53 protein-coding genes and 1 other RNA gene (1 of these 54 only partly in view) are annotated in these 57,671 nt (G+C 44.7%); 42 read left to right on the top strand and 12 right to left on the bottom strand.

Annotated features, from left to right (window positions below):
* The 17 genes from recG to IWT5_RS08140 all read left to right on the top strand — a co-directional run.
* On the top strand, positions 1-511 hold the final stretch of the coding sequence (gene recG, locus IWT5_RS08220) for an ATP-dependent DNA helicase RecG (protein ID WP_439959093.1). Its footprint begins 1,523 nt before the window's first position; the window shows 511 of its 2,034 coding nt (coding positions 1,524-2,034); the start codon falls outside the window, past its left edge; its stop codon occupies positions 509-511.
* Positions 512-527: 16 nt separating this feature from the next.
* Positions 528-1,565, top strand: coding sequence for a phosphate acyltransferase PlsX (gene plsX / locus IWT5_RS08215; RefSeq protein ID WP_089109479.1), 1,038 nt, complete (start codon positions 528-530; stop codon positions 1,563-1,565).
* Positions 1,566-1,636: 71 nt separating this feature from the next.
* Entirely contained in the window at positions 1,637-1,885 is a 249-nt protein-coding gene (gene acpP / locus IWT5_RS08210; protein ID WP_089109478.1) for an acyl carrier protein, read from the top strand.
* 99 nt (positions 1,886-1,984) lie between these two features.
* Positions 1,985-2,686 carry a ribonuclease III gene (rnc, locus tag IWT5_RS08205; protein ID WP_089109535.1) on the top strand — a complete coding sequence of 234 codons (702 nt, stop codon included), beginning with the start codon at positions 1,985-1,987 and terminating at the stop codon, positions 2,684-2,686.
* 24 nt (positions 2,687-2,710) lie between these two features.
* A complete protein-coding gene (gene smc, locus IWT5_RS08200) occupies positions 2,711-6,262 on the top strand; it encodes a chromosome segregation protein SMC (RefSeq protein WP_089109477.1) in 3,552 nt (1,183 codons plus the stop codon).
* A gap of 21 nt (positions 6,263-6,283) precedes the next feature.
* Positions 6,284-7,654 (top strand): signal recognition particle-docking protein FtsY, encoded by a 1,371-nt coding sequence (gene ftsY / locus IWT5_RS08195; RefSeq protein ID WP_089109476.1) that lies wholly within the window; start codon positions 6,284-6,286, stop codon positions 7,652-7,654.
* A gap of 135 nt (positions 7,655-7,789) precedes the next feature.
* A complete protein-coding gene (locus IWT5_RS08190) occupies positions 7,790-8,131 on the top strand; it encodes a putative DNA-binding protein (protein WP_089109475.1) in 342 nt (113 codons plus the stop codon).
* A 17-nt stretch (positions 8,132-8,148) separates the two neighbouring features.
* Positions 8,149-9,597, top strand: coding sequence for a signal recognition particle protein (ffh, locus tag IWT5_RS08185; RefSeq protein WP_089109474.1), 1,449 nt, complete (start codon positions 8,149-8,151; stop codon positions 9,595-9,597).
* A 65-nt stretch (positions 9,598-9,662) separates the two neighbouring features.
* Complete coding sequence (locus IWT5_RS08180) at positions 9,663-10,820, top strand: ATP-binding protein (protein ID WP_089109473.1); 1,158 nt, start codon at positions 9,663-9,665, stop codon at positions 10,818-10,820.
* Between the two features lie 15 nt (positions 10,821-10,835).
* Positions 10,836-12,086: a vWA domain-containing protein gene (locus IWT5_RS08175; protein ID WP_089109472.1), complete on the top strand. Its 1,251-nt coding sequence runs from the start codon at positions 10,836-10,838 to the stop codon at positions 12,084-12,086.
* A 2-nt stretch (positions 12,087-12,088) separates the two neighbouring features.
* Positions 12,089-12,376 carry a hypothetical protein gene (locus IWT5_RS08170; RefSeq protein WP_089109471.1) on the top strand — a complete coding sequence of 96 codons (288 nt, stop codon included), beginning with the start codon at positions 12,089-12,091 and terminating at the stop codon, positions 12,374-12,376.
* A 143-nt stretch (positions 12,377-12,519) separates the two neighbouring features.
* Complete coding sequence (gene rpsP / locus IWT5_RS08165) at positions 12,520-12,795, top strand: 30S ribosomal protein S16 (RefSeq protein ID WP_054656367.1); 276 nt, start codon at positions 12,520-12,522, stop codon at positions 12,793-12,795.
* A gap of 9 nt (positions 12,796-12,804) precedes the next feature.
* On the top strand, positions 12,805-13,062 hold the full coding sequence (locus tag IWT5_RS08160; protein WP_089109470.1) for a KH domain-containing protein: 258 nt from the start codon (positions 12,805-12,807) through the stop codon (positions 13,060-13,062).
* A 64-nt stretch (positions 13,063-13,126) separates the two neighbouring features.
* Positions 13,127-13,648: a ribosome maturation factor RimM gene (gene rimM / locus IWT5_RS08155; protein WP_089109469.1), complete on the top strand. Its 522-nt coding sequence runs from the start codon at positions 13,127-13,129 to the stop codon at positions 13,646-13,648.
* Positions 13,648-14,406: a tRNA (guanosine(37)-N1)-methyltransferase TrmD gene (gene trmD / locus IWT5_RS08150; protein WP_089109468.1), complete on the top strand. Its 759-nt coding sequence runs from the start codon at positions 13,648-13,650 to the stop codon at positions 14,404-14,406. Before rimM ends, trmD begins: the two co-directional genes overlap by 1 nt.
* Positions 14,407-14,529: 123 nt before the next feature.
* Positions 14,530-14,892, top strand: a complete 363-nt coding sequence (gene rplS / locus IWT5_RS08145; protein WP_089109467.1) for a 50S ribosomal protein L19 — start codon at positions 14,530-14,532, stop codon at positions 14,890-14,892.
* A gap of 121 nt (positions 14,893-15,013) precedes the next feature.
* On the top strand, positions 15,014-15,352 hold the full coding sequence (locus tag IWT5_RS08140) for a hypothetical protein (protein ID WP_089109466.1): 339 nt from the start codon (positions 15,014-15,016) through the stop codon (positions 15,350-15,352).
* Between the two features lie 55 nt (positions 15,353-15,407).
* Here the strand turns inward: IWT5_RS08140 and IWT5_RS08135 are convergent, their stop codons facing one another.
* A complete protein-coding gene (locus IWT5_RS08135) occupies positions 15,408-16,829 on the bottom strand; it encodes a C69 family dipeptidase (protein WP_089109465.1) in 1,422 nt (473 codons plus the stop codon).
* 173 nt (positions 16,830-17,002) lie between these two features.
* Between IWT5_RS08135 and IWT5_RS08130 the strand changes: the two genes are divergently transcribed.
* From IWT5_RS08130 to glpK, 3 genes are all read left to right on the top strand, one after another.
* On the top strand, positions 17,003-17,893 hold the full coding sequence (locus tag IWT5_RS08130) for a YitT family protein (protein ID WP_089109534.1): 891 nt from the start codon (positions 17,003-17,005) through the stop codon (positions 17,891-17,893).
* 64 nt (positions 17,894-17,957) lie between these two features.
* Positions 17,958-18,146 (top strand): 2-hydroxymuconate tautomerase, encoded by a 189-nt coding sequence (thmT, locus tag IWT5_RS08125; RefSeq protein ID WP_089109464.1) that lies wholly within the window; start codon positions 17,958-17,960, stop codon positions 18,144-18,146.
* A gap of 171 nt (positions 18,147-18,317) precedes the next feature.
* Positions 18,318-19,829, top strand: coding sequence for a glycerol kinase GlpK (gene glpK / locus IWT5_RS08120; RefSeq protein WP_089109463.1), 1,512 nt, complete (start codon positions 18,318-18,320; stop codon positions 19,827-19,829).
* A gap of 168 nt (positions 19,830-19,997) precedes the next feature.
* Here glpK and IWT5_RS08115 read toward each other — a convergent pair whose 3' ends face one another.
* On the bottom strand, positions 19,998-22,118 hold the full coding sequence (locus tag IWT5_RS08115; RefSeq protein WP_089109462.1) for a metallophosphoesterase family protein: 2,121 nt from the start codon (positions 22,116-22,118) through the stop codon (positions 19,998-20,000).
* Positions 22,119-22,224: 106 nt separating this feature from the next.
* On the opposite strand from IWT5_RS08115, the gene IWT5_RS12500 reads away from it, so the two are divergent.
* Positions 22,225-23,130 (top strand): hypothetical protein, encoded by a 906-nt coding sequence (locus tag IWT5_RS12500; protein WP_089109461.1) that lies wholly within the window; start codon positions 22,225-22,227, stop codon positions 23,128-23,130.
* 69 nt (positions 23,131-23,199) lie between these two features.
* Here IWT5_RS12500 and IWT5_RS08105 read toward each other — a convergent pair whose 3' ends face one another.
* Positions 23,200-24,009 carry a Cof-type HAD-IIB family hydrolase gene (locus tag IWT5_RS08105; protein WP_089109460.1) on the bottom strand — a complete coding sequence of 270 codons (810 nt, stop codon included), beginning with the start codon at positions 24,007-24,009 and terminating at the stop codon, positions 23,200-23,202.
* A 184-nt stretch (positions 24,010-24,193) separates the two neighbouring features.
* Here IWT5_RS08105 and IWT5_RS08100 point away from each other — a divergent pair, with 184 nt between their 5' ends.
* On the top strand, positions 24,194-25,546 hold the full coding sequence (locus tag IWT5_RS08100) for an RsmF rRNA methyltransferase first C-terminal domain-containing protein (protein ID WP_089109459.1): 1,353 nt from the start codon (positions 24,194-24,196) through the stop codon (positions 25,544-25,546).
* A gap of 72 nt (positions 25,547-25,618) precedes the next feature.
* Here IWT5_RS08100 and fni read toward each other — a convergent pair whose 3' ends face one another.
* Genes fni through mvk form a run of 4 tightly spaced genes read right to left on the bottom strand, consistent with a single transcriptional unit; the run spans position 25,619 to position 29,717 of the window.
* The gene (fni, locus tag IWT5_RS08095; RefSeq protein WP_089109458.1) at positions 25,619-26,656 is read right to left on the bottom strand and encodes a type 2 isopentenyl-diphosphate Delta-isomerase; all 1,038 of its coding nucleotides are present in this window, start codon (positions 26,654-26,656) and stop codon (positions 25,619-25,621) included.
* A 4-nt stretch (positions 26,657-26,660) separates the two neighbouring features.
* The gene (locus IWT5_RS08090) at positions 26,661-27,734 is read right to left on the bottom strand and encodes a phosphomevalonate kinase (protein WP_089109457.1); all 1,074 of its coding nucleotides are present in this window, start codon (positions 27,732-27,734) and stop codon (positions 26,661-26,663) included.
* A 49-nt stretch (positions 27,735-27,783) separates the two neighbouring features.
* Positions 27,784-28,770, bottom strand: a complete 987-nt coding sequence (gene mvaD / locus IWT5_RS08085; RefSeq protein WP_089109456.1) for a diphosphomevalonate decarboxylase — start codon at positions 28,768-28,770, stop codon at positions 27,784-27,786.
* The gene (mvk, locus tag IWT5_RS08080) at positions 28,767-29,717 is read right to left on the bottom strand and encodes a mevalonate kinase (RefSeq protein WP_089109455.1); all 951 of its coding nucleotides are present in this window, start codon (positions 29,715-29,717) and stop codon (positions 28,767-28,769) included. Before mvk ends, mvaD begins: the two co-directional genes overlap by 4 nt.
* Positions 29,718-29,999: 282 nt before the next feature.
* Between mvk and IWT5_RS08075 the strand changes: the two genes are divergently transcribed.
* The 5 genes from IWT5_RS08075 (at position 30,000) to IWT5_RS08055 (ending at position 36,759) form a co-directional block, all read left to right on the top strand.
* Complete coding sequence (locus tag IWT5_RS08075; protein WP_143443091.1) at positions 30,000-32,828, top strand: helicase C-terminal domain-containing protein; 2,829 nt, start codon at positions 30,000-30,002, stop codon at positions 32,826-32,828.
* Between the two features lie 53 nt (positions 32,829-32,881).
* The gene (locus IWT5_RS08070) at positions 32,882-33,388 is read left to right on the top strand and encodes a cell wall elongation regulator TseB-like domain-containing protein (protein ID WP_089109453.1); all 507 of its coding nucleotides are present in this window, start codon (positions 32,882-32,884) and stop codon (positions 33,386-33,388) included.
* 30 nt (positions 33,389-33,418) lie between these two features.
* A complete protein-coding gene (locus IWT5_RS08065; protein WP_089109452.1) occupies positions 33,419-34,606 on the top strand; it encodes a pyridoxal phosphate-dependent aminotransferase in 1,188 nt (395 codons plus the stop codon).
* A gap of 21 nt (positions 34,607-34,627) precedes the next feature.
* Positions 34,628-35,923 carry an asparagine--tRNA ligase gene (asnS, locus tag IWT5_RS08060; protein WP_159459310.1) on the top strand — a complete coding sequence of 432 codons (1,296 nt, stop codon included), beginning with the start codon at positions 34,628-34,630 and terminating at the stop codon, positions 35,921-35,923.
* A 110-nt stretch (positions 35,924-36,033) separates the two neighbouring features.
* Positions 36,034-36,759, top strand: coding sequence for a DnaD domain protein (locus IWT5_RS08055; RefSeq protein WP_159459309.1), 726 nt, complete (start codon positions 36,034-36,036; stop codon positions 36,757-36,759).
* Between the two features lie 87 nt (positions 36,760-36,846).
* Here IWT5_RS08055 and IWT5_RS08050 read toward each other — a convergent pair whose 3' ends face one another.
* Positions 36,847-39,153 (bottom strand): transglycosylase domain-containing protein, encoded by a 2,307-nt coding sequence (locus IWT5_RS08050; protein WP_089109449.1) that lies wholly within the window; start codon positions 39,151-39,153, stop codon positions 36,847-36,849.
* Positions 39,154-39,177: 24 nt separating this feature from the next.
* Complete coding sequence (gene recU / locus IWT5_RS08045) at positions 39,178-39,783, bottom strand: Holliday junction resolvase RecU (protein ID WP_225360256.1); 606 nt, start codon at positions 39,781-39,783, stop codon at positions 39,178-39,180.
* A gap of 187 nt (positions 39,784-39,970) precedes the next feature.
* On the opposite strand from recU, the gene IWT5_RS08040 reads away from it, so the two are divergent.
* From IWT5_RS08040 to IWT5_RS08015, 6 genes are all read left to right on the top strand, one after another.
* Positions 39,971-40,534, top strand: coding sequence for an SLOG family protein (locus IWT5_RS08040; protein WP_089109448.1), 564 nt, complete (start codon positions 39,971-39,973; stop codon positions 40,532-40,534).
* A 71-nt stretch (positions 40,535-40,605) separates the two neighbouring features.
* The gene (gene gpsB, locus IWT5_RS08035; RefSeq protein ID WP_089109447.1) at positions 40,606-40,953 is read left to right on the top strand and encodes a cell division regulator GpsB; all 348 of its coding nucleotides are present in this window, start codon (positions 40,606-40,608) and stop codon (positions 40,951-40,953) included.
* Between the two features lie 20 nt (positions 40,954-40,973).
* An RNA gene (rnpB, locus tag IWT5_RS08030) (RNase P RNA component class B) lies at positions 40,974-41,353 on the top strand.
* An 87-nt stretch (positions 41,354-41,440) separates the two neighbouring features.
* Complete coding sequence (locus IWT5_RS08025; RefSeq protein ID WP_089109446.1) at positions 41,441-42,577, top strand: THUMP domain-containing class I SAM-dependent RNA methyltransferase; 1,137 nt, start codon at positions 41,441-41,443, stop codon at positions 42,575-42,577.
* A 263-nt stretch (positions 42,578-42,840) separates the two neighbouring features.
* Entirely contained in the window at positions 42,841-44,154 is a 1,314-nt protein-coding gene (locus IWT5_RS08020) for an ammonium transporter (protein ID WP_089109445.1), read from the top strand.
* A gap of 45 nt (positions 44,155-44,199) precedes the next feature.
* Entirely contained in the window at positions 44,200-44,682 is a 483-nt protein-coding gene (locus IWT5_RS08015) for an 8-oxo-dGTP diphosphatase (RefSeq protein ID WP_089109444.1), read from the top strand.
* Here the strand turns inward: IWT5_RS08015 and IWT5_RS08010 are convergent.
* Positions 44,656-45,324 carry a CPBP family intramembrane glutamic endopeptidase gene (locus IWT5_RS08010; protein ID WP_089109443.1) on the bottom strand — a complete coding sequence of 223 codons (669 nt, stop codon included), beginning with the start codon at positions 45,322-45,324 and terminating at the stop codon, positions 44,656-44,658. The genes IWT5_RS08015 and IWT5_RS08010 overlap by 27 nt on opposite strands.
* Positions 45,325-45,500: 176 nt before the next feature.
* Between IWT5_RS08010 and IWT5_RS08005 the strand changes: the two genes are divergently transcribed.
* Both IWT5_RS08005 and IWT5_RS08000 read left to right on the top strand, forming a co-directional pair.
* Entirely contained in the window at positions 45,501-46,103 is a 603-nt protein-coding gene (locus tag IWT5_RS08005; protein WP_089109442.1) for a nitroreductase family protein, read from the top strand.
* A 180-nt stretch (positions 46,104-46,283) separates the two neighbouring features.
* Positions 46,284-47,396 carry an NAD(P)/FAD-dependent oxidoreductase gene (locus IWT5_RS08000; protein WP_089109441.1) on the top strand — a complete coding sequence of 371 codons (1,113 nt, stop codon included), beginning with the start codon at positions 46,284-46,286 and terminating at the stop codon, positions 47,394-47,396.
* On the opposite strand, the gene IWT5_RS07995 is transcribed toward IWT5_RS08000, so the two are convergent.
* Positions 47,393-47,791 (bottom strand): ribonuclease HI family protein, encoded by a 399-nt coding sequence (locus IWT5_RS07995; protein WP_089109440.1) that lies wholly within the window; start codon positions 47,789-47,791, stop codon positions 47,393-47,395. The two genes, IWT5_RS08000 and IWT5_RS07995, sit on opposite strands and share 4 nt — an antisense overlap.
* Here IWT5_RS07995 and IWT5_RS07990 point away from each other — a divergent pair.
* From IWT5_RS07990 to IWT5_RS07960, 7 genes are all read left to right on the top strand, one after another.
* A complete protein-coding gene (locus IWT5_RS07990) occupies positions 47,790-48,230 on the top strand; it encodes an EbsA family protein (protein WP_089109439.1) in 441 nt (146 codons plus the stop codon). The two genes, IWT5_RS07995 and IWT5_RS07990, sit on opposite strands and share 2 nt — an antisense overlap.
* A 17-nt stretch (positions 48,231-48,247) precedes the next feature.
* Positions 48,248-49,906, top strand: a complete 1,659-nt coding sequence (locus tag IWT5_RS07985) for a formate--tetrahydrofolate ligase (RefSeq protein WP_089109438.1) — start codon at positions 48,248-48,250, stop codon at positions 49,904-49,906.
* Positions 49,907-50,018: 112 nt separating this feature from the next.
* Positions 50,019-50,483 (top strand): signal peptidase II, encoded by a 465-nt coding sequence (gene lspA, locus IWT5_RS07980; protein ID WP_089109437.1) that lies wholly within the window; start codon positions 50,019-50,021, stop codon positions 50,481-50,483.
* Positions 50,476-51,393 (top strand): RluA family pseudouridine synthase, encoded by a 918-nt coding sequence (locus IWT5_RS07975; protein ID WP_089109436.1) that lies wholly within the window; start codon positions 50,476-50,478, stop codon positions 51,391-51,393. The genes lspA and IWT5_RS07975 overlap by 8 nt, the downstream gene beginning before the upstream one ends.
* Positions 51,394-51,480: 87 nt before the next feature.
* Entirely contained in the window at positions 51,481-52,017 is a 537-nt protein-coding gene (gene pyrR, locus IWT5_RS07970) for a bifunctional pyr operon transcriptional regulator/uracil phosphoribosyltransferase PyrR (RefSeq protein ID WP_089109435.1), read from the top strand.
* 28 nt (positions 52,018-52,045) lie between these two features.
* Positions 52,046-53,116, top strand: coding sequence for a carbamoyl phosphate synthase small subunit (locus tag IWT5_RS07965; protein ID WP_089109434.1), 1,071 nt, complete (start codon positions 52,046-52,048; stop codon positions 53,114-53,116).
* 4 nt (positions 53,117-53,120) lie between these two features.
* Positions 53,121-55,625, top strand: a complete 2,505-nt coding sequence (locus IWT5_RS07960; RefSeq protein WP_089109433.1) for a carbamoyl phosphate synthase preATP-grasp domain-containing protein — start codon at positions 53,121-53,123, stop codon at positions 55,623-55,625.
* Between the two features lie 235 nt (positions 55,626-55,860).
* Here the strand turns inward: IWT5_RS07960 and IWT5_RS07955 are convergent, their stop codons facing one another.
* Positions 55,861-57,576: an NFACT RNA binding domain-containing protein gene (locus IWT5_RS07955; RefSeq protein WP_089109432.1), complete on the bottom strand. Its 1,716-nt coding sequence runs from the start codon at positions 57,574-57,576 to the stop codon at positions 55,861-55,863.
* Positions 57,577-57,671: the final 95 nt, after the last annotated feature.

The following is a 57,671-nucleotide window of genomic DNA, read 5'->3' as shown; positions in this document are numbered from 1 at the left end:
AAACGATGAGAAAGATGCCGTTATGCAGGCGTTTAAGCATAACCAATACCAGGTATTAGTTGCGACTACTGTGATTGAAGTCGGCGTTGACGTTAAAAACGCTACCGTCATGATGATCTACGATGCCGATCATTTTGGCTTGGCCCAGTTACATCAATTACGTGGACGAGTTGGCCGATCTGATCAGCAATCTTATTGTATCTTGGTTGCGGATCCTAAAAATAAGAATGGTGTTGACCGGATGCGGGTTATGACGGAAACTAATGATGGTTTTGTGGTGTCACAAAAAGATTTAGAGCTGCGTGGTTCCGGTGACGTGCTGGGAAAGAAACAGTCTGGCTTACCGGATTTTAAAGTCGGTGATCCAGTTGCTGATCTCACCATGCTAAGTGTTGCACAGGATGAAGCCAAAAAATTGACCAATACGCCCGATTGGCAAAAGCAGCCAGAAAATCAAGCCTTGGTCGGTTACTTAAAGCAAGCTGAAGAAAATGCCTATATGTTTGATTAAGAGAGGATGAAAGTCATTGAGAATTGCTGTTGATGCAATGGGCGGAGATTACGCCCCTAAAGAAGTAGTTGAGGGTATTCAAATTGCCCACGACCGTTACCCAGAAATTGAATTTGATCTGTACGGTCAAATTGATAAGGTGAAGCCGTTTTTGAAAAACGCAGACCACATCACCCTTGTTCAAGCAGATGAAGTCATTGCAATGGAAGACGAACCGGTTCGCGCGATTCGGCGTAAAAAGCAATCTAGTATTGTTCTGGCTGCCCAGGCTGTTCATGACGGTAAGGATGACGCCTTCTTTTCGGCTGGCAATACCGGTGCGTTATTAGCCGCTGGTTTATTGATCATTGGCCGAATCAAGGGAATTGATCGTCCCGGATTGACCACGACGCTACCCGTTTTAAACAATCCCAAGCAAGATCAATTCCTGATGATGGACGTCGGGGCGAACGCGGATACCAAGCCGTTTAACCTGTATCAGTACGCCATTATGGGAAAGTACTATGCGCAAACCGTCATGGGCGTTAAAAATCCCCGCATTGGGCTATTGAACAACGGGACCGAAGCAGATAAGGGCGACATGGCTCATAAAGCTGCTCACGAATTCTTAGCTGGCGTTAGGGACATTAATTTTGTGGGTAACGTGGAGTCACGTGAACTATTAAACGGAGCGGCAGATGTTGTGGTAACCGACGGCTTTACGGGTAACGCAGTACTCAAAAACACTGAGGGGACCGCCTTATCAATGCTGAAGTTAATTAAAAACGGCATTATGAATGGTGGCTTAACCAGTAAACTGGGTGCCGCAATGCTCAAGTCAACTTTCAAGGGTATTCAGTCGCAAATGGATTATTCGAAACACGGTGGTGCAGTGTTGCTGGGCGTTAAAGCACCCGTTATCAAAACGCATGGTTCAGCAAAGGCAGAAACCATTGCCAACACCATCGGCCAAATTAAGGCGATGCTTGAGAATCATTCGGTTGAAAACGTGGTGACTTACTTTAGTGACCACAGTGAAGAAATGGCTGAAGCTAAAGCAGAAATGCAGAAGTAAGCAGGTAGTTCTACCGTTTCTGAGCCGTTTGTGCTAAACTGATTGATGAACTAAATAGGGTGAGGTAAATTATGTCAAAAGACGAGATTTTTAATAAAATTGCTGACATCATTGCGGAGCGGTTTGAAATTACCCGTGAGAAGATCACGCTGGATTTGAATTTTAAAACCGACCTTGATGCCGATTCCATTGATTTTGTGGAATTTATTTTGGAACTTGAAGATACCTTCGGTGCTGAAATTTCCGACGATGCTGCCGAAAACTTAAACACAGTGGGCGAAGCTGTTGATTACATTGCTGCTAACAGTGATAAAAAATAGCAGTTTCAATTATTAAACGGAAAGGTTGCGGTGAAACGATTTGTTTTGTCACAGCCTTTTTCCTTTCAATTTTATAACCAAAAAGGAGCGTTATTGATTTTGATAAAAGGGTTAGATGATTTACTTAAGAAGAATTTTAATATCGTCATAAAGGATAAAAGTTTGCTGGATGAAGCCTTTACACAAGCCTCTTATGTGAACGAACATCCTAATGAGCATTTGAAATTTTACGAACGCATCGAATTTTTGGGCGATGCGGTGATGCAACTGGTTGTTTCAGATTATATTTACAAGCGTTACACCAAAATGCCCCAGGGCCGGTTAACCCGTCTGCGCGCAGCAATGGTTAACGAGGAGAGTTTTGCTAGTTTTGCCCGAGAGTGCCACTTTGACCAGTATATTCGTCTCGGTAAGGGAGAAGAGAAAGCGCACGCACGGGAACGGGATTCACTGCTTTGTGACATTTTTGAATCCTTTATTGGCGCTTTGTACCTTGATCAAGGAGTGGAACCAGTCCGCGCATTTGCGACTCAGGTGATTTTTCCAAAACTTGATGAGGGTCGTTTTGACGAATTTTTTGATCACAAGACAGAATTACAGGAAGTCGCACAAAAACACGGTCCTGTTTCAATTGATTACGAGCTGCTTTCTGAAAATGGCCCAGATAATGATCGGGCGTTCAAAGTAGCCGTTAAGATTGATGGTAAAGAACTTGGTGTGGGCGAAGGCCATTCTAAGAAAAACGCGGAGCAAGGCGCTGCTAAACAGGCTTTATTAAAGCTTGAACCAGACCAAGCTTAATTCGGAAGTAAGTGGGGAGCAATTATGAAACTAAAATCACTAGAGATTAGTGGTTTCAAGTCGTTTGCGGACGATACCAAAATCGAATTTGAAGATGGCGTCACTGGCATCGTTGGCCCCAATGGAAGTGGCAAAAGTAATATCAGTGAAGCTATTCGGTGGGTCTTAGGTGAGCAATCGGCCAAAAACCTGCGGGGCAGTCGAATGCCGGACGTTATTTTCAATGGGTCTTCCAAACGGAAGCCGTTGAACCGGGCACGGGTCACCATGATTTTGGACAACGCAGATCACTATTTAAAATCTGAATACACTGAAATCAACGTGACGAGAAAGCTTTTTCGTAATGGTGAAAGCAGCTACCAGCTTAACGGCCAGGATTGTCGTTTAAAGGACATCCTGAACCTTTTCATGGATTCTGGAATCGGCGATAATGCCTTTTCCATGATTTCTCAAGGCCGAGTTGAATCGATTTTTAACAGTAAACCAGAAGAACGCCGGTTCATCGTCGAAGAACTGATCGGTGTTTCGAAGTATCGGCTTGGTAAAGAAAAAGCCAAACGTGAATTGGATCAAACTGCCGGATACTTGGATCGGGTCAATGACCTCATGTCAGAACTTGGCGGTCAAATTGAACCGTTAGCGCAACAAAGTAGTTTAGCTAAGGAATACGTGGCGCAAAAAAAGCAATTTGATGCCCTTGATCAGACCCAATTAGTCCTTGAAATTGAGTCATTGCAGTCAGACTTAAAGGAACAGCACGCGCAACTTGTCGAAAAACAAGCGCGAGTTGCTGATACCAAAAAACAGTTGGCACATAATTCGGCTGAATTAGAATTGGCACGCAAAAAAACGGCGGCATTGTCCAGTCAAAAGGACGATACCAACCAGCAGCTATTAGACGTGACCTCTCACCGCCAGCAAGTTGCTGGCGAGCAAGCAGTGGACTCTGAACGCCAAAAACACCAGCAGCAGACTCTAAGTGAATTAACCACTCGACGTCATGACACCCAAGCACATTTAAAACAGGTTCAAGATGCGCTAGCGGATACAAAAACTCAGTTGGCAAAACTGAAAGTGGCTTTGAAACAGGACCGGCTTACCGCAAATCAGTTAAAGCATCAGCTTGATGATTTGGATGAAGCCAAGCTGGCCGGTGAAGAAGACCACTTGCAAAATGATTATATTGATCAACTGCAGGCCATCACGACTTTGCATAACCAAAAACAGTACTTGGAAAAAAATCAGCAACGGGCAACTTCCGAAAATCAGCAAGCGGACCAACGCCTGCATGACCTGCAATCAGAATTGACTGAACAGAATACCAAGTTGAAAACAGCCAAGCAGAAACTGCAGATTCAGCAGCAGCAATACGATGAATTGCAAGCGAATTGTCAGCGATTAGGTACTGAACATCAAAAACGTCAGGCTCAGATCGAACAGTTGAATAACCAGTGGCTATCGGCGCTTGAGGTTTGTCAGCAAGCCAAAGCTCGGTTAAAGAGCTTGCAGGAATTAGCTCAAAATTACACTGGTTTCTATCAGGGAACCAAGGCCGTCTTAAAGGCGAAAAATCAGTTGAGCGGTATCATTGGACCCGTTGCAGAGATTTTAGACGTTCCCGAAAAGTATACGAAGGCCGTTGAAGCAGCGATTGGTGCTCAGCAGCAGCACGTTGTCGTTACCGATGAAGCTGCTGGTAAAGCAGCCATTCGTTATTTAACTCAAAATCAGTTGGGCCGCAGTACTTTTCTGCCGCTGAATCGGCTAAGAACCAGTTATATTGCGACTGACACATTAGCGAATTGTCAGCAGAGCGCTGGCTTTCTGGGGGTTGCTGCCGACTTAGTGCAGGTTGCCGATAGTCGTCTTAAACCCGTTGTGAGTCATTTACTTGGTAACTTAATTTTTGCAGATGATTTGAACCACGCCGTTGAACTTGCCAATTTGATTCACCACCGTTATCGAATCATTACGCTGGCAGGTGAAGTGATTTCTACTAGCGGCGCGATGTCCGGTGGTAAAGATAAGCACGAACGCCACGGCGTTTTGAGTCAAAAACAAGAACTAACTAAACTACAAGCAAGTGTTAATGACATGGCTGCTCAGCTTGCTGACAAGCAGGCCGAATTAAAACGGCTGAAAACAGCACAGGAAAACGATCAGCAGACCGATTTACAAAATCAGCTGAATACGCTCAGTGTGACGCGTCAGCAGGCTGAAAATGAGGTTAAGCTGCTTTCTGACCACGTAAACGCCATTAATAAGCAAATTGCTGTTCATCAAGCTCAGTGGCAGCTTGATCAAGATGGTGAGGACTTTGCTACCCAGTTGAAGCGTAACGAGCAGGAAACCGCTGCTGCGGAACAACAGCTGACTGCATTGAAGGCTAAAATGGCCGCATTAAAGACACAACAAGCGAAACGAAGCGAGTCAGTTCAGAAAATTAGCGCGCAGTATCAGGATCAACGAGCTGTGGTCACAACCAAAACCGTTCAAGTCAAACAACTGGCTAAAGAAGCCGGGGAACAAGCCCAGCGCGTTGCCAGCTTTGAGGCTGAACTCAAAAATTTGCAAAACCGGATCGATGATTTAAATGCCGAACAGTCTGAGACTGGTGAATCCACCCAGGATCATGAAGCTCGGTTGAAACGGCTAATTGAAAAAGAACGGACATTGAAGGCCGCTTTAAAACAATTGAACGTTGATTTGGGAGTGGCTAACGATCGGCAGAGTGATTTAGAGCGGTCTAATCAATTGGCCACTGAGACGCTGAATAATGAACAACTAGCCGTTCAAAAATTAGACGTTGCCTGTTCCAAGCTCAGCACGCAACTTGATCAGCATCAAAATACACTTTCAGAAACCTATCACGTGAGTGTGGCCTTTGCAAAGAAAAATCAGGTTGATTTACCGATTGACGATCTCCGTGAGAAGTTGAAATTACTGAAGCGCGGACTGGATGATTTAGGTGAGGTTAACGTTTCAAGCATCGATGAATACGACCGAGTCAAATCGCGTTACGATTTCTTGACACAGCAAAGAGAAGACTTATCTGCTTCCAAAGATAATTTGCTGGCAACCATGAATGAAATGGATCAACAAGTGATTGAACGTTTTAATACCACGTTTAAAGTTCTAAATCAAAAATTCCAGGAAACCTTTGTTAAAATGTTCGGTGGCGGTCAAGCTAAGCTCGTTTTGACAGATCCGGATAATTTATTGACAACCGGCATTGAGATTATGGCTGAACCGCCTGGCAAACGGCTGCAGAGCATGCGCTTATTATCTGGCGGTGAACGGTCGTTAACGGCGATTACACTGCTATTTTCCGTTTTACAAGTTCAGCCGGCGCCGTTCTGTGTACTGGACGAAGCTGAAGCAGCCTTAGATCCAGCTAATACCGGCCGCTTTGCTAGCTTTCTCAACCATTTTGATGATGATACGCAATTCATCGTGATTACCCACCGTAAGGAAACCATGGTGCAAGCCGATCGTTTATACGGGATTACGATGCAGGAATCAGGTGTTTCAAAACTGGTTTCCGTCGACTTAGACAAAGTACCTGTTCAAAGATAATAAAACGAAGGATGTGATCTTGTGGGACTATTTGATTTTTTCAAACGACGCGCTAAGGAAGACGACTCAGAAAAGGCACCAAAACAGCAGCCTAAAACTGATGAAGTCACACAACCGGATGAATCAAAGACGCAAGGGGATGTGCAGGCGTCAGAAACGTCTTCTGCTACAGATGCGTCACAAATTGATGATGTGAATGCTGATCATACAGCTGACACCATTGCCACACCACCAGCAACTGAAGCGCCTGTCGAATCCGCCACGGATGAAAGTCAGCCGAAAACTGAATCAGATACTGAAGAACCAGCTGCAGAATCAGTAACATCAGAGTCACAAAACGCGGAACAACCGCAAGCAAAGCCTGCTGAATCAGCTGAAAAGCAATCGCCAAGTTCATCAATGCAGGAAAATCAGGGCTCAGCAGCTAGCGAAAGCACGCCTCAGGCGGAACCAACTGAAACAGAGCGGTATGACAAGGGACTTGAGAAATCACGACTGACCTTTGGCGAGCGGTTAAATCATTTATTAGCTAATTTCCGAACAGTTGATGAAGATTTCTTTGATGATTTAGAGGAAACACTGATTGGTGCCGACGTTGGTTTTGACATGGCTGTAAAAATTAGCGACCAATTGCGTGAAGAAGTTAAACTTAAAAACGTCAAGAAACCTAAAGACGTTCAAAACGTTGTGGTGGAAAAACTGATTGAACTTTATGATCAGGCAGGGACTAATGAACACAATGGCCTGACGTTCGCTAAGGAGGGTCCCACCGTTATCTTGTTTGTGGGTGTCAACGGTGTCGGTAAAACGACGACGATCGGTAAGATGGCTAACCTCTTTAAGCAGCAGGGCAAGAAAGTATTATTAGCAGCTGCCGATACATTCCGTGCCGGTGCGATTGAACAACTTAATGTCTGGGCACAGCGTGACGGCGTGGCCATCGTTAAGAAGCCAGAACAAAGCGATCCTTCAGCGGTGGTCTATGACGCACTGAAGAAAGCCAAGTCCGAGAACTACGATGTGTTATTTGTGGATACTGCCGGTCGGCTGCAGAACAAGACTAATTTGATGAACGAATTAGCTAAAATGAAGCGGATCATCAGCCGGGAAATTCCTGACGCACCGCATGAAGTACTGCTGGTACTGGATGCAACTACAGGCCAAAATGCCTTGAATCAAGCCAAAATGTTTAAGGACGCCACTGATGTTTCTGGCATCGTGCTAACTAAACTTGATGGCACTGCCCGTGGTGGGATCGTGCTTGCTATTCGTAACGAGTTGCATTTACCCGTTAAGTACGTGGGTCTTGGTGAACAAGTGGACGATTTACGGCCATTTGAACCGAGTGAATTTGTTTACGGCCTCTTCAAGGGCTTGATCGACGTTAAATAATGAGATGGAGTCGTTAGTCTATTAGGACTTAACGACTTTTTAGCTTTTTACCTAAAAGCCTATCGCAATTGTTAGGATTTGGTATAATAGACGAGCTAGGTAAACTAGTTTGCAGGCCTATGGGAGGGTGACAACGTGGAGATTGAAAAAAATAACCGAATTAATTCGCTGTTTGCCTTTTATCAGCCACTATTGACCAAAAAGCAAAACGATTATATGCAGCTTTACTATGGTGATGATTATTCACTGGGTGAAATTTCTGAAGACTATGATGTTAGCCGTCAAGCGGTTTATGATAACATCCGTCGAACAGAAAAGATCCTTGAGAACTACGAAAAAAAACTGCATCTCTTTGAAGAGTTCACTAAACGTAATAAATTGGCGGACACCATTCAAAGTTATGTTGCAGCACAGTATCCAAAAGATCAAAAACTTAACCAGCTGGTCAACCAATTAGAATCAGCTGAAGAAGAATGAAAGTTAGGTGCAAATAAATGGCATTTGAAGGACTAACCGAGCGTTTACAAAACGCCATGAAGAAACTTCGTGGTAAGGGGAAAATCTCTGAAGCTGACTTACGCGATACCATGCGTGAGATTCGGCTTGCTTTACTGGAAGCCGACGTTAATTTTGACGTGGTCAAAGACTTCGTTAAAACCGTTCGTGAGCGAGCTGTCGGCAGTAAGGTGCTGGAAGGCTTAAACCCCGCTCAGCAAATTGTTAAGATCGTTGATGAAGAGTTAACCAAGACTATGGGCGAAACCGATGCGCCGCTAAACAAGTCGCCAAAGATTCCAACCATTATCATGATGGTTGGTCTTCAAGGGGCTGGTAAAACGACGACTGCCGGTAAATTGGCTAACCGCCTAAAGACTGAAGAAAACGCCCGACCTTTGATGATTGCCGCCGACGTTTATCGGCCAGCCGCGATCGATCAATTAGTCACTGTTGGTAAACAGATCGACGTTCCCGTATTTGAAATGGGCACTGATACAGATCCCGTTGAAATTGTTCGTCAAGGACTGGCCAAAGCGGCAGCCGACCATAACGATTACGTCTTTATTGATACGGCTGGTCGTTTACAGATCGATGAACAATTGATGGACGAACTTGCGCGGATCAAGGCACTTGCTCATCCTAACGAAATTATGCTGGTTGTTGATGCTATGACGGGTCAAAACGCGGTTGCAACTGCGGAAGGCTTTGATAGCAAACTTGACGTTACTGGCGTTATTTTAACGAAGTTGGATGGGGACACTCGTGGTGGTGCCGCTCTGTCAATTCGTGCCGTGACCGGTAAACCGATCAAATTCGTCGGTGAAGGTGAAAAGATGGCCGATCTGGACGTCTTCCACCCTGACCGGATGGCGTCTCGGATATTGGGTATGGGGGACATGTTATCCCTGATCGAAAAAACCCAAAAAGACTACGATGAGAAGCAAGCGCAGGCACTCACTGAAAAAATGCGTGAGAATTCATTTGATTTCAACGATTTCTTGGATCAGATGCAACAGATTCAAAAGATGGGGCCGATGGATCAACTCATTAAGATGATTCCAGGCATGGCCAATAATCCTGCACTGGCAAACGCCCAAATGGATCCAAAAGACATGGATCATATTAAGGCGGTCATTTACTCAATGACTGAGCAGGAACGGACTGAACCTGATGTTTTGAATCCATCGCGCCGTCGTCGAATCGCGGCAGGTTCTGGTCGGCCCGTGCAGGAAGTCAACCGCATGATCAAGCAATTTAACCAGATGAAAAAGATGATGAATCAGGTTTCCAACGGGAACTTCTCTGGCATGCAAGGTATGATGAACAACGCCGGTATGGGCGGTGCGCTTGGCGGTAAAATGGGCGAGATGGCAATGAAATCAATGTCTCGCCGCATCAAGAAAAACAAAAAACGCCGGAATAACTTGAAACGGCGTCGTAAATAGTTAATGAATTGAGTCGGGGGCGAAGGTCCTGGGCTCTTTTTTGAAAACGTGAAGAAGGCGAATCGATGTTATCATTTCAAGAATTAATCACCGCTATTCCAGTTATCTTAGATGCTGGTAACGTGCCGGCAATTGTTGGCGAAGCCGGGATTGGTAAATCAGCATTAGTTCAGGAAGTTGCTGAAAAAATGGCTGCCAAGTTATTCACAACGGTTGTCAGCCTCTCCGAAAAAGGGGATCTAGCCATTCCGGTACCGCCGATGACTGATAGTGCGTTTGTTAAAACCTCGCAGTATGGCGAGCTCGCTGACGTGAAGTTTGGCTATACACACACCCTGATTGAAATTATTCAGTGGGCAGAAGCACACCCCGAGCAGCCCATTATCTGGTTTCTTGATGAATTCAATCGTGGGACGCAGGCGGTTCAAAGTGAATTGATGAACCTCGTGCTGCAACGTAAAATCAACAGTTTGCGGCTACCGGCACAAGTTCACATGGTTCTTGCTGAAAATCCGGATGCTACCATGACTGGGTTTGAAACCAGTGATTACGGGGTCACGGTCGGTGACGCAGCTATTAATGATCGAACGGTTCGGTTAGTGATGCGAGCAGACGCACACGACTGGCTGAAGTGGGCACAATCAAAGGGCAATATCATTGGCAGTGTCCGCCGTTACATTGAAGAAAATCCGCAGCAACTAGCACCCAAGGAGCATGATGATGACTTGTATCCCACACCACGGGCTTGGCAGCGGGTGTCGACTAATTTACAGGCGTTAAGTCGGCTGCCAGCTGATCAACAGCAGCAATTACGGCTGGATCTTCTGGAAGGTGATCTTGGTGTGACTGTTGGTCAAAGTTTTGAAACGTTTACTCGGCAGCACCGTGTGGGACTCAGTGCTAAAGAAATTTATGCCGGTAAGAAACTAGCGCCAAAGGTGATGCAAACGTTTAATGAAGCTGGAACTGATCAGCAGCAATCCATTATGAACAGCTTAATTCAGCAAGTCGACACCTACCCGTTAACGGATGATAGTCATGCGAGCCGTTTTACGCTCCTCTTAAATCTGATGCCAGTAGATGGTCAGTTTGCCGTTGCTCTCAAATTAGCAGAGGTAGCTGATTTATTAGAACAGCTGTATCAAACAGCACCAAAGTATCCACACGTTAAGCAACTTTATGATCAGCTAACTGCGATTGGTTTAAAAAATAATGTGCATTGAGAGAAGGGCTGAGGTATGTTTCAAACGCAGTTAAGTCGTTTGGCGAATCAACACGACCAAACGCAATTACTGAGACAGACACAAGCCTTATTTCAACGGGTCACCAGCCAGTTACTGAACAGTCAGCGATTTTACGGCGAACTACTGCTGCGGCTGGATAAGCAAGTTGATTTGCAGCTGCCGGTGGCGATTGCGCTAACATCCGCCAAACGGCTGAGCTTAATCATTAATCCTAAACGCTTAAGGGAAAGCGTTCAGTCAGATGAAGACTTATTGAGTTTAGTTCAGCACGTGGTGAGCCATTTAGCCTGGCAGCACCCAATCCGGTACGCGAACCGTGGCAATGATCCATTGGTTCAATTAGCCACGGATATGGCAGTTAACGAGCAGCTGACGCCATTGTATCCGGGTGCCATTACGCGGGCACATGTCAATTTTAAACTGGGGCTGCACTTACCATCCCAGCTTGGTTCTGCCGAATACTTGACGGCTTTAAAACAGGCACTTCATGACGATCAGACGGGGACTCGTGCACAGCAGGTGAAGCACATGTTAGCTCAATCACCCGAAAGCCACCTTGGCTGGCAGCATTTGAATCAAGAAATGGCAGGCCAATTAACTCAACTGGTGGCCAGTTCTTGGCAGGAAACGCCAACGAAACTACGCGGATTACTGCCAAACCGGTTGCAGCATCAGTTAAATCGGCAACCTGCCAAATTAGAAATTGACTGGCGCAAACTAGTCATGGTAGGCTTAAACGGTCCGCAAAAGCGTCAAGAGCCAGCTTATAATCGCTTCAATCGCAGGCAACCTTACCGTCTGGATTTACCAGGCATCAGGCGGGCCTCGACTAGGCGGATCTTTATCTTTGTCGATCAGTCGGGGTCTATGACGGACACGGAAGTCCAAAATTGCCTGGCTCAACTGGTTCAGTTATTAAAACGTTACCGTGACAAACTAACGGTTATTCCGTTTGATGCCACTGTTCATGATGATCATCTGCAGTTAATCTCACATGGCCATCAGCTCGCGTTTCAACGGGTGGCCGGCGGTGGTACGGCTTACCAACCGATATTTGATTGGCTGGTTAAGCAGGGCGCAAACGATACGAATGCACTCAGCTTGATTCTCACTGATGGTCATGGTGAAGAAACCGTGACCACTCACGGTTTTACCCGCTTAATTTGGGGATTGACTACTACGGCGTCTGATTTGTCGGTTAAACAGCCGGTGGGTGCTGTTACCGTGATTCGTGAAAGGAAGTAACTATGCTTACTGCTCAGCAGCTACGTGCCGTTATCCAGCAAAACCGTGCTTTCAAACGGGCACAATGCATTTTAGAGGACGATTGGCAGCAAATTGATAATGCTAATCCGCTTGCCAGACAATTAATAACCATTGATGATCTGCAGTTTGCATTGGCACTGCAGGCCGTTCAACCTGATCAGCAATTTGTCGACGTGCATGACTATGCCAGTGTGATGACGTTTATTCATGGTCACCAAGCTGATTTAGCACCTGGCAGCCAGGAATTTTTGCTAAGGCCGTTTAAGTGAAAAATCTTCTGTCTGTGAGTTTTAAAAAAGTTATTCGCCCTTACAGCCACTTTGTTTTAAGGTGTAAAGAAAAAAACCTTTACAACCTATCAGATAACTGGTATATTATTTATCGTTGAAAGAATTAACAGGAGGTGTCATGCATGTCAGTAAAGATTCGTTTAAAGCGAATGGGTTCTAAGAAGCGCCCATTCTACCGTATCGTTGTTGCGGACTCACGGAGTCCTCGTGATGGCCGTTTCATCGAAAAAGTTGGGACTTATAACCCACTTGTTGAACCAGCTCAAGTTGAACTTGAAGAAGAAAGTATCATGAACTGGTTGAACAACGGTGCCCAACCTTCAGATACTGTTCGGACATTACTTTCCCAAGCAGGTATCATGAAGAAGTATCACGAAGCTAAGTTTTCAAAAAAGTAGTGATCAGTCATGACCGACTTTAAAAAATTAATTACCACGATTGTAACGCCCCTCGTTGAACATCCTGAAGCTATTGAGATCGAACGCGTTGAAACTGATCGGTTTTACGAGTATCACTTAACGGTTGCCGGTGACGATGTGGGTCGTGTAATTGGTAAGCGGGGGCATGTTGCTTCTGCAATTCGCACAATCGTATATAGCGTACGGATCAATGATCCCAAGCGTGTGCGACTTGTCATTAACGATGAGTCTAAAGCTCCCAAATGAGACTCGTTCTCGGGAGCTTTTTTGTTACTGTAAATAAATCACTCAGTGAAAGGCAGGTGCCTACATGTACTATAAAGTTGGAACCATTGTGAACACTCACGGTATTCGTGGTGAACTGCGAGTGGTCGCCACAACCGATTTTCCTGAACAGCGGTTTAAGAAGGGCAGTCAGTTAGCGCTTTTTAAAAACGACCAGGATGCCAAACCAGTTGGCACGATCACGATTAACAGCTCTCGGCAGCATAAGGGATTTATTCTGATTACGCTGGCGGGATATGATAACATTAATGACGTTTTAAAATACAAGGGAATGGTTTTAAAAGTCGCTGAAGAAAATCTGAGCGATGATGACCTAGAAGACGGTCAGTACTATTACCATCAAATCATTGGCCTCAAGGCGGTAACTGAAGATGGTGAAGAACTTGGAACTATCAAAGAAATTCTGGCACCGGGAGCAAATGATGTGTGGGTCGTTGCTCGGCCGGGCAAGGATGATCTTTTGCTGCCAGTGATCGATCAAGTGGTAAAAAAAGTTGATTTGGCAAACGGCCAAGTTATCGTTGAGTTAATGGAGGGGTTAGAGTAATGCGAATCGATGTCCTCAGTTTATTTCCCGAAATGTTTGAAGGCCCGCTGCACGACTCCATTGTTGGGAAGGCCTTAGACCGAAATGAACTTGAAGTAGAGGTGACTGATTTTCGTCAATACTCAACCAATAAGCACGGTAATGTTGATGATTACCCATTTGGCGGTGGCGCAGGAATGTTGCTGCAGGCGCAGCCGATTTTTGACGCAATGGCAGCGACTCAGCAAAAAGCGCAGAAGCTGGGGCATGAGAAAGGCCGGGTCATTTTAATGGATCCTGCAGGCAAGCGGTTTACCCAAAAAGTTGCTGAAGATTTTGCTCGAGAAGACCACTTAACGTTTATTTGCGGTCACTATGAAGGCTATGACGAACGGATTCGTACCCTGGTTACGGATGAAGTTTCCATGGGCGATTATGTTCTCACGGGTGGTGAACTACCGGCCATGGTCATGATTGATGCGGTTTCGCGTCTGTTACCCGGTGTGCTGGGCAATGAAGAGTCGGCTCCCGGCGATTCATTTTCAACTGGCTTGCTGGAATATCCGCAATATACGCGGCCAGCAGACTTTCGGGGCATGAAAGTACCAGATGTGCTGATTAGCGGTAATCATCAAAAAATTGATGAATGGCGTGAAATTCAATCACTTAAACGAACGTTGCTTAGACGGCCAGATCTCTTAGAGAAGCTGGAACTGACAGGTGATCAGAAACGAAAATTACGTGATATTAAGATTGAGTTAGAAGACGACCAAGCTTAGTTTGAATTAACCCTTTACTCATATAAAGAGATATGATATTCTAGTAATTGGCTGTTTAGCCACAATTAACAATATTCCGCTGTCGAGATCGAGTATGAATGTTGATTGAAGGAGAGAAACAACATGCGACAAAACCAATTAATCGAAAAGATCAACAAGGACCAATTACGGACCGATATTCCTGACTTCCGCCCTGGTGACACTATCCGTGTTCACGCCAAGGTTGTTGAAGGAACTCGTGAACGTATCCAATTGTTTGAAGGTGTCGTGATCAAACGTCGCGGTACTGGTATCCAAGCAATGTATACTGTTCGTAAGATTTCTAACGGTGTGGGTGTTGAACGGACTTTCCCTGTTCACTCACCACGTGTTGCTCAAGTAGAAGTTGTACGTTACGGCCGTGTTCGTCGTGCTAAGCTTTACTACATCCGTGCATTACATGGTAAGGCAGCTCGTATCCCAGAAGCTCGTCGTCCTCGTAAATAGTCGACCGTTTCTGTTTAAAAAGCGTTCAAGTGGGCAGATTGCTGACTTGAACGCTTTTTGTCTGGTTTGAAAAACTTGAGTTCTATGGCTTGAACTTGTATTCTGAAGTTAACAGATTTGGATGAAAGAAGTGACTGAAATGACTGATGATCATTTTACACCGCAGCAACGCCGGCTCTTCGGCACGCAGTTAGTCGTTCAGGGCAGTGCCATTGTTGCGTTAGTGGTGCTCTTAATTAGAATTGTCGATTCAAACTTTCAACTTCTGACGGGCAGACTTTTGCTGGCCATGTTAGCCATTATCATCGTTCAGTGGGGCCTGAGTGCCGTTATTTCAATCTTTCAAAAACGGCTTGGTGAACCCACTGGAACTAATAAGTTACGATTATCTAGGCTTTCTGCATCGTTTGAACTTGCTCTGTTTCTTGTTTTGGGTATCTATTTTCTCTTTCAACGGTAAGGTTTAATCAAGCAATCAAAAATGACATCCGCCCTAAGGTGAATGTCATTTTACATTATAAATTCAAATCTTGTTTATAGCTTAGTGGTGAAAAAGCGGTTGCCTGGGTGATGAGATTGGTAGAGAGTTCACGGTATTTCTTCAGGGCTAGTTCAGCGTTGTTTGTGCTTTCCTTAGTGAGTAGGGCCGTCAGCTCGATGCCGTTAAGTTGTTTAGCTTTTTGATCCGTCTGTAGAACAGAGTGGCCAAACTGCTGGTTAAGTTCTTTTTGCGTTTGCTTTAGCTGCTCGCCGAATTGTTTATAATGCGGGTCGACCAGCACACCAGCCTGCTTAAAGACCCAGTAGGCACTATCAGGGCTGTATGTTCCAAGTCCGCGTTGGTAATCAGCTGGGGTATCGCTAATCCCTGCATAGAAAGGCACGTAAACACTTTGAGCAGCAACTCCCATTGCTAACCAGTGGATACCCGAAAGTTCAGGTTGGGCATACTGACGCAATTGCAGAATATGCGATTCCTGCGTTGTAGCGAGGCTCACCGGCCGGAATCGACGCCGGTCTTCCACACTGCCAGTGCCAATAGGGTCATACGGTGTTTCTTGAAAGTGGGAGCTTAAGAAGGCTTTGGCGTCTTCAACTGATAAACATTTTTCAGCTTGGCGCACAAACGGCATGTGATGGCTATTGGGAGTCTGTTCAACACTTGGATTGAACATTTTTTGGCCGTACCAAACTCGGGGAAGGTTATAATAAGCATCCATTTGGTTGTTGGTGCCGAAAATCTCACGGAAATTAAAGGCTTGTCGCTGCGGATTTAACGCATTTTCTGCCACAAATTGTTGAATATGAGGGTGCCACATGAAATTTTCTGGATCATCAAAGTCAATATTTTGAATTGCCATTTGGTTGGCAATGACCGCGTAACTGTCATCAGGAATCCGCTGGGCAACCCAATAGTGGCCGGAACCCGTTTCAAAGTACCAAGCTTCTTCTTTGTCAGCAAACAAAATACCATTCGATTCACACGTGCCGTACTTTTCAACGATTGTCCCCAGACGTTTCACGCCCTCACGAGCCGATTTGATGTAAGGTAAAGTGACCGTTACCATGGCTTCTTCACCAATGCCGTCTTTGATTAATGGATCAGCAGCTAGGACCCGATCATTTGCATAGGTACTTTCGGTGGCACTCATGGCCACGCCTAGTTGATTGATCCCGTCTTCCTCAAAGACACCGTATTTATCGGTCCATTCGGGGGTGGCGGTATATTGATAAGCGTCATTAGGTAACGGCATTTTAAAGCCGTTAGCCGTTGATTCAAAACGGGCGTTAGCCGTTGTTTTAGCGGGGTGCACAATAAAGTGCTTAGGCCAGGCTGGACGTGAATCCTCGTTGCGGCCGATCATGACTGATCCGTCCACGGAGGCTGCTTTACCAATTAAAATACTGGTACATGCAGAATAAGGTGTAAGTGACATGCGAATCCCTCCAATAATGATTTCTAAGGGTATTCTATCATAGAAATGGGTGCAGCATGGTATGATAGTGCCAGTCTTAAGCTAAAGAACGGCCCAAATGAAATGGGCAAAGAAACCAAAATATGATTAAATATAAACAGCTAGTTAACTTATTTTTGAAAGGACGTTTATCTATGCAGGCACTCATCGATCGAAAAGATTTTACAATGAAATGTGCGTTGATCGTTGGTTCAGCGCTGATTAACGCGATTGCACTGAACTTTTTTTTAATTCCCGGGAACATTTTTAGTGCAGGAATCAACGGGATTTCACAAATTCTATCAATCTTAACCTTGAAATGGCTTCACTTTCACCTCAATACCGGTTGGCTGATCCTATTATTTAACATCCCCATTGGCTTACTGGGCTGGTTAAAAATTGGCCGGGGCTTCACCGTGTATAGCTTTATTGATTCATTTTTAACGTCCATTTTTGCGGTCCTGTTACCCATTCAAACGTTATCGCATAATCCGCTGCTCAGTGCCTTGTTTGGTGGCATTTTAACTGGTGTGGGGGTTGCTTATCCGCTTAAATATGGCTTTTCAACGGGTGGGATGGACATTATCGCAGTAATCCTCGAAAAAACCACCGGTAAAACGATTGGGACGTTAATGATCGTGATCAATCTAGGTATTGTGTTAGTTGCCGGGGCGTTGGTCGGCTGGGAAAACGCCATGTATACGATTATCTCGCTGTATGGGATGTCACGGGTAGTGGACGCGATTCATACCCGGCACCAAAAGTTGACGGCGTTTATTGTGACGACTAAACCAGATGAAGTCATTGAAGGCTTAAACAATACGCTGATTCGCGGTGTGACGATCCTGCCTGCGCAAGGGGCTTACAAACGTCGTCCAGGTGCTGTTTTGATGGTGGTCATTTCCCGCTACGAACTCTATGAATTAGAGCACGTTGTCAAAACCGTCGATCCTGGTTCGTTTGTTAACTTAGTCAGCACGGTGGATATTGAAGGTAACTTCTACGACGAAACCGAGCAGCTAAAATTTAAACAGGCGCAATCTTAGAGAACTTGCCTGAAATTCTGAAACAAGGTATACTTTTATCATTCTATACAAGGGAGGCACTACTATGCCAATCGTAAATATTGACTTAATTGAAGGCCGTTCACAAGAACAGCTTAAGAACTTAGTTAAAGACGTTACTGATGCTGTTACCAAGAACACGGGTGCACCTGCTGAACACGTTCACGTTATTTTGAAAGAAATGGCAAAGAACCGTTACAGTGTTGGTGGCGTTCTTAAGAGCGACGAAAAGTAATGATTAAAGGTGAGCGCGATTTCGCTCACTTTTTTTGAATTGTCTATGTAACCGATTACAGCGCTGATGTGAATGCTTTTTTAAACAAATTTAGTTGGCTATTTTATCGTTCTTAGGTATACTATAGAGTGATTAACTAACTTGAGAACGTAAACGAATGGAGACTTAACGATGAATGACGAACAGTACATAATGGCAATTGACGAGGGTACGACAAGTACGCGTGCAATTCTATTTAACCGGGATGGTCAGATTGTGGGTCAGGCGCAACGTGAATTCACACAGCATTTTCCAAAGCCTGGCTGGGTGGAGCATGACGCTATCGAAATTTGGAGTGCAGTCCAGTCAGTGATTTCTGATGCGGTGATCAACGCGCATATTCAACCCTACAAAGTCCGTGGGATTGGGATTACCAACCAGCGTGAAACCACCATTGTCTGGGATAAGAACACGGGTGAGCCGGTTTACCACGCCGTTGTTTGGCAATCAAAACAAACCAGTGAGATCGCCGATGAATTAAAAGCAAAAGGTTACGCTGACCTTATTCACAAGAAGACCGGGCTAGTCATTGATTCATACTTCTCGGCCACAAAAATTATGTGGATTTTGGATAACGTGCCAGGTGTTCGGGAACGTGCTGAAAAGGGCGAACTTTTATTTGGCACCATTGACACTTGGATCTTGTGGAAGCTCACTGGTGGCCGGGTTCACGCCACTGACTATACGAATGCTTCGCGAACCATGCTGTTTAACATTCATGATTTAAAATGGGATGATGAAATCCTGAATCTCTTGAATATTCCGGCAAGCTTGCTACCAGAAGTTCATCCGTCCTCTTATACCTATGGTTACACTGCTGGCTTTACTTTCTTTGGTCTGCAGGTTCCCATTGCTGGTATTGCTGGTGACCAGCAGGCAGCCTTATTTGGTCAAACTGCTTTCGACAAGGGTTCTGTTAAAAACACTTACGGAACTGGGGCCTTTATCGTGATGAACACGGGGACAGAACCTACCTTATCGAACAAGGGGCTATTGACCACGATTGCTTATGGCATCAACGGCGAGGTAACCTATGCCTTAGAAGGAAGTATTTTTGTGGCCGGTTCTGCAGTTCAATGGCTCAGAGACGGGATGCGGCTCTTTAAACACGCACCAGAGTCGGAGAAAATGGCCGTTGAAGCAAAGACAACTAACGACGTATACGTTGTGCCAGCCTTTACGGGTCTTGGCGCACCATACTGGGATCAAGAGGTTCGTGGGGCGGTCTTTGGCCTTACCCGTGGGACTACGCGAGAACAGTTTGTCAGAGCAACGCTAGAAGCCATTGCTTACCAGACCCGCGACGTTGTGGACACGATGGCTGCTGACACGGGAATTGATATTAAAAACCTCAGTGTCGACGGTGGGGCCGCTAATAACGACTTTCTCATGCAGTTTCAAGCTGATATCTTGGACACCCATATTCAACGGGCTGCAATTGCTGAAACGACCGCTTTAGGGGCATCCTATCTGGCTGGACTGGCAACGGGTTTCTGGGCAGACCTTGATGAGATCAAGCGGATGCACAAGCCTAGCGAGGAATTTGATCCGCAAATGTCTGAGACAGACCGCGAAAATTGCTATTCTGGCTGGCAAGCTGCTGTTAAAGCAACTCAGTTATTCAAACCAAAGAAGCAACTTTAAATTTAAGACAAATAAAACCCCGTCCTGATGTTTTTGTCAGGATGGGGTTAATTTGTCTTAAATGTGGTCGGAATCTGAGCTGTGAAAAATGGATTAAAGCCGATTTTAGAATGTGTGTGGCAAGCAATTAAATTAAATGCTGGTCGTGACAGGCTTATGGCACAGCCTCTAATAGTTGAAGTAACCGCGGAAGCCGCGCCAGATCTGATCAACCTGTTTATTTTGATTCTGGTAATATAACGCATTACCCGTTAGCGGTTGTATTTCAGTCAGTTTAAAAATAGCTTTTAATGAGCGATGGTTTGTGTCGGTACCATCACCAAACAATCGGTATTGCCAATTTCTGATTCGGCCAGCACGATCATGCCAGCCATAACGCAGCCGAAATAATTGTCGTTGTTTAGGGTTGATGACTAAAACATCCCAAGCACCCAGCGCGTGACTATCAAAGCGGCTTGTTTTTCGCCGATCCGTGATATCACTGGTGGTGGTGATCCAGTTAATGCCATCCTGGGTTGACCAGTCATCAACGTGCGTATGCCCGGACATGACGGCAACGATTTGTTGTCGATGCTTGATCAAACTGTTATAAACGCTGGCATAATAACCTTGTTGATTATTAGCGAACCAGTCATAAGTCCAAAATGACTGAACAGCTTGTTTATCGATTGCGGAACGAATTGAATCGTGAGTGAAGACAATCGCTTGCTCGTCTGGTTTGAGCTGGTTTAAAGTTTGGGAAAGCCAAGTTGCTTGAGTGCGTTCAATTCGAGAGCGGCTGTGACGAATATTTTGCAGAATACCGGTCCAATGAATCCCATTTGGCTGGTCAATGTAATCACGGTCAAAATACGTGTCTGAGCTAGAATCACGGATATCAAAGGTATTGAGCATGATTAGGCTCAAAGCCGTACCAGGCACCTTGTATTTGCCATAGAAGTGATGCTGTTCAGCCAACCAGTGAATATTAAACTGTTGACGCAGATTAGCCGCTGTTTTTTCTGTTAGCACCTGTTCAGTTCGATAACCGTTCAAGTAACGGGCAAAGCCAGAATTATCATCATGATTTCCTTGGGTAATAAAAGTGGGGATAGACGCTTCCTTTAGAGCAGAAACGGCATCACCAGTATCAATAATGGTTCGATTTAGTGTCTGATTACCATCTACCAGGTCACCATTCACCACCAAACCATCAAAATGGTGGGTAGCTGCCAGCTGGCTAATCATGAGAAGATCACTTAACGGACGCTGACTAGCGAGTGATTGATGAGCATCATAGTGCGTATCGTTAATTAGCCCAATCACAATTGAATCAGGCTGTCGCACCTGCTGAAGTTGTTGCGTAACTTGTTTGAGGGCGGCTTGTTCTAATTTAGTCGGTGTAAGCGAAATGGGCTTATTAGCCCGATCAAAAGTCCACGGTTCAACCAAGCGGGTAACGCTTTTAGAACCCGTTACTTCATAGCCAAAGTAATGTTCATAATTTGGATAGCGTGTCATGAAGGGAATGTATCGAGGTTGACCATGCTGATTAAGTTGCAGCCAACCGCGATGTTTATCGACTAGTTTACCAGTGTAAGCGACAACGGCTTTTTTCGGCAATCTGTCAATGACGTAAGAAGTCAAGTCAGGACGTTGGTAAACGTTAACCGATCGACGGCTGAAACAAAATTGACCGTTCATTTGGTAACTTGGAGAGGGTTTGGGATGAAATTCAAGCGAGTTTGCTAAAGCGGCATTTGAAAGAACGCCATACCGCTTACCTGATTTGCAATCGCGGTAGGGCAAAAAGCCTTGGCTAGTTTGAACGTAGAGCATTCCCTTTGCTTTCAAAATATTGCTATATACAATCATATCTCCTGTAGATAGCATATTGCTTCTTTTTGAGGTTGCAGTCCATTCAGCTACCGTTCTAAATAAAAGAGGTTCAGCAGCAACAAAAGTCTGTTGGGACCTGCTGATTTTGCTTGTGACTGATCGGTTAATGTTTGTTGCTGGGCCGGGGGCGTTAACGCCCCAATTTGAATTGGAATCGTGTCCGTACAGTCGTTTCTTACTGTTGGCGACGCAAAGATAGCCATTCTCGATCTTCAGCCAGAAAAGACCGTCACTCTTTAGTTTTCCTTGATAGGCAATGGACCGCTTGGCTGCGTAAATTTGAATTCGAGGACTTATTCTGGTGGGCTGTTTCCGGCTAACTAAAAAGTGGCTAGGCGTAAAGGTCCCTGACTGATTGAAAAGTTGGCCGTCCACCATGTGGTCAACTAAGGATTGGGTTGTGCGTTTCATTTTTATCACCACCGTCTGTTTTTTTCTTATGGTATAATCAACTTATTGATCATGTTGATATGACTGTTTAAAAGATCATTATCGACAATGAAAAGGGAGTTTTTTAATGAAGTCAGCTTTAGCTTATGAATTTAAAGGATTGGCCAACCAATCGGCCGTTAACGCTTTTTGTATTGACCAAGAGAATAGCTACGTTGCTCAAACAGTTAATCAAGATACTATCATCACCAAGTGCGATTTGAATGAACCTCAATCGGTGGCCAGCACTACTGCTGAAACAATCACGTTGCAGAAAATCGTTAACGTGCATAGTTTATCACTGATTCAAACCACACCCAAACTGATTTTAGTTGTCTGTGGCCAGCCAACTGACGCTAACGGCCAAGTGGAGGCTCCGGAGCTGTGGCACCTCACTTTTGACACTGATTCTCTCAGTGGTCAGCCCGCAATTTTCAAAATAACTCACTTAGAAAGTGCTAACATCACGGGAACACCATTACCACAACCGGTTATTGGTGCGGTTTCAGCATTATCTAGTGACCACGCTGAACTTGCTGTGATGGTGCTGGATCGTGCCCAACACTTGCAAGGGACCGTTTATAATGTCCAGCAGATCAGCAAGTTGATTTGGCAACTGGTTGAACAGGGTGAATCAACAATCCCCGCTGGCGATTTACGCGTGATGGCAGCGGTTTTCCAATCATTTAAACCAACTGCAAAACAACTTGACCCAGCAACGATCGGCAGTATCCAAAGCATCGCATTTTCAAATGGCCGGGCAATTTATGCCACTAAAAGTCATGGACAGGAACATGCGATTGGCAAGGGCTTTTGGCTCTTAAAAAATGGCTTTCACGATCAAACAATTGATGATCTGCCGGTGGATACTCAGCTAACTGGCATCGCTCTTTTTGGTGATGACGTTTATTTCTGTCAATCGCAGACTAAGCCTGATGGCACAAGCGTTAATACGATTCAGCGGGTTGAAAAAAGTCGCTGGGATCAACAATAATCATTTTTAAAATTGATAGCCTAGCACGACTGTTTAAGGTCGTGCTAGGCTATTTTTGGTACTTTTCCATTAAGCTAACTTCAAGGCTTTTGACAGATACTCAGCCATGCCGTCCTGATCATTATTTAATTGAGTGACATCGTCAGCAATGGCTTTTAGTTGGTCAGTAGCATTGCTCATTGCGACGCCTCGACCCGCGTATTCAATCATTTCCTTATCATTATGTTCATCACCAAAAGCAATCACGTTTTGCTGATCAATGTGGTAATAATTGGCTAACCGTTCAACACCAACAGCTTTTTGCACGCCCTTAGCACAAACTTCTAGGACGCTATTGGGGCCACCCCAAGGTGCAACGTCCACAGAACTGCCAAAACGGTTTTCAATATAGGCTTGAAGGCGTTTTTGCAGCGGACGGTCTACGGCAATGGTCATACTCGTCGGATTTTGAGTTAAAGTGGCAGGGGAAAGCTGCTGGTCGTGAGTGAGAACGGTTGGGAAAAAGCCCACTTGTGTGGCAGCTGTCTGATGTGCAAGAAATAAATGTTTACCTTCCGCCGCAATCAGTTGAATGTTGAATTCCTGCTGGTGCTTTAGTAGGTCCAGCACAATGTCGCGGTCAAAGGTGTATTGATACTCATCTTGCCAGTGCTTATGCGGCATATGGCCTAAACTGCCATTAAAGTTGATCATGGGTGAGGTGAGTCCTAATTGATCATAGTAGCCCTGAGAAAGGCGATTAGGTCGGCCAGTTACAATACTAACGACATGGCCAGCCTTTACAGCTGATTTGAGAGTAGCAACCGTTTTTTTAGAGAGGGTTGCTTCATTATTTAACGTTGTCCCGTCTAAGTCCAGGGCGATTAATTTTCGAGTCAATATTACACATCCGTTTCTGAAGATAATAGATTAAATCTAACACAGTTAATGGGCTAAGAGCAAATTTGTCTGTATTCGATTGCTCCTAGTTGATTTAAAACACCCCAAGTGATTCAGATTGACCGTGAAGCCGTGAAAAGGTATACTGCTTTCAGAGAATTTTTGTGTAATGAAAGGGATAGATATGGAATTACCTGCAGCTTTTAAAACAAAATATCAGCATTTACTTGGTGACGAAGCAGCCGCCTTCTTCGCCAGTTTCAATCAACCAGAAAACAGTGGTTTCCGAATCAACCCAATGCGTCCGGTACCAGATGACCTAGATTTATCCGATCCAGTGCCTTATACCGAGTGGGGCTATTATGGAAAAGTTAGCGGCCACAGTTTGGATCATCAAAGTGGCGCTGTGTACAGCCAGGAACCCAGTGCCATGTTTGTGGGCGAAGTTGCCCATCCTAGTGCCGGCATGCGGGTGCTGGATCTATCTGCAGCCCCAGGCGGCAAAACAACGCACCTGAGCAGCTTTTTACAACAAACCGGGTTACTTGTCAGTAATGAAATTATGCCAAAAAGAGCAAAAGTTTTAGCCGAAAACACGGAACGTTTTGGTTTAAGCAACACGTTAGTACTCAACGAAAACCCAACTTCGATTGCGAAAACCTTCCCGGCCTTTTTTGATCAAGTGCTGGTCGATGCGCCGTGCTCAGGAGAAGGCATGTTCCGTAAGGATCCTGACGCAGTTAGCTATTGGTCAACGGATTATCCTGCTGCCTGTGCCAAACGGCAACGCGAAATTCTGACAGAAGCAGTGAAAACAATTAAACCCGGTGGTGAACTTGTTTACTCGACCTGTACGTTCGCGCCAGAAGAGGACGAACAAATTATCTCGTGGCTGCTGGAGACTTATCCGCAGTTTGAAGTTGTTCCGATTGAAAAGCCGGCTGGTATTATTGATGCCAAGCCAGAGTGGGGAAATGGCGATCCCAGTTTGAAAGGTGCCGCTCGCTTATTCCCACATTTGATGAGAGGCGAGGGTCATTTCGTTGCCAAGTTAAAACTGACTGACCCCATTAGTGACACCAAGAAGTCGCATCGACAAGCATCGAATGTGTCGCGGAATCAATCCCATCTGTTCGAGGATTTTGCTGCTGACTACCTTAATTTTAAAGTCGATTCGCATCAGTTAATGGCATTTGGCGATCAGCTTTATTTGATGCCAGAAGGCACACCATCTTTACGAAAATTAAAAGTTGTTCGACCAGGTTTACACCTTGGGACCTTTAAAAAGAATCGTTTTGAACCGAGTTACGCGCTGGCTTTGGCGTTACAACCTGGTCAGTTTAAGTTTGAGACCGCAATTTCCGAGACTGATTGGAAACAAGTGGTCCATGGTGATACGTTCACCAGTGACGATCTACCGATTAAAAAAGGGTGGGTCCGACTGATTTGCAATGGCCAGCCCGTTGCCTTTGGCAAAGTAGTCAATCATACCGTCAAAAATTTCTTTCCCAAGGGTTTACGCTTTAAAGCTTATTAAAATGATTGGAATTTAAAAAGATGACTACTTACCGCATGAAAGGGCAAGTAGTCATCTTTTTGTATATAACAATTATTCTAGTGAAATAAACCTTTGCCGTGCAAATGATTCTAATTCGGGCGAAAAGACCATCGATTGTTTACGCAAATCTTTCACCGTTTTGCTACCAGTTAACAACATTAAACATTTGAAGTCCTGAAGCCAATGTATCAGCCAATCTTCAGTTACTGAATAGTCATCGGTAATCAAATGGTGCAGAACTTCACCAGCCATACCAGCAACGTCAGCGCCTAAAGCCAATGCTTTGATAGCGTCCAAGGGTGTTTTGATCCCACCACTGGCGATAATTACCGGACGGGCAGACAATTTGCGCATTTCAAGTAATGATTCCGTCGTCGTTAGGCCCCAGTCATCGAGATAAGCCATCTCTTTTTGTGGCCGACGAAAATTCTCGATTTTGGCAAAACTGGTCCCGCCACGACCACTTAAGTCAACGTATTTGACCCCAATTGACATGAGTTTTTGAACCGTTTTAGCAGTCATGCCAAAGCCAACTTCCTTCACAATAACGGGGATATCCAGCTTAGCCACAATGGCTGCTAACTGATCCAGCCAGTAAAATTCACGATCACCTTCTGGCATGATGATTTCCTGAGCAGCGTTAATGTGGACCTGCAACGCGTCTGCTGAGATCATCTCGACGACTTTTCGAGCATCGTCAACACTATGTCCCGCACCAATATTAGCAATCATCATTCCCGTTGGATTATAATGCCGGACAATTGAAAAAGTCTCAGCTAAATCGGGTTCTTTTAAGGCAACACTTTGCGAACCAACAGCCATTGGTAAATGAGTGATGGCAGCTAGTTGTGCCAACTGAGCATTTAGCTGACCGGTCCGTTCACTCCCACCAGTCATTGCTTCAATCATAACAGGATAGGCAATCTGTTTGCCTGCAAAAGGAGTCATTGAATCAACGTCCGATAGTGCTAATTCAGGCAGACTCTGATGAAGTATCCGGACTTGATCAAAACTGCTATTGGCAGACTGATGAAATTTTTCTGCTAGTGAAACGTGTTCATCTTTACGATGTGACTGTTGTGAGGTCATATGATCACTCCTCTACGTCGTGAACGTTAAAGTTTAAAGGAATAATTTGATTTGAAGCCCAAGTATCAACCAGTTGATTTAATTGCTTATGCGAATCAATGATGGCAATCCCGCAATCACCGCCGCCAGCACCTGACGTTTTAGCAATACCGCCAAAGGCTTCAGCAATTTCACACAATTTTTTAAGCAGCGGTGTTTCGATATGGGCGTGGGTAAATTGGTCTAACTCGTTTAGTAATTTTCGGTTCACAGCAATCTCAGTCTGAATCGTTTCTAGATCCTGATTTCTGAAGCCATCGATCATTCGTTTCAGGCAGGCCTTACTATTCGTCAAAAAGTCTTGATAAGCCTGTTGCCGCTTAGCTTTGTTCAGTGCAACACGGTCCACTAAGTGAGATGTTGACGCTGGCGAACCCGTCCAGCCGACCAATAACTTCAAGTTTTCTGGTGGGGTCAGCAATTCAATGTCCAGCCCTGGCCAGTCCATGGAAAGCATTTCAGCAAAGTTATAGTTTTTTTCGGCAAGCTTTAACCAATCCCGGTCAAAGGAGTGATAGGCGATCCAACCACCGTAGACGCTGGCTGCAATGTCACCTAGTGAGCCGTTGCCTTGAACGTGAAAATGGGCAATGGCCGCTAACTTAAAGAGTTTGTCATGGTTAACGGGCAGCTGGTAAAATTTGCAAAGTGCTTTGATTGTGGCTACGGTCACAGCCGCTGAGGAACCCAAGCCATACTTACGGCCATCCTGACTATCTAGATCACTTTCCACGGTTAAATGGTAGATGCCTAAATCTGTCCCCAGAGTTTTAGCGTAATCCTCAGTCACTTTAATGGCGGACAAAATGTAATGGAAGGGGTTATCCCGGTTATCAAACACCATTTCTCCATCCTCACGGCGCCAGTAGATTGAGTTTTCCTGATATTGACTAGAAACGATACTGCCGATTTGGTCAGCAGATTGAATCGTCACCGTCACAAATTGATCCAGCGCAACAATGATCGCGGGGAAACCAGTCTCAACGACGGCGTATTCACCTGCAATATAAAGTTTGCCTGGGGCTTTCACAGAAATCAAAACATCATGTCCTTTCATTAGCAAGACAGACTGAACTGCTGCTAATTGATTAATCTGAAATTGAGATACCCGAACCTGGTCGGGTAATGAGTACTTGTTTATCACCAAAGACGGCTTGAAAATGCTGCGCAATGCGCTCAGCATCAGCCCCTTGGCAAATGATCTTCAGGTTTGGCCCAGCGTCCATTGTAAAGTAACAGGGAATCCCTTGCAAACGTAAGTCTTTAACCATCTTCATCGCTCTAAGACTATCAGCGTTAAAGTATGTAAAATTGGGATCAGAACTGAGGGTCAAAGCATGCATGCGCATGGCGTTTTGCTCTGAGGTATGACCTAGTAACGTGAAGTCTTGATTTTGAATCGCCGTTTTGACGGTCTCAAAATCAGCTTGACTCGCTTTGATCCATTCAACATAAAATGGGCTGGTTTCAACAGCTAACTGCATGCCAACTCGGCTGGAGATTTTCTTTTGTTTGGCCGTTAAAACCAAGGCGATAACGGCAAGATCCCACGTTGGCTGCTCGTCGATGGGATACGCAAAGGAAGTCTCGTCATCATGTCCTTGCTGCCAGGCAACAAACCCGCCAAAAATGGAACGCGTTGCTGAACCTGAACCACGCCGGGCCAGCCTAGAGAGGTCCCGGCGATTTAAATTCAAACCAGCGGCTCGGCTAGCTGCGCCGGCCAGTGCTGCAAATCCCGATGCAGAAGAAGCTAATCCTGCTGCCGTGGGCACAAAATTCTTTGTTTCGACTTTTGCTCGATAAGTAATGTGGGCCAAATCACGAACCAGGTTCAAAAAAGTCCGAATTTTTGCACTGTCTTTATCTGAGAGCTCTTCACCGTCAAAAATGACCTTATCCGTTGCCAGTTCAGGTAAAAATTGCACGCTAGTTTTAGTGTAAAATTCATCCAGCGTCATCGATAAACTGTCGTTTTGTGGAATGATCAGTTGAGTGTCTAATTTGCCCCAGTATTTCACCAGAGCAATGTTAGTATGTGCTTTTGCGGTGATTGGGTGCGTTGCAATGGTCATGATTTGTTTTCCTCACTTTTTAAGGGCTGAACCCATGATTGGGTAACACCTTGGTTAGCCAGTGCCAGCCGAATTTGGGTGGCCGTTGCTTCATCTGGTGCAAGGCAGATCATACAGCCCCCCATACCACCACCAGTTAATTTGGCGCCCAACGCGCCATTTCGGTTAGCCACGGTGATCATTTCATCTAATCGGGGATGACTAACACCAAGCTGCTTTAAAAAATGCTGAGCGCGGTCAAAAATGGTGCCTAATTCAGTTAAGTGATCGTTAGCCAGCGCTGATTTTGCAGCATAGGTTAACTGGCCTAAACCTTTGATGGCTGTCTCAGCAACTTGCGGTTCACGCTCGCGCAATGAGGCAACTGCCTTAACCGCTAATCCGGTTTGCCCATGAACCCCCGTATCAGCGACGACCAAATAGCCATGTAAGTGGAAGGGGATACTGATCGGCTGAGTTCCGGTAATAAACCAGATTGGATTAGTCGCACTAGCTGTCGCCACATCAATGCCGCTAGGATTGCCATGAATGATTTTTTCCGAAATATTTGCATCCGCCAATAATTGTTCGTGGGAGAGCGGCTGGTTTAAAAAGCGATACAGCGCCCGGATAATGGCCACCGCAGTAGCAGCGGACGAACCCATGCCCCGTTCAGCAGGTAAATGACTGTTAATGGTTAAGTCAAAGCCAATATTGGGCACGTTAAAGCGCACTAATAAGTCATCAATCAACTGATTGATCCCTGCTAATTGCGATGGCCCTGCCTGTCTAGCTCCTGTATAGTAGCGGCTGATCAATTGCTGAATACCATCTTCACGACGAGCGATAGTCACACTTTCGCGAACGGCTGGCAATGGTAATGCAATTGCAGGTTGGTGATACACAACACTATGTTCACCAATTAGTATGATTTTTGCGTGACTGCTGCCACTTGCCGGTGTATCCACAAAAATGACTCCCCTCAAATATAGTAATTGAATAAATAACACGTCTTATACATGATTACAAACACATGGTATCATACGACAAATAGCCGATTGTTACAAGATAATGCGGGGTTAAGCAAGCCGAAATTAAGTAAATTTAATGCTTTATTTAAGAATAACTGAATGATGCCATTAAAGCGTTAATTAAAGTAAAATTGTTTCATCTATAAACGTCTGCTTCCGCCTAGGAACCAAGTGTAGTATGATAAACGAAGAAAGATAATAGAGAATTTGGTGAAATTAATGGATGCAAATACAATTTATGCCGTCGTCGATATTGAAACGACTGGTACTAACGTTGCTGAAGGCAACCGAATGATTCAATTTGGGTGCGTGCTGGTACAGAATGGCGAAATCATTAACCATTTCAACACAGACGTTAATCCACAAACCTCAATCCCACAATCGATTCAGGCTTTAACGGGTATTTCTGAAGCGCAGGTCAAAAAAGCACCCTTGTTTGATGACGTGGCGGGTACGATATACAGTTTATTGTCTGATACTGTTTTCGTGGCGCACAATGTCAATTTTGACTTTCCGTTTGTAAATGCAGAATTGGAACGGGTGGGCTATCCCAAACTTGATATTCAAGCCATCGACACGGTGACGTTGAGTCAAATCCTGTTGCCGACAGTCCCAAGTTACCGACTGCACGATTTGACATCATATCTTAATATTGAACACGATCACCCGCATACTGCTAATGACGATGCATTAGTGACGGGAGAATTATTGATCGTGTTGTTCAAACGCATGCTTGAACTGCCGATTGTGACTTTACAGCAAATGGTTGCGGAAGAGGCTGATCTACCGCAAAATACCGCGGAAGTCTTCAAGTGGGGACTCGCTGAAGTCCGTAAGAATCCCCGGAGTTTGCCTGATTATTTGTACGTCTCCCACGGGATTGCGCTGCGAAAAACACCGGTCTTAGCACCAACGAATGATCGGGAATATACTTATCCGAGAACGAAAAAAAACAAACTGAAGCGGTTCCCAAAGCACTTTGAGTGGCGGGCTGATCAAGCCAAAATGATGAACTTGATTTACCGTCAATATACAGACACCGAAACTGCCAATCAGCCATTGATCGTAGAAGCACCTACTGGTACGGGGAAAACTTTGGGGTACGTCTTGCCAATGGCCTATCTCGCACAAAAATACAATAAACAGGTGGTCATTGCCACCGATACGGTTTTGCTGCAAAATCAACTGATTAATCAAACGATGCCGCTGTTAGAAAAAATGCTGCCGTTCGAAACGCATGCGGAAGTTGTGAAGGGAAACGCCCATTATCTTGATCTATCACGGTTTAAAGTTTCTCTGAGTCAAGCTGATCATTCTAAGCAGACACAGCTGATCAAACTTCGTCTGCTGGTCTGGCTCAGTCAAACCACGACTGGTGACTTAGACGAACTGCATTTTAAGAATGAACCGCCGTACTTAGATAGTGTTTACCACCACGGTATGGCCGATTTAACGGATACCGATCCGTTTTACGAAGATGACTTTCTCCGTCGGCTTTACACACGGTTGAAATACACGCAGTTCATTATTGTTAACCATGCATTTTTGGTTCAGCATGCTGATTTACTGGGTGATAATTTTCATCAGCCGTACCTAGTTGTTGATGAAGCGCAGCATCTCGCTGATTATGCGTTAAGGACACAACGGCAAAAGTTTGATTTCCAAGTTTCACTGTCGACTGGCCGGCGATTGATGGAATTGCTGGACCCGGAAAATGAATACGGTCTAACAGCCGCAACTGAAGGGCTAACGCTGAACGATGATTTAAGTACCTTCTATCGTTGGCTCATCGAATTCAGTCGACAGTTACGAGCTCTAAGTGACTACCTAACAAGCCACTTCAAAGCCCAGTTTGGTGGGAAATTCACTAAACCCTATAAAGAAATTGTGATTTCAGAAACCGATTGGATTGGCTTTCTCAAACAACGTGAAGGCTTATTTGAACAGTTAGACATCTTAGTGGGAAAGTTTCAAGATAAGTTGTCGGCAATCACCGATTCTTTTTATCAGCAGTCTAATCGCTGGTTAAAGAGTGATGAGGAACTGTTCATGCGTTTTTCTCACGCAGTCAACGCCCTGACGGATGCTTGGAAGACGCTGTCTGCCATTCGGCAGGCACCGCAACATGAGGAAGCAGGGACGGGCAGTTATCTCTATTGGCTGACAGTCAGCAACGATTTAACTCACATTATGGTTGCTTCTAATTTAATGACTGTAGAGGGCTTTTTATCACAGCAGATCTACTCTCATTTTCAAGCCCCTACGTTTACCGGTGCAACCCTCTTCTCGTCCAACCGATCACAGTATCTGTACGATCAGTTAGATCTTGATCGAACCGCGGTCAAAATGCGTCGGCTAAAATCCGACTTTAATTTTGAAACCCAAGCTAAAATGTACATGACAAACGATGCCCCTGATATTAAGGAAGAAGAAAAGTATAATCAGTATGTCGCACAAACGCTGATTAAAGCCCTGACTCGGGTTAATCGACCAACCCTTGTCTTATTTAACTCATTGGCAGCCATTGAAGCTGTTTACAGTAAGTTAACGGAAGCCATTCATCCAAAGGAACGGTTAATTTTGGCACAAGGGATTTCTGGTTCCAAGGAAAAATTGATCAAGCGCTTTATGGATGAAGACAATGCAGTTCTGCTTGGCGCTGCCAGTTTCTGGGAAGGAATCGATTTGCCTCAGGACAAGTTGCAGCTGTTAGTGATTGCCCGTTTGCCATTCGACTCACCAGATCAATTGGAGACGAAAGTTCAGTATGAACGGATGAAGGCAAAGGGTAAGAATCCATTTTATAATCTATCCTTACCCAAGGCCACCTTACGATTGCGGCAGGGGATCGGCCGGCTAATTCGAACCCGGCAGGATTACGGTGCTGTTATTGTGCTTGATAGCCGGCTGGTAACACGGCATTACGGGCAAACAATCTTAAAGACCTTACCTGCAAGCTTACCAACCATGACGGGCACGGTACCGCAGTTGCTTAATGATATGACTAAATTCTTTAAAAATCACAAAAGTATCGGCCACGATAGCTGAGATTTTGCTATAATTGTTGGCAGTAACAATTGAAAGAAGGCGTGTTGAAGAACATGAGAAGGGAACATGCAAGCCGGCGGTCAATCAGTAACCGCATTTTGCTCATCATTTTGGGCATTATCGTGGTTTTGCTGCTATTCATTTTTGGGGGGATTCACCATGCAACTTCCCCGGTGACTAAAGCGAAAGCGCAGTCTATCCAAATTGCTAAAAAATATGCTGGCCTTAAAACGACTGATGGTTTTTATTGGACCAATTTAAACCAGACTTACTACACCGTTGCAGGTAAGAATAATCAAAATCAGTCGGTATACATTGTTGTTCCCCAAAAGGGCGGCAACGTTGTTGCATTGCAGCAGTCAGCTGGCCTATCACGTGACCAGGCACTTAGCCGGATCTGGTCAAAGCACAATCCTAAAAAAGTGCTTTCAGCAGCGCTCAGCGTATTTAACGGGCATCCTGCTTGGGTGATTAGCTACATGAACCAAAAGAATCATTTATGCTACGAAACGTTAAGTTTTAAATCAGGTAAGGTATTACAGTCGATTGAAAATATTTAATCATACAGGTTATTCAAGGAGGCTATTTTTTTGAAGATCTCACAGCGTGCACAAAAGCTTCAACCCTCAGCAACGATGAAAGTTTCTTCTCAGGCGAAAAAAATGATTGCTGACGGTCTCGACGTGATTAATCTTGGTATTGGTGAGCCTGATTTTGAAACCCCTAAAAACATTGAACAGGCAGCCATTGACGCAATCAAAGCTGGTAAAGCCAGTTTCTATACGCCAGCTGCTGGGATTTCAGAACTCCGCACTGCGGTTGCAAACCGTACTGAAAATGACTATGGTTTGCAGAATCTGACGGCTAAAAATGTTGCCATTACGACAGGTGCCAAGATGGCGCTGTACAGTACTTTTCAAGCCATTCTTGACCCAGGTGATGAAGTTTTGTTGCCTGAGCCTTATTGGGTGAGCTATTCTGAACAGATCAAGCTGGCAGGCGGTGTGCCGGTTGCCGTTCCCGTGGGCGACAGTTTCAAAGCAACACCAGCGGATTTGGCAGCGAAGGTAACGGATAAAACCGTTGCGTTTGTCTTAAATAGCCCTGAGAACCCAACTGGTGTCATTTACGATCATTCAGAACTCAGTGAATTAAACGATTGGACCAGTCAGCATCATTTAATGGTCGTCACGGACGATATTTACGGCCAACTCGTTTATAATGGTGCCCATTTTACTTCAATTGCCCAACTTGCTGACCAGTTGGATCCCCGAATCATTATCATTTCTGGTGGGAGTAAAACTTATTCTATGACTGGCTGGCGGATGGGTTATGTGGTTGCCAATGAGCAGCTGATCAGTAAGATTGCTGCTTTTCTGTCCCACGCCACTGGCAATCCAACTGCAGTTAGTCAGTACGCGCTCCTGGAAGCCTTGACGGGTGATCAGGCACAGGTTGAAGTCATGCGTCAAGCCTTTGAAAACCGCCTTAACACTGTTTATCCACTGTTAAACGACATTCCAGGATTTGACCTTCCCGTTAAACCACAGGGGGCTTTCTACCTTTTCCCAGACGTCAGTGCTGCATTAAAACTTTCCGGTATTGAAACGACTGGCGAGCTAGTTAGCCGGCTGTTAACTGAAGCACACGTTGCTTTAGTTGACGGTTCAGCCTTTGGCGTCTCGAATCACGTCCGGATCAGTTACGCGACTGATTTGACATCATTAAAAACAGCTATGGTTAGAATCAAGGCTTTCATGGTACAATTTAAAGACTAATTATTTATTGGAGGTTACATTGTGCAACAGATTAACATCATTAACGCCAAAGACCACGTTGACGAAAAAGTTAAAATCGGTGTTTGGCTAACTAACAAGCGTTCCAGCGGAAAAATTGCTTTCCTGCAATTACGAGACGGTACCGCCTTTTTCCAAGGTGTCGTCCTTAAAAATAACGTTTCTGAAGAAGTTTTTGAATTAGCTAAGGAACTTCGTCAAGAAACCAGTATGTGGATCACTGGTGTGATTCATGAAGACAGCCGTTCAAAATTTGGCTACGAAATTGCGGTGGAAGACATCGAAGTGATTGGGGAAAGCGAAGACTACCCAATTACACCAAAGGATCACGGGGTCGACTTCCTGATGGATCACCGTCACTTATGGCTACGTTCATCACGTCCTCATGCCACTATGATCATCCGTAACGAAGTCATCCGTGCTACCTATGAATTCTTCAACAAGGAAGGCTTTACCAAGATCGATGCACCAATCTTAACGGGTAGTGCACCTGAAGGGACAACTGATTTGTTCCACACAGAGTACTTCGATCGTGATGCTTATCTGTCACAATCAGGCCAACTCTACGAAGAAGCTGGCGCAATGGCTTTTGATAAGGTCTTTTCGTTTGGCCCAACGTTCCGTGCTGAAAAGTCCAAGACTCGTCGTCACTTGATTGAGTTTTGGATGATCGAACCAGAAATGGCCTTCATGCATCAGGAACAAAGTTTGGAAATTCAGGAACATTACATTGCTTTCTTGGTTCAAAACGTTATCGATCATTGTAAGGATGCTCTCGACGTTTTAGGCCGTGACATTGATACCCTTAAGCAATATACGCAATTACCTTATCCACGAATCAGTTACGATGAAGCTGTCGAAATGCTAAAGGAAAACGGTTTTGACGTTGACTGGGGTGTTGATTTCGGTTCACCTGAAGAAACTTTCTTGGCTGATCAGTTCAAACAACCTGTGTTTGTTTTAAACTATCCAAAAGCCATTAAGGCCTTTTATATGAAGGAACACCCAACACGTAAGGACGTTGTTATCTGTGCTGACTTATTGGCACCAGAAGGTTACGGCGAAATTATTGGCGGTTCTGAAAGAGCGACCGATTATGATTACCTTTACGACCAAATTGTGAAGACTGGTTTGGATCCTAAGGAATACAGCTGGTACTTAGATCTTCGTAAGTACGGTAGTGTGCCTCACTCAGGATTCGGTTTGGGTCTTGAAAGAGCAATTACGTGGATCACCGGTGAAGATCACGTTCGAGAAGCCATTCCATTCCCACGTCTATTGAACCGTATTTATCCATAGACTTTAAATAACTCGCATAATATTGAAACTTCTCCGGAGCCTAACTAAGATGGTGCAATGGGGGAGTTTCTTCGCTTTTAGACTAACTTACAAGGATGGGAGGGATTAAGATGGACGCATTTGCGAATGCCTTGATTAAATCAGGCCAAACAACGCTTTCAACCTTATTGCTGGAACATTATCGCGAACTTGGCATGAGTAATACTCAATTTTTAATTTATCTGCAAATCAAAAGCTACAACGATCGTGGCATCAGTTTTCCTCAAACTGAGACCATCGCTAAAGCGGTAGGTTTGACGGATAACCAAATTTTTCAGGAACTGCACACGATGATTGGGAAACGATTAATGCAGATCAATACGGTACAGCAGCCGGGTCAATTAGCGCGGGACTCATACGATTTTTCCTTGCTGTATGAGAAATTGGCACAGTATGTTAAACAGGCAGAGACAGAAACCATTACCAGTCAAGTGGCAAACGACCGGGAAACCATTTTTAATCAAATTGAGACTGAATTTGGTCGACCGTTATCGCCAATCGAGCTCGAAATGATTTCTCAGTGGCTGGACGAAGATCATTATCAAGTTGGCGTGATTCGCTTAGCACTTAAAGAAGCGGTCCTAAACCAGGTTTATAATCTGAAGTATATGGATCGTATCCTGTTAAACTGGCAAAAAAAGCACCTGACGACTCCTGAACAGGTTCAGCATGAAAGAGAACAGCGTCAATTAAAGCAGACGTCTGCAGGCCCAAATCAAGCTAATAAGGGCAATCAAAAAAATAACCATTTACCAAATATCCCGATGTTTAAGATTGGTGAGCAGCCGAAAGATTAGTTTTCCTTAACTTTATTTCAAAAAAATCCCGATATCAGTTTGAATTAATAACTGATATCGGGATTTTTTGTTTAATCAATGACAGGCTTATTGCCCATTTTTAGTTGTCGCTGTATTCGTTCTACCAGTGTTATCACCGTTGTTCGTGTTTGGTGTAGTTTCAGTAGAATTTGAATTAGTATTTTGTGTGTCGTTATTACCACCACCGCCAGCGCCGCCATTACCACCAGTTGGGCGCTGTTCAGTTGATGTGCTGGAGCTCTTACTTGAACTGGAACTCTTCGATGAACTATTCGTATTTGCTTCGTTATTACCAGTCGAATCATTGGCATTTGTACTGCTGCTGATGCCATCATTGGTAGCGGTTGAAGCGTCACCCGGATAGCCGGCAACGTAATATTCCGTCGTGCCGTTTCGACGAGTAGCCACAACGTCTGAAGGAGCTGTCCAATCCGTGTTGCTTGCATTTTGCTGAACGTAACTCATTTCAGAACGATAAATTTCCTGAGCAATCTTGGTTTGCTCGTAAGGGAGGTAGTGTCCCTGCTCAAACTGTTTGTCATAGCCCGTCCAAACGGATAAGGAATAGTTCTTAGTATAACCAGTGAACCAAGAGTCCATTGCCGCATCACTAGGAACTGAAGATGCGTAATCATCGGGATAGGCGGTTGTCCCCGTTTTACCAGCTTGGTAGAGACCTGAAATGTTAGCAGCGGTACCTGAACCATTTGTACTGGTAATAACGCCTTTAAGCATGTCCGTAATCATAAATGCTGTGGCAGGTGACATTGCCCGAGTTCCCTTAACACCATATGAGTGGGATTTCCCATCCGCCGTCACAACGTGGTCCAGCAAATGTGGTTTGTAATAAGTCCCACCATTTGCAAAGGCTGCGTACGCTGCGGCTTCTTGTTCAGTGGAAATGTAAAGACCGATCCCGTTTTGAAGGGTCAGCTTATCGTTGAAGGTCATTCCCAAGTTACCCAAAAAGTTAGTGGCTCGATTAATCCCAACAGCATCTAATGTTCTAACCGCCGGAATGTTCCGTGATTCTACCAGCGCCTTACGCATGGTGATCGTGCCTTCATGACGATTGTCAAAGTCGTTTAGTTCACGCGTGGATCCAGGGTAGTAATACTGGGTATCTTGAACGGGTTGATAAGTTGGGTATTTCAGATATTGAATTGCGGGACCGTAATCGGCGATTGGTTTTGCAGTTGAACCACTGGAACGATCCGTTTGCACTGCTCGGTTAAGGCCAAATGAGACATTACTGGTTTTACGGCCACCCAGCATTGCAACAACTTTACCGTTATTCGGGTTAACCATTGTGGCACCTAACTGGAATTTGTTGCTTGGATAAGCAACGTAATTATTGCTGTTGGCAATACTGTACAGGTGCTTTTGAGCTGACATATTCAGGTTCGTATAAACCCGCAAACCATCAGTGTTAGTGTTGTAGCCATCACTCTTGAGTTCTGAGTAAACTTCCTTAAGGTAAGCATCAATGTACTTTTGATTAGTCAGATTAATCGTACTTACTGGATGCGTTTTAGCTAAGTCACTTTGAACACCAACGGCTTTAGCAGCAGTGGCTTGGCTGGCAGTAATCTGCTTATTGGCAACCATCGCGTCCAAGACCTGATTTCGTCGATATGTGGCATATTTGGGATGATGAATCGGGTCATAATTCGTTGGGCTTTGTGGCATCCCAGCAATCATCGCCATTTCTGGCAGGCTTAACTTGGTTAACGATTTACCATAGTAGTAATGGGCGGCAGTTTGCATCCCATAAACACCGTTACCCATGTAAACTTTATTAATGTAAAATTCAAGGATCTGCTGTTTACTGTACTTCTGGTCAACTTTGATAGCTAACCAAGCTTCCTGCGATTTCCGTTTTAGAGTTTGGTCAGACTTAGCAGTTGAGAAGACCGACAATTTAACCAGCTGCTGGGTTAAGGTACTCCCACCTTGGAGACCTAATGAAGATCCCGTCACGTTATGCACGGCGGCACTGATGATCCGGATGGGGTCCACACCGTAATTCTTATAAAAGCGGCGGTCTTCAATTGAAACAACGGCCGACTTCAACTGAGCGGGGATGTTCTTAGATTTCACGTAGTCACGGTTTTGGGCACCGAGCCTTGAAATCACGTTGTTATTCGAATCATAGACTTTAGTTGAAGTATCACTTTCGAGTGCGGATTGAGAAATGCTTGGCGCACCTTCAGCATAGTAGAAGAAAACAACGGCACCTAATAGAATAGCTGCTAAAAAGAGAACAAACAGCCACTTGAATATGCGCCTAAAGGTATGGTGGCCATTGGAACCACGATTCCGTTCGGCGTGCATTTCTGATCGTGTCTGAGGATTGGATTGATTACTTGACATAAATAGACTCCTTTGATTAAGGCGTTAAATAAGCTGATCAACCGCATCAAGATAAGCAATGATGGGGTTGAGCGAATACTTGATTGGAATGGCACTAGCTTCAAAAGCCGATAGTGGAATTGATTTGCGGCCATTGCCATTTTCCTGTGCATCCCAGTATTTGATTAAGTCAGTTGCTTTCAATAGGTATAATTGATCAAGCGTGACAAATTTGACTAAACCAAAACAAATTCCGCCCTGTTTTAAACAACTACGCATATGTTCAACTTGATGCTGATGAAAGTTATCTAAGGGGAAACGAGTGGTTTCCTTAGTTTCTTTTGCATCAAAATCGATATACCGGCCACGATAAATTCCGTTATAATCAGTGGTAGAGGCTTGTCGGAAATAAGCTTCCCGAATCACCGCGGCACTGCGTTTGGGATAGTCAACCTTGACGATTTGAATAGGAGTCGGTTTTTTATGAATAACTGCAATGTCATGTGCTAAATAGTATTGATTGCTTTCGTTAATTTCCTGTTCTAACGTCATGCCACGACCACCGTGCTTAACCAAGGACGCATTAGTGTGCATCGGTCGGTTAGCTGAGTGTGGCTGGTATTGAGTCCCATTTGGATAATGGATTGTCACTGGCTGGATCATCTCTTTTCTATAGTAAAATGTTGAGAAAAAGTGCATACCCAGTTACGGTTATTATACCAAGTTGACTCGTGAATAAAAACTGGAATATGAAACAATTAACTTAAGTATTATGTAAGAAATTAGTTTTAGCACAACACTCATGGTTGAAATGATACCACAAAAAGGAGACAGTGAAATGCAACGTGTTTGGATTACTGGTTATCGGGCCTATGAATTGGGCGTTTTCTCGGATAAAGAGCCCAAATTTTTAGTGCTGCAATACGCCCTGAAAAAACTCATTACCGCCGCGATTGAAGACGGGACAACTTGGTTGATCACTGGTGGCCAAATGGGGATCGAACAGTGGGCTGCTAAAGTCGGTATCGATCTAAAAAAAGACTACCCAGAGCTTCAAGTGGCAATGATGACACCTTTCACACACTTCGGTAGTCAATGGAAACCAGAGAATCAGGCGAAATTAGCAACACTGATTTCACAAGTTGATTTTCACGCTAGCGTCAGTGATCACGACTACACATCACCACAACAATTAAGAAACTATCAAGAATTCATGTTAAGTCACACTGACGGTGCGATTTTAGTATACGATATAGACAACGCAGGCAAATCGAGTTACGATTATAATGCGATTTTGAAGTGGCAGGACAAGCATGATTATCCGCTTCAACTGGTCGATTTTGATCAACTGCAAGAATTTTCATATGAATTTGGCGAAAATTCAAATAAAAATTCAAATTAGGCTTTCAATTTAAACTAAAATTTGATAACATCTTAAATGTTGGTGTTGAATAAGTGATGAGGTGTATTTAAATGGCAACCATTAATTATAATCCAAAAGACATCCTTCAAAAAGAGTTCCGTCAGAAGATGCGCGGGTATGACCCTGCTGACGTTGACAGCTTTTTAGATAATGTGATTAAGGACTACGAAACATTTACGAAGGAAAATCAGCACCTTCAAGACGAGAACGAACGTCTGCGTGCAAAAGTTGATGAATTGACGAAGCAATTATCCGTTGGCGGTACAACAACCGCACAACCAAGTCAGCCAGCTGTCAATGTGACTAACATGGATATTCTAAAACGTCTTTCCAACCTTGAACGCCACGTCTTTGGTTCTCAAGTAGACAGTGGTGCTAACGCATCCCACCGTCTGTAATAACTAGATAGTAACTTGTAAATCTCGGGTAATCGCGGCCGGCTTATGTCGGCTGAGGAAAGTCCATGCTCGCACAAGCTGAGATGCTTGTAGTGTTCGTGCTCGGTGAAAAAATAAGCCGGGGGACTTCGTAAGAAGTTACGGCGGGAAAACGCGCTAAGGTTTCGGCTATGCGTTAATATCCCTGAAAAGTGCCACAGCGACGATGACGTATTCGGAAACGGGTACGGTGGAACGTTGGTAAACCCCTCGAGCGGGCAACCCAAACTATGGTAGGGGAGCTTCACATCTGGAAATGAACTAAATGTGGGGGAAGAGTTTTTAACTCTTGAGATAGATGATTACCGCTTTATTAGACTGTCCCTGACATCTAATAAAGTACGGAACATGGCTTACAGAGATTTACAGTTCAGGATTGGTGAGAGGTGACTCTCACCTTTTTTTATGCAGTTTAACTGGCCACTCACCACAAAGAAAGAGGCAAAACATGGCAGAACAAAAATTTCAATTATACGCAGCAACCGCCAGCGGACTAGAAGCATTAGCTGGTCAAGAATTACGCGATTTAGGCTATGAGGTTCGCGTTGATAACGGACGAATTTATTTTGAAGGAGATATGACCGACATTTTACGAGCCAATATTTGGCTTCGATCGGCAGACCGAATCAAAATTGTGTTAAACACGTTCAAGGCGACGACCTTCGACGATATTTTTGATACCGTAACTGCGATGCCTTGGGACCAATGGTTACCAATGGACGCCAAATTTCCGGTGGACGGCCGCTCTAAAAACTCTAAGCTGTTTAGTGTCCCCGATATTCAAGCGGTCACTAAAAAAGCGATTGTGAATCAAATGGCAGCAGCCTACCACCGGAAGACGCGCTTTCCAGAAACCGGTGCGCAATTTAAGCTTGAAATCGCGTTAAACAAGGATGAAGCAATGCTGACGCTGGATACAACGGGTGATAGTTTATTCAAACGAGGCTACCGTCAAGAAAAGGGTGAAGCACCACTAAAGGAAAACTTCGCTGCTGCCCTGATCATGCTAACCAACTGGCATACGGATATGCCGTTTGTTGACCCAATGTGTGGTTCTGGTACCTTACCAATCGAAGCTGCCCTCATGGCACGTAACATTGCGCCTGGGTTCAACCGTCATTTTTCATGCGAGAATTGGCATCCTGATAACCTTAAGATTTCAAACGAACTTAAGGAAGAAGCCAAGACGAAGCAAAATGACAACGTTGTTGATATTACTGGTTGTGATATCGATGGGTCAATGATTGATATCGCTAAGTTAAACGCAAACGGCGCGGGTGTGCTACATGACATCACCTTTAAACAGGTTGCGGTCAAAGACTTTAAGACTGATAAAGAAGACGGCGTGATTATTGTTAACCCACCATATGGTAAACGAATGGGCGATCAAAAGAGCGTTCGGAAGTTATACCAGCAAATGGGACAGGTTTTCAAGCCTCTGACAACTTGGTCGAAGTACATTTTAACTGCTGACCTTGAGTTTGAAACTTTCTACGGTGAAAGAGCAACTAAACGCCGTAAACTGTATAACGGTGCCTTAAGAACGGATTATTTCCAGTATTGGGCAAATCATCGAAAACATTAATATTGGAAAAGCTGCTACTACCAATCAGACTGATTGGTAATAGCAGCTTTTTGCGTAAAATAACCTTTTTACCCTCCTGATGTTCTAAAATCTAACATGCAGGTGAAAATTATCAAAAAAATTTAATCTTTAATGTTTCCTGCCCTCATACCGTTTACTGGTAAACCATTAGATTTCACTTCCTAACATCAGCTAAATCCCGCTGGAAAGGCAATTAAATTCATGTTAGAATTCATCACATATTCTAAGAGAGAAGTGATTCTATGAGTCTTGCTAACGTCTCGTTCATGGTTCTGTCCAGCATCCTGGTTTTGTTTATGACACCTGGATTGGCTTTCTTCTATGGTGGTTTGGTCTCCAAACGAAACGTTGTCAATACGATGCTGTCGGTATTCGTAATGACCGGCGTCGCCATTATTCTGTGGATTTTAATTGGCTATTCTTTGTCATTTGTTGGTGATCATGGCGGTGTGTTTGGCAGTTGGTCACATCCGTTTATGAGTCGATTGAATTTAAATGCGTTGACCAGTACTCATATTCCTACAAGTCTTTACTCGTTATTTCAAATGATGTTTGCTATTATCACACCGGCTCTGTTTGTTGGCGCCGTGGTTGGCCGGATTCGGTTTAAATTTCTACTGACATTTTTAGTTGTTTGGTCCATCTTCATTTATTACCCAATGGTGCACATGGTTTGGAGTCCTACCGGCATACTAGCCAAGCTTGGCACAGTGGATTTTGCGGGTGGTACAGTGGTTCACATTAACGCTGGTGTCACAGCCTTTGTTTTATCCGCTTTTCTGGGTAAGCGAATTAAGTTTGGCGATATACCACACACGCACTACAACCTGCCTTGGGTATTACTAGGGACCACCATTCTATGGATCGGCTGGTATGGTTTCAACGCTGGTTCTGCACTGGGCGTTAACACGGTTGCCGTTCAAGCCACGATCACAACTACCGTGGCTACCGCCACTGCCATGGTTGCTTGGATGTTCCTCGACATTTTCATTAAGGGAAAGCCAACGTTGGTTGGGGTCTGCACAGGAACGTTGTGCGGTTTGGTTGGGATTACGCCAGGAGCAGGCTTTGTCACCATTGCCGGTTCATTTTGGATCGGTTTAGCGGCCACTTGCTGCAGCTACTTTTTTGTGAATGTTTTAAAGGATCGAATTGGCGTTGATGATGCTTTGGATGCCTTTGGCTGTCATGGTGTCAGCGGGATTATGGGCAGCATTGCGACCGGCCTGTTTGCGACAAAATCCGTTAACAGCAGTCTTGCCGAAAACGGCTGGCTCTACGGTGGCGGTGTTCATTTATTCCTCGTTCAATTAACCGCTACAGCGATTACCATTATCTTTGTTGCCATCATGTGTGTTGTACTCATAAAAGCCCTAGCACTGTTTATGCCAATGCGAGTCGATGCTGACGAAGAAGCATTGGGTTTGGATATTGGCGAACACGGTGAAGAAGCGGATTATACGGTGGAATTAAGCGATGATGTCGCTAAAGCGCAAAGTGATATGAAACTTTACGCAACTGAATTTAAGGGCCAAACTGCCCGTTTACGAGAATGAGGTTATTCCCTTATAATGGAATCATCTGATAAATGAGGTGGTTATATGGGAATCAATCGCGCGCAGAAGGTTGAATTAGTCAATATGTGTATGGTTTATGATTCAAATACAAAGCAGGTTCTGGTTGAGGATAAGACTGATGTGGATTGGGAATTTGGCCACACGTTTCCCGGCGGTCACGTTGAACCAGGTGAACCGGTTGCCAATGCTATGATTCGTGAAGTCTTTGAAGAAACTGGTTTGCACATTAGTCAGCTTGAAGCTTGCGGCTGTGTGGAATGGTTTGATCAGCAAGCTGGTTACCGTAAAATCGGTTTTCTATATCGCACCAATCATTTTTCTGGAACACTCAAACAAGGCGACGAAGGACGTATTTTCTGGTTACCATTAGCAGATTTGAACACCAAAAATACGGCTGAAAGTTTCATGGAAATGTTAGCCATTTTCACGGAACCAACAACCGTATCAGCAGTTTCATCAACTATGAATGGGCAATTGCATTTAACTGCCAATCAAAAGGACGATTAATAAGTCCCAAACTGAGTGAACAATAATGCCTGGCCATAAAGAGCGGCTTTTGAGAAATAGCCAGCCGAATAAGTAACCAAGAAGGGTAACCGTCACTAGTTGGCCCATGATCGTCAGAAATGATAGCGCTGGATAAGTCGTCAGGTAACGGGGTAAATGAATCAGCGCAAATAAAATGGCCTGAATGACCAGTGCCGTTTGCTCAGAATCAACGATTTTTGCCAGCCGGTTTAGCAGATAACCGCGAAAAACGGTTTCCTCACAGATGCCTACAATGAGAAAATCTTGTAGTAACAGGGTTGGTTTAAAGGTAGCAACGATGCCGATGCTGTGCCGCTGAATGAATGCGGTAGCCAGCATGTAAGCCACGATTGCAAAAAGTGTGATATACAGTGGTTTAAAGTTTAAGTTGACGTGAAAAGGCCGGTTGATGATGAACTGGTCTTTTTGGGTATGAAAGATCATGAAAAAACCAATGCCCAGCCAGATCACAATTTTGACAGCATCTGTTAGTAATTCTTCAGTCCAGCCACTCGTTAAATTGATAATTGGTACGTTAATAAACACTTGTATGACAAACCATAAAACAAAAAAGTAGCCGTACTGACTGAGCAGTTGACGACCAGCTCGCTGATGAAGCATAAAGTCACGTCCTTTGTATTATTCAGTGTTTTCAGTTTAGCATGTGGTGTGATTGAGGACAAATCGAGGCCAGTTAAAAAAATAAAAAACGACATTATCCTTTACTTACAAAAAGTAAGCTGTTATACTGAGTCTATTAAATAAATGACTGACACATATTGGAGGATTTCAATCACATGAAAGAACAATTACTAAATTTAGCAAAACAACGCCGCTCAATCTACGCTTTAGGTCGTAACGTTACCGTTAGTGAAGACGACATTGCAACGTTGATCACGCAAACGATTAAATGGGTACCAACCACTTTCAACAACCAGTCTACTCGTGCTGTTATTCTGTTTGGCGAAAACCACGAAAAACTCTGGGACATCGTTGGCAAACGATTGAAGTCAGAAGTTCCAACTGAAGAAGCTTACCAACGGACTTTACAAAAAATCAACGCTTTCAAATCAGCATTCGGTACGGTCATGTTCTTTACTGATATGGACGTTGTTCATGATTCAGAAAACAACTTTGCCCTATACGCTGACAACTTTGCTGACTGGGCCGAACAAGGTCAGGGGATTGCACAATTTGCCGTTTGGACTGCGTTAGCAGAAAACGGTTTGGGCGCTAACTTACAACATTACAACCCACTGATCGATGACGAAGTTAGAAAAGCTTTTGATATTCCTGAAAGCTGGAAACTTCGTGCTGAAATGGACTTTGGTTCAATTGAAGCACCAGCTGGCGAGAAGCAATTCATGGCTGATGAAGACCGCTTTAAGGTTCTAAAGTAAAACTAATGAAAAAAATTCCCTTACAAAAATGTAAGGGAATTTTTTTGGCTTTTAAACTAATTTAGTCCAAATTAAATGTTTTCATAACTTTTCAAAAAATTCTAGGTTAATATTGAAAACGATAGTATGCTAGAATTACGCTATAGAAGTAAAATTGATTTCAGGGGTGTGGCAATCATAATGAACAAAAAAATTGCAATCATTGGTGGTGGCATTGTTGGTGCAAGTGCTGCTTATTATTTAAGCAGTCTGCCTGGTGGCGATCAGTTCAACGTCACGTTGTTTGACGCTGGTGCTGGTCAAGCAACCAAAGCAGCCGCAGGAATCATTTCACCGTGGTTATCAAAAAGACGTAATCAACAGTGGTATCAGCTCGCTAAAGACGGTGCAACCACGCTAATGACGCTGGCTCGCCGCGCGAACCTTTCAACTGACATTTATCATCAAACGGGGACCATCATCACTCGAACAAATGAAAAGGATCTTCATGACCTGTTTATTTTAGCTCAGGAAAGACGCCAAGACGCGCCAGATATGGGGACTGTTGAACGATTAACTGCAGCTGAAGTAAAGGAACGGATTCCATTGCTGACTAACCCGCAACCCGGTATTTACATTAGTGGTGGTGCTAGGATCGATGGTGAAGCCCTTGTGACGACCCTGCTCGATCAAGCCCAGCAGGTTAACTTAACGGTTAAACGTGGAAAAGTCAGCCTTGATAATCAGGGCAATCTCATCACCGCAACCGGTCAGCAGCGCTTTGATGAAATCATCATTGCGGCAGGGCCATGGTTAAACGAACTCGTTGAACCGCTTGGCATCAAAGTGGCCGTCCGTCCACAAAAAGGGCAGCTGATTGAATTAGCTGTACCTGATTATGGCTCACAGGAAAACATGCCCGTCCTCATGCCGGAAGGCGAACGGGATTTCATTCCGTTTGGACACGGTAAATTGATCGTTGGCGCAACGCATGATGATGAAGCCGGCTTTAATTTAACCGCAACGCCGGCGGCCACTCAAGATTTACTGAATAGTGCCCGCCAGTTCGCTGATTATCTGACTGAGGGCGATATCACCAGGACTAAGGTTGGCACCCGTGCTTACACGCCAGACTTTGCTCCCTTCTTTGGTCGCTTAAAGGGCCATCCTAAACTATTGGTTGCCGGTGGCTTGGGTGCTTCTGGATTAACGACTGGGCCGTTAATCGGCCGGCTGTTAGCTGGTACAATCATTTACGGTGGCACGCCAGACTGGTCAAATTACGAAAAGCCGCTCACTAACTACTTTAGCTAGTCGTTTTCATGCAATGCCTGCTGAGCAAGGTTGTGGGCGCCCTGGTTCTGCTTTTCAGGCAGCCATTGGGTGATGACCAAATTAAATTCGGCCTGTTTAGCTAGTAATTGATCGACTAACGCTTGATAATGTTTGGCGTAACGCTTTTCGACACTTTCGGCTACAATTTTGGAGTCAGTAAAGTATTGAACGGTAATGGTCTTGGCTGCTCCGTTGAGAAGTTTCAGCAGCGCGTCGAAGCCTGCCAGGGCGGCGTGAAATTCTGCGTAATGATTATCACTATCGGGCAGACTAGCATGCAGCTGTTGCTGTTTTCCAGCGTGAACAATCAGAATCCCAGCGGCACTATGCTGCGTATCGTTATTCGTTGCTGCATCTGTGTATAAGGTATACATGGAATCAAGCCTTTCGAAATGGGGTATTTCTATCATAAATCAAAAACGAAAATTTTTATATCAGCCAGCACCGTTAAGCAGTATTATTTTATGGAGCTGGACGTTTTGCATTCTCTTTCTAGGCCTGATTATCGGCTTAGAAGTTTCGGCCAAGTGGCAATGGATTGCCTATCTCCTCGGCATTATCTTCCTAGTCTTAACTTGGGCGCAGGTTCACTTTCGCCACGTTTATCTTGATAATGGCACGATTCGAGTCAGTCGGGTCATGAATCATCATTGGGTTCACATTCGGCTCAAGGATGTTCATGAAGTCCATGTTTCAAAATACCGCTTGGGCTTTATTTACGGTGGCAAAATTTATCAATTTATAATGCCATTGAATTCAATCATCGAACTGAGTAATATCATTGGTGAAACCAAAAAAGAACCGGTTAAATAAATTGGAGGCTGTTAATATTGAACGATATTGAGATTTCACAAGCTGCTAAAGAGGCGCCAATTACCGAAATCGCTGCAAAGCTTGGTCTTTCTGCTGATCAGATTGAACCTTACGGCGCGGTAAAAGCAAAAATCAAGCTACCCGTTAAGGGCAATATTGACCATTCTAAGCTCATTTTAGTCACGTCGATCAACCCGACGCCAGCAGGAGAAGGTAAATCAACGGTCACGGTTGGCTTAGGAGATGCTCTAAAACGGCAGGGTAAAAAAGTCGCTATCGCTTTAAGAGAGCCATCTTTAGGCCCCGTCATGGGGATGAAAGGCGGCGCTACCGGTGGCGGTTACGCTCAAGTCGTCCCAATGGAAGATATCAACCTCCACTTTACGGGTGACATGCACGCCTTGACCGAGGCTCATGACACGTTAGCAGCACTGATCGATAATCATATTCAACAGGGCAATGAGTTAAACATCGATCCGCGTCAGATTATCTGGAAACGAGTATTAGACATTAACGACCGTGCGTTGCGGCAAACGGTGATTGGCCTTGGTGGTCGCACCTCAGGCGTTCCGCGTCAAGATGGTTTTGATATCACCGTTGCCAGTGAATTAATGGCTATTCTTTGCCTCAGCAAGGACTTGGCTGACTTGAAGGCCCGAATTAACCGAATCGTCATTGGCTATAATTACGATAAACAGCCCGTTACAGTGGCTGACTTAAAGGTTGGTGGCGCCATTACTTTACTGTTGAAAGATGCCATCAAGCCTAATCTAGTTCAAACTTTGGAACGCACGCCGGCGATTATTCACGGTGGCCCATTTGCCAACATTGCGCACGGCTGCAACTCCGTTTTAGCAACTCAAACTGCACTCAAGTTAGCCGATTACGTGGTCACAGAAGCCGGTTTTGGTGCTGATCTCGGTGGCGAAAAGTTCATGGACATCAAGACCCCTGTTTTAGGTAAAACACCGGATGCAGTCGTGATTGTTGCCACTGTCCGAGCTTTAAAGTATAACGGTGGTGTTGATAAAAACGAGTTGGAAACTGAAAATCTAGAAGCTTTAGCGGCTGGTTCAGTGAATTTGAAACGGCACGTGGAAAGCATGCAGCAGTATGGCGTGCCGGTAGTCGTTGCCGTGAACCGGTTCACCTCAGATACAGACGCTGAGATCAATCAATTATTAGGCTACATTAAAGCCGAACTTCATGTACCGGCCTATGACACAACGGTCTGGGCAAATGGCGGTGGCGGGGCACTGGATCTTGCAGACGCCGTGGTTGATGCAACTAACCAGTCAAGCACTTTCAAGCCGCTCTATCAGTCAGATGATGACGTGGTCAGCAAAATGACGACCATCGTTAAGAAAATTTATGGTGGACAAGACGTGATCCTTGAACCAAAGGCCAAACGTCAGTTAAAGCGCTACGCTAAATATGGCTGGGATAAATTGCCCGTCTGCATGGCTAAAACGCAGTATTCATTGTCAGATAACGCCAAATCACTTGGTGCACCAACTGGTTTTACGATTCACGTTCGCGAGTTTGTGCCTAAATTAGGTGCCGGGTTCCTCGTCGCAATGACGGGTAACGTTTTAACGATGCCGGGGTTACCTAAACATCCAGCAGCCTTGAACATGGATATTGATGCAGATGGTAAAATTACAGGACTCTTCTAAAAGTTTAAACAAAGCGGATTGATAAGAATTAAGCTTATCGGCCGCTTTTTTGATATAATGGGAGTTACTTGAGTAAGCGAACACACATCACACAATAAAGGAAGTTGCCAACTTGTTAATTGGGCTAAGTACAGCATTTATTATCTTATTATTTTTCATTGATCAGTGGATTAAACACATGGTGGTGGCGACGATTGCGTTGGGTGGGTCGCACACGGTAATCCCCGGCATTCTCTCTTTGACTTACATCCGAAACGACGGTGCTGCATGGAGTATGTTAGCTGGTCAACAATGGTTTTTTCTAGTGATTTCAGTAGCTGCTTTGCTTGTGATGGGCTGGTTTTTAATTCGCTATCGGCATAACTGGCAGTATGAGTTTGGCCTAGCCTTTATGATTGCCGGCACCCTGGGTAATTTTTACGATCGAATCGTGAACGGTTTTGTGGTTGACATGTTCCAACTGGACTTTATTAACTTCCCAATTTTTAACTTTGCGGATAGCTGTTTAACCATCGGTGTTATCTGGATCATGATCGTGTTATTTCTGGAAGATAAATCGGAGGGCTCCCATGTCTAGAAAAAAACAGTTAGAGATTACGGATCAAACCGGCCGGCTGGATAAGGTTCTAAGCGACATGATGCCGGACGAAAGCCGCTCGCAGCTAAAACAAGCTATCGAGGAAGACCGGGTATTGGTCAACGCTAAAGTTGAGAAACCGAAGTATCAGGTTCAAGCAGGCGATCAAATCGAAGTCACCATTCCGGATCCCGTTGCCTTAGACCTGGAACCGGAAAACATTCCGTTAGATATTGTTTATGAAGACGATGACGTGATTGTCGTCAATAAGCCAGCAGGAATGGTGGTTCACCCCTCACCAGGGCATCCTGACCATACGCTAGTCAACGCGTTGCTTTACCACTCACCATTATCAACCATCAACGGCACATACCGTCCTGGAATCGTGCACCGAATTGATAAAGATACCTCTGGTCTCCTCATGGTGGCCAAAAATAATCATGCCCACCAGTCGCTGGCACAGCAGTTAAAAGATAAAACGAACCTCAGAGAGTACATTGCCTTGGTTCATGGTGTTATCAAACAAGATGAGGGTGTCATCGATGCGCCAATCGGCCGTTCACCCAAAGATCGCAAGCGTCAGGCTATCGTCGCTGATGGCAGGCATGCCGTTACCCATTACAAAGTCCTTGAGCGCTATTTAAATTACACATTGATCTCTTGCTGGCTGGAAACGGGCCGAACCCACCAGATCCGGGTACACATGAAATCAATCGGCCATCCTTTAGCCGGTGATCCGCTTTATGGTCCTCGAAAAACCATTGCGGGTTCGGGTCAATTTCTTCACGCAAAAAAATTGGGGTTCAGACACCCCGTCACCGGTAAGCAGCTGGTGTTCGAAGCACCGTTACCGCAAGATTTTCAACGGGTGATCAACCGGCTGAGAGAACAAACGCCGGGTTTAAAATAAAATCGCTTGCAAGTCGATAAATTCCAGCATATGGTAAAGTTATAGCATTTATTTGAGATAAATTGATTACAAAATAGGAGGCCACTTATGGCAAAAGTAGTTGTAGACGCGATGGCAATGCAGCGGGCATTGACACGAATTACTTATGAAATTATTGAACACAATAAAGGGATCGACGGCCTTGTGATTCTTGGGATTAAAACCCGTGGCGTATATCTGGCGCAGCGTATTGCTAGCCGATTGAAACAACTAGAAAATGCAACGGTGCCGGTAGGTGAATTAGATGTCACTCAGTATCGCGATGATATTGAACACGATAGTCAAGACTCTGATCCAAAGGTGACGGTTTCAAAAATTGATTTTCCAGTCACTGATAAGAAAGTGATCCTAGTTGATGATGTGCTGTACACCGGCCGGACGATTCGCGCTGCTATGAGTGCCATTATGGATCTTGGTCGGCCAAAACAGATTAACCTAGCCGTCTTAGTTGATCGGGGCCACCGTGAATTACCAATCCGCGCCGACTTTGTTGGCAAAAACATTCCTAGTTCGCAACAGGAACGGATTAAGGTATCCGTGAGTGAAATTGACGGTCATGATAGCGTCGAAATCATCGAGCGATAGTTCAGTAATCAGGATTGGAATGATGTAAATGGCACAACGCTTTTTAATATTGGAAGATGGTTCGATATACCCAGGCGAAGGTTTTGGTGCTGGTGCAACCACCACTGGCGAAATCGTCTTTAACACCAGTATGCTGGGCTATCAAGAGATCGTGACCAACCAAATCTATCACAATCAGATTATTGTTTTTTCCCAACCGATCGTTGGTAGCATTGGGATTGCTCACGATGCTTACGAATCCATTTTGCCGACCGCAAAGGGAATGGTTGTCCGCGACGTCACCGACATTTCCAAAAACCGGCAACGGTCGCTATCACTGGACCAATTTTTAAAGCAGCATAATATTCCAGGTATCAGCGGCATCGATACCCGGCATTTGATTCGTCAAATTAACCAAACGGGGACCATTAAGGGCAGTATTGTGGATGTGGCAGACGACCACGCGTTTGATCAGCTACACGCAACGGTCCTGACTAATCAGCAAGTGGCACAAGTGGCGACACCGAGACCTTATTCAAACCCTAACCAGGGATATAACGTGGTTGTCATTGATTTTGGTCTCAAACACGGGATTCTGCGCCAATTGTCTAAGCGTGACTGCAACGTAACCGTTTTGCCTTGGACAGCCAGTGCACAAGACATTATTAACTTGGATCCGGACGGTGTCTTGTTATCAACCGGTCCTGGATCACCGCTTGATTTACCAGAAAGCGTCCTGGAAATGATTCAGACTATTCAGGAACGGATTCCGCTATTTGCCATTGGTCTTGGTCATGAGTTATTTGCCTTGGCTAACGGTTCTGAAGTCACCAAACTGAAATTATCCCACCATGGTGCTAATCACCCGATTCGAAAGGTAATTACAAACGAGATCATTTACGCCATGGAAAGTCAAGAATACGTTGTGGACCCCGATTCCGTTAACCGTGACCGTCTGATCACCACTTATCTGGATTTGATCGACGGGTCGATTCAGGGGTTACGGCACCGAGACTACCCAGCGTTTTCGGTCCAATTTTTCCCCGATGGTGCACCAGGTCCTAACGATTCGGTGGACCTATTTGATGAATTTATAGAAATCATGGGCACACGGGAGTGACGAGATGGATACTGAAATCAAAAAAATACTCATAATCGGTGGTGGCCCAACTGAAATTGGTCATGAAACCGAATTGGACGCTGCCTGTGTTCAGGTAATCCAGGCATTTAAAAAACAGGGCATTCGCTCACTTTTAATTGACAATAATCCGTTTTCGGCTGCTCTGGAAAACGTTCAGGCAAGTAATATGTTTATTCAAGCCGTTACTGCTGATAACGTGCAGCGAATCATTGAAAAGGAACATCCAGACGCTATCTTGCCTACTGTTGGTGGTGTAACCGCCATCAGTGTCGTTCAAGAATTGCAGGAAAATGGCGTTTTGGCTGACAATAGCGTCAGAACTTTGGGCATTCCAGCTGACGCAGTGATGGATATTAATAATCCTGACCGACTTAACGGCGTCATGCGTAACGTTGGTGTCCCCGTGATTGCTTCTGAAACAGTCGGTACTTTAGACGAAGCCATTAACGTCGCCAACAGGATCGGTTATCCCGTCATTGTGAAGCCAATTGCACCACGAATCGACACCAACCGAGTACTGTGCGAAAACGAAACTGAAATGATCAGCGCTGTGTCCCGGGGCTTTAGCTGGTCACGGTTCAAACAATGCGTCATTGAACAAAGTATCGTTGGCTACAAAGAAATTGAGTTGGTCTCAATGCGTGATGTTATGGGAACCCAAGTCTTAATTGCTGGCCTAGAAAACATTGACCCCATTGGGATTCACTCTGGTGATTCCATGGTGGTCACACCCACACTGACACTAAGCAACAGCGAGTATGAAGCACTTCGAGACACCGCTTTTGCGATCAATAATCAATTTCAATTTACCGGCGTGGTGCATACGCATTTTGCGTTACGTGCTGATGACAACCGCTACTATGTGACTAAAGTCACGCCGTATAATGATCGCGGCACATCACTGGTGGCCAGTGCAACTGGTTATCCGATTGCCTTTGTCGCTGCTAATTTATACTTAAACCAAAAATTAACGGATGTTCGCTTACCTGAAATTTACCACTTTAAACAGACAGCTTTGCTGGAGCCAACTTTAGATCACGTCGTCATCAGAATTCCAATTTGGCCCTTTGAGGACGTCAAAAACGCCGATCAGCATTTGGGCACGATCATGAAATCGGTAGGATCAACGATTGGAATTGGGCGAAGTACGGAAGAAGCCATTTTAAAGGCTTTACGTTCTTCACAGTTTAGTCCACAAGATGAATTGCCTTCAATGAGCAACCTAACTGATTCACAAATCATTTCACAGCTGATTCATCCGCTGTCTAGCAGAATCTTAGTCCTATTGGAAGCCTTAAGGCGAGGCTATCAGGTTGACGAATTAAGTGAGTTGACTAAAATCGATCAGTTTTACTTCGTCAAATTAAAGCACATTCTTAAAATTGAAGAAACGGTCAAAGCACATCCAATGGACGTTGATACGTTACACATAGGCCGGTATTACGGTTTCGGTGACGGCATGATCGCCAGGATGTGGGGTGTTGATATTGAAACGGTCCGCAACCTTGGTCACAACCATCACATTTTACCAACGTACAAGGGAATCGAACCCTCAGGTGGAGAGTTGCTGAACTCGCCAACCGCTTTTTACAGTACTTTTGAACTTGAAAATGAAAGTCAGCAACTATCGGATAAAACGATCCTCGTTTTAGGGCGGGGCGGCAACCAATTGGGACCGAATGCTTCAGCTGACTATTTCACCACTGAAATGCTGAAACAATTACGGAAATCTGGTTACCAGACGGTCATTATGAATACCAATCCCAACGCGGGTTCTTTAACGGCCACTTTGTCTGATAAGCAGATCATCGATCCCGTGCAGCTTGGCGACATTATGAATGTGATTGCCATTGAACATCCGGTCAAAATTTTCGTACCGGGCAACCGGCATTACTTAACTCGTGAGTTGCGCCGTCGCAACTACTCAATTTCCGTTTTACCGCCTGATCAGGAAAAACGAAGTGAATTAATGACGAATCACGCTAACATTGGTCTTGATCTGTTTGTGACTGAAGATCATATTGTGCCAATTTTAGCCAGTGATCTGCGTTCAGACCAGGGGATTGCAACAACTTTAGATCAAATTACCTTGATGCGTTCACCAGCCACGCTGACTGACCATCAATTAGATACGATCATCAAACATGCGCAAGAATACCTTGGCGCACACAAACGAACTGGTTTAGTTCAAATGCTGTATACAACTAATGGTAACCAAGCGCCTCAATTTACGGGGGTGCGGCCAACTCGGCTAACGACCATTGCTTACCTCAATAAGGTCACCGGTATTAATTGGGTACGGATGTTAGTTCGGCAAGCATTGGGCGAAATCGATGAAGATTTAATTGCTCAGTTGGATGTCGACATTCATTCTGATCGCCGCTCGCAAGTTCGGGGCACCTTCCCATTCAAACAATTGCAACTACCAGACCAATTAGGCCTGACAACTCAAGAAGTGGGTGCCAGAATTAGCTTTGAAACACTCTAGCGAAATAGCAAAAGGGGTCGTGCCATAAGTCTATATGGACAAATATTTCAATCAATTTTTTAATTAAAAATTGTTAGGATCATCCTTTGGTTCGATACTTCAATATAGCCTAATCATGCGTCAAAACTCAGATTCCGGCCATTTAACGCAAAATAGGCCTACCCCGACAAAGTTCGCCGGGATAGGCCTATTTTAGTTAAATTCTGGAATCTACCGAGTTTTTCTGCACACTCTTTTAATGATTACTCAATTTTTCAACAAATTCACGATCAGGTGTCACAAACAACGTTTTTTGCCCCTCATAAATGACATAACCGGGTTTGGTTCCATTAGGTTTACGAATCTTTTTGACTTGAACGTAATCAACGGGTACTGAGCTAGATTGCCGAGCTTTAGAATAATAAGCCGCAATCGTCGCAGCTTCCAATAAGGTTTGGTCAGAAGGCGCAGCATCGTGAATAATCACGTGAGAACCTGGCATGTTCTTAACGTGCAGCCAGATATCGGTCTTAGCGGCGCTGTGCAAAGTTAGTTTTTCGTTTTGCAAATTATTTTTACCCACTTCAATTGTCGTGCCGTCACTAGCAGTGAAGATTTCTGGCTTGGAGACCTGCCGACGCTTCTTCTTACCGCTGCGCTGGTTGTGCTCATGATCTCGCAAATAGCCACCCTGCTGTAATTCAGCCTTAATATCGGCAAGATCTTTGGGCGCAGCCAGTTCAATCTGTGAGCTGATGTTATCCAAGTAGTCAATTTCAGCGTTTGTTTTGGCCATTTGGTCGTTGACGTAACTCACTGAGGCTTTTAGTTTATTATACTTTTTGAAGTATTTTTGGGCGTTTTGAGAAGGGCTGATTTGATTAGACAGCGCAATCTTCAAAGGTTTCTCATCGTTATAGAAATTGGGCAGGGTAATACTGGTCATCCCGCGAGTCACCTGCGCCAGATACGTCGTCAATAACTCACCCTTGACCCGGTACTCATCCGCGTCGTCTGCTGATTTCAGCGTTGACTGCAGTTTCTTGAGTTTTGTCCGATTCTTTTTGAGCTCGTTGCGAACCACATGGATCAAAGTACTGCCTTGCTGCTGGACTCGATCACGTTCAGCGCGGTCTTGGTAGTAAAAATCCAACATGGCACTTAAACTATCAAAGCTTTTACTGGTGACGTGCTCTTGACCATATGGGAACGCATTAAAGCCCGTTTTACCCTTATCATTGGTCACTAACACTGGTTCGGGCTGATCGAAGCGTTTAAAGAAGGCGGTAAAGTTAGCAACCGGTTCACCTGTTTGGTGTAAAGCCTTAGCTAAACCAAGTGCTGTATCCTGACCCAGTCCTTGATACGTATGCCGCAATTCCTGCGCCAAAACATCTTCATTAGGGTAATCGCGGACTAATTCGACCACAGCTTGAGCGGCAGCCGTTTCAAACGGATTGATTAAGTCCTGAGCCGGCGGATTAATGTAATGGCCGCCTGGCAACAATGTTCGGTAACGGTTCTGGTCGGAGCCTACGTGTTTAATCGTATCCAAAATGGTGCTCGACGCAAGATCAATCAGAATCACGTTACTGTGACGCGCCATAATTTCGATGATTAACCGAAGTGTCACTTGATCGCCCAGTTCATTACGACTGGTAAAGTCTAAGTGGACCACGCGGTCATTAGCCGTCTGACTAACACCGGTTAAAATTGCACCACTCAAGTATTTACGCATCATCATAGTAAATTTGGTGGGCGTTACTGGATTGACATAGGGGATATCAGTAATTTGAATTCGGGCAAAAGTAGGGTTTGCTGATAACAATAATGGCAGACTCTTGCGGTTCGCCCGGACAGTTAAGATCACCTCATTATTGTATGGCTGGTTAATCTTCGAGACACGGCCGCCAACAAGCTGCCGGCTTAATTCGCCAACCATTGCGTGGGTGAATGCACCATCAAATGACATGGTCTCACTTCCTTCGTTCGTATTTTCGCACGGGTACTAGTATAACGGTGTTGATAACCTTAGTAAAGCAGATTGGCTGTAATTTATAGTGTAAA

The sequence above is a fragment of the Secundilactobacillus mixtipabuli genome (genome assembly GCF_002217925.1).
Lineage (GTDB): Bacteria > Bacillota > Bacilli > Lactobacillales > Lactobacillaceae > Secundilactobacillus > Secundilactobacillus mixtipabuli.
This window is presented reverse-complemented; position numbering and strand designations above follow the sequence as displayed.

What these genes read in the sequence shown, in the direction of transcription:
- acpP (WP_089109478.1), top strand. Translation starts at nt 1,637, where the DNA reads ATGTCAAAAGACGAGATTTTTAATAAAATTGCTGACATCATTGCGGAG.
- smc (WP_089109477.1), top strand. Translation starts at nt 2,711, where the DNA reads ATGAAACTAAAATCACTAGAGATTAGTGGTTTCAAGTCGTTTGCGGAC.
- ffh (WP_089109474.1), top strand. Translation starts at nt 8,149, where the DNA reads ATGGCATTTGAAGGACTAACCGAGCGTTTACAAAACGCCATGAAGAAA.
- IWT5_RS08180 (WP_089109473.1), top strand. Translation starts at nt 9,663, where the DNA reads ATGTTATCATTTCAAGAATTAATCACCGCTATTCCAGTTATCTTAGAT.
- IWT5_RS08175 (WP_089109472.1), top strand. Translation starts at nt 10,836, where the DNA reads ATGTTTCAAACGCAGTTAAGTCGTTTGGCGAATCAACACGACCAAACG.
- IWT5_RS08170 (WP_089109471.1), top strand. Translation starts at nt 12,089, where the DNA reads ATGCTTACTGCTCAGCAGCTACGTGCCGTTATCCAGCAAAACCGTGCT.
- rpsP (WP_054656367.1), top strand. Translation starts at nt 12,520, where the DNA reads ATGTCAGTAAAGATTCGTTTAAAGCGAATGGGTTCTAAGAAGCGCCCA.
- IWT5_RS08160 (WP_089109470.1), top strand. Translation starts at nt 12,805, where the DNA reads ATGACCGACTTTAAAAAATTAATTACCACGATTGTAACGCCCCTCGTT.
- rimM (WP_089109469.1), top strand. Translation starts at nt 13,127, where the DNA reads ATGTACTATAAAGTTGGAACCATTGTGAACACTCACGGTATTCGTGGT.
- trmD (WP_089109468.1), top strand. Translation starts at nt 13,648, where the DNA reads ATGCGAATCGATGTCCTCAGTTTATTTCCCGAAATGTTTGAAGGCCCG.
- rplS (WP_089109467.1), top strand. Translation starts at nt 14,530, where the DNA reads ATGCGACAAAACCAATTAATCGAAAAGATCAACAAGGACCAATTACGG.
- IWT5_RS08140 (WP_089109466.1), top strand. Translation starts at nt 15,014, where the DNA reads ATGAAAGAAGTGACTGAAATGACTGATGATCATTTTACACCGCAGCAA.
- IWT5_RS08135 (WP_089109465.1), bottom strand. Translation starts at nt 16,829, where the DNA reads ATGTCACTTACACCTTATTCTGCATGTACCAGTATTTTAATTGGTAAA.
- IWT5_RS08130 (WP_089109534.1), top strand. Translation starts at nt 17,003, where the DNA reads ATGCAGGCACTCATCGATCGAAAAGATTTTACAATGAAATGTGCGTTG.
- thmT (WP_089109464.1), top strand. Translation starts at nt 17,958, where the DNA reads ATGCCAATCGTAAATATTGACTTAATTGAAGGCCGTTCACAAGAACAG.
- glpK (WP_089109463.1), top strand. Translation starts at nt 18,318, where the DNA reads ATGAATGACGAACAGTACATAATGGCAATTGACGAGGGTACGACAAGT.
- IWT5_RS08115 (WP_089109462.1), bottom strand. Translation starts at nt 22,118, where the DNA reads ATGAAACGCACAACCCAATCCTTAGTTGACCACATGGTGGACGGCCAA.
- IWT5_RS12500 (WP_089109461.1), top strand. Translation starts at nt 22,225, where the DNA reads ATGAAGTCAGCTTTAGCTTATGAATTTAAAGGATTGGCCAACCAATCG.
- IWT5_RS08100 (WP_089109459.1), top strand. Translation starts at nt 24,194, where the DNA reads ATGGAATTACCTGCAGCTTTTAAAACAAAATATCAGCATTTACTTGGT.
- fni (WP_089109458.1), bottom strand. Translation starts at nt 26,656, where the DNA reads ATGACCTCACAACAGTCACATCGTAAAGATGAACACGTTTCACTAGCA.
- mvaD (WP_089109456.1), bottom strand. Translation starts at nt 28,770, where the DNA reads ATGACCATTGCAACGCACCCAATCACCGCAAAAGCACATACTAACATT.
- IWT5_RS08075 (WP_143443091.1), top strand. Translation starts at nt 30,000, where the DNA reads ATGGATGCAAATACAATTTATGCCGTCGTCGATATTGAAACGACTGGT.
- IWT5_RS08070 (WP_089109453.1), top strand. Translation starts at nt 32,882, where the DNA reads ATGAGAAGGGAACATGCAAGCCGGCGGTCAATCAGTAACCGCATTTTG.
- IWT5_RS08055 (WP_159459309.1), top strand. Translation starts at nt 36,034, where the DNA reads ATGGACGCATTTGCGAATGCCTTGATTAAATCAGGCCAAACAACGCTT.
- IWT5_RS08050 (WP_089109449.1), bottom strand. Translation starts at nt 39,153, where the DNA reads ATGTCAAGTAATCAATCCAATCCTCAGACACGATCAGAAATGCACGCC.
- IWT5_RS08040 (WP_089109448.1), top strand. Translation starts at nt 39,971, where the DNA reads ATGCAACGTGTTTGGATTACTGGTTATCGGGCCTATGAATTGGGCGTT.
- gpsB (WP_089109447.1), top strand. Translation starts at nt 40,606, where the DNA reads ATGGCAACCATTAATTATAATCCAAAAGACATCCTTCAAAAAGAGTTC.
- IWT5_RS08025 (WP_089109446.1), top strand. Translation starts at nt 41,441, where the DNA reads ATGGCAGAACAAAAATTTCAATTATACGCAGCAACCGCCAGCGGACTA.
- IWT5_RS08020 (WP_089109445.1), top strand. Translation starts at nt 42,841, where the DNA reads ATGAGTCTTGCTAACGTCTCGTTCATGGTTCTGTCCAGCATCCTGGTT.
- IWT5_RS08015 (WP_089109444.1), top strand. Translation starts at nt 44,200, where the DNA reads ATGGGAATCAATCGCGCGCAGAAGGTTGAATTAGTCAATATGTGTATG.
- IWT5_RS08010 (WP_089109443.1), bottom strand. Translation starts at nt 45,324, where the DNA reads ATGCTTCATCAGCGAGCTGGTCGTCAACTGCTCAGTCAGTACGGCTAC.
- IWT5_RS08005 (WP_089109442.1), top strand. Translation starts at nt 45,501, where the DNA reads ATGAAAGAACAATTACTAAATTTAGCAAAACAACGCCGCTCAATCTAC.
- IWT5_RS08000 (WP_089109441.1), top strand. Translation starts at nt 46,284, where the DNA reads ATGAACAAAAAAATTGCAATCATTGGTGGTGGCATTGTTGGTGCAAGT.
- IWT5_RS07990 (WP_089109439.1), top strand. Translation starts at nt 47,790, where the DNA reads ATGGAATCAAGCCTTTCGAAATGGGGTATTTCTATCATAAATCAAAAA.
- IWT5_RS07995 (WP_089109440.1), bottom strand. Translation starts at nt 47,791, where the DNA reads ATGTATACCTTATACACAGATGCAGCAACGAATAACGATACGCAGCAT.
- IWT5_RS07975 (WP_089109436.1), top strand. Translation starts at nt 50,476, where the DNA reads ATGTCTAGAAAAAAACAGTTAGAGATTACGGATCAAACCGGCCGGCTG.
- pyrR (WP_089109435.1), top strand. Translation starts at nt 51,481, where the DNA reads ATGGCAAAAGTAGTTGTAGACGCGATGGCAATGCAGCGGGCATTGACA.
- IWT5_RS07965 (WP_089109434.1), top strand. Translation starts at nt 52,046, where the DNA reads ATGGCACAACGCTTTTTAATATTGGAAGATGGTTCGATATACCCAGGC.
- IWT5_RS07960 (WP_089109433.1), top strand. Translation starts at nt 53,121, where the DNA reads ATGGATACTGAAATCAAAAAAATACTCATAATCGGTGGTGGCCCAACT.
- IWT5_RS07955 (WP_089109432.1), bottom strand. Translation starts at nt 57,576, where the DNA reads ATGTCATTTGATGGTGCATTCACCCACGCAATGGTTGGCGAATTAAGC.